This window comes from Uruburuella testudinis (assembly GCF_022870865.1).
In the GTDB taxonomy this organism is placed as follows: Bacteria; Pseudomonadota; Gammaproteobacteria; order Burkholderiales; family Neisseriaceae; genus Neisseria; species Neisseria testudinis.
On the sequence record NZ_CP091508.1, the window covers coordinates 807402 to 864118 of the forward strand.

Consider the following 56717-nt stretch of genomic DNA (forward strand, 5'->3'; position numbering starts at 1 on the left):
GGCAAACAATTGGCGGGTTTTGGCTTTTGCATCGTTGGCAATGCCGCTGGTCATCGGGCCGGCGGGCACGAATACGGCGGGCAGGTGGCCGAAGCTCAATGCGCCGATAAGCAGGCCGGGCACGATTTTGTCGCACACGCCCAGATAAAAGGCGGCATCAAACATTTGGTGCGACAGCGCCACGGCGGTGCTCATGGCAATCACATCGCGCGAAAACAGCGATAATTCCATGCCTTCGTAGCCTTGGGTGATGCCGTCGCACATGGCGGGCGTGCCGCCGGCGAATTGTACGGTGGCGCCGTGTTTGAACGCTTCTTCTTTAATCCAGGCGGGGAAGTCTTGCAGCGGCTGATGCGCCGAAACCATGTCGTTATAAGCTGATACGATGCCGAAATTGGGGGTTTTTTCTTGTTTCAGCTCGATTTTGATGGCTTCGGGGGCGGCGGCGAAAGCGTGGGCAAGATTGGTGCAACCGAGCTGGCTGCGCTCAAGGCGGCCCTGGTGGCGGGCGGCACGGATACGCGCCAGATAAGCGCTGCGTGTGGGTTGGCTGCGTTCGATGATGCGCCGGGTAACGGCATCAAGGGTGGGATGGAGGGGGGTAGGGGTGCTCATTGTGTCGTTCTGCCTTTCTGGCTGGTCGGTAAATGGAAGCACAATCATGTTTGGCCGCGCATGAATACCATTCATCAAAATAACCTGACTGCGTTGTCTGCCTTGCCGGCTGACTTTTGGCTGTTTGGTATTGCGAAGGTTTGCCGGCACGTTTGATATGGCCGTCTGAAACCGCTTCCTTTTTGCTGATTATAATATAAAGTTGTAGTTTAGTTACAATCATCAGTTTGAACTAGGTCAACTTTTCTTTTGTAATTTTGTAACATAATAGCATTGAAAAGTGACGGGGTGTTTACCTAAGTCAAATAATTTACGGAAAACAACATAGACAAAATCTGTAGTGCCGTGTAGGATTGCTACTAAGTTTGCCGGGGCGGCGGCCATGGGTTCAGACGGCATCGATTTGATTGCCAAGCATTTGTAAATAATATAAAAACCGGTTGCCGGCAGCGGCCGCAAGATTTCCATATCGTGTTATAACCTATCTTGATGAAAGACAAAACAAATGAATGCACAAACAAACTTTGATTTGGTGTTATTTGGCGCCACCGGCGATTTGGCCATGCGCAAACTGCTGCCGTGTCTTTATCAGGCGCATGCGGCCGGTCTGCTGCATCCTGAAGGCCGCATTCTCGGTGTCAGCCGCAGTGAATTGAGCACTGAGGCTTTTTTGCAAAAAGTGGAAAGCGATTCGAAAATCCATGTCAAAACCCATTATACCGATGAATTATGGCAGAGCTTTATCAAGCGTATCCGATATCTGACCGTAGATGCCACCAAAGCCGAAACGTTTAAAGCATTGGGCGAAGCCGTGGCCGCGCGCCCCAATACCGATAATGTGGTGGTGTATCTTTCTACAGCGCCGAAATTTTTCACACCGATTTGCGAAAACCTGGCCGCCATCGGCCTCAACAGCGACAAAGTGCGCGTGGTGCTGGAAAAACCGCTGGGCACTGATTTGCAGTCTTCACAAGAAATCAATGCCGCCGTGGGCGCCTTCTATAAAGAAGAGCAGATCTACCGCATCGACCATTATTTGGGCAAAGAAGCCCTGCAAAACCTGCTGGCGCTGCGTTTTGCCAATATTATGTTTGAGCCGTTGTGGAACAAAAAATACATCAAAAGCGTGCAGTTGACCATTGCCGAGCAATTGGGGGTGGAAGAGCGCGGCGAGTTTTACGACATCACCGGCGCGCTGCGCGATATGGTGCAAAACCACCTGATGCAGATGCTGTGTATGACCGCCATGGAAGCGCCGGCCAGCCTGGATGCCGATGCTGTGCGCGATGAAAAGTTAAAAGTGATCAAATCGCTCAAGCCGCTGACTTCTGCCGATGTTGATGCTGATGTGGTACGCGGCCAATATGCAGCCGGCGAAAAAGACGGCCAAGCGCTTAATGCTTATTTAAACGAATATCAAGTGCCGGCCGGCAGCCGCACCGAAACTTATGTGGCGATTAAAGCCGAGATCAACAACGAGCGTTGGAACGGCGTGCCGTTTTACCTGCGCACGGGCAAGCGTATGGCCGGTAAAGTGGCGGAAATCGTGTTGAATTTCCGCGATTTGAGCAGCCATATTTTTGAGGGCAGCGCCGCCGCCCCCAACCGCTTGGTGATCGAGCTGCAACCCACCGAATCCATCCGCCTCTATACCCAAGTGAAAACACCCGGCGCTGGCAATCATGTGGAAGTGGCGCCGTTGGTGCTGGACATGGGCAAGGCCATCGAAGGCCGCCGCGCCGAAGCTTACGAGCGGCTGCTGTTGGATGTGATCAACGGCAAACTGGCTTTGTTTAACCGCCGCGACGAATTGGAGGCAGCATGGGAATGGGTGATGCCGATTATGGAAAACTGGGCGCAGGCCGAGCAGCCGCCGCATGAATACGCCGCCAACAGCTGGGGGCCGAAAGCCGCAGAAGAATTACTGGCACGCAACGGCGATGCCTGGCACGAAGCGCAATAAACGCCGGTTAATATGTTCAGACGGCCTCTATACCGAATCAAGGCCGTCTGAAAGAAAAAACATTATTTAAGGAACTTACCATGAGCTATCAATGGCATTCTCATGAAAACGCCGCCGCATCAGCTGCCGCGCTGGCCGATGCGGTGGCTGATGCACTGCAAGCCGCGCTGGATAAAAAAGGCGGAGCGGTGTTGGCCGTGTCGGGCGGACGTTCGCCGATTGCTTTTTTTGAAGCCTTGTCGCAAAAAGATTTGGATTGGGCAAAAATCGGCTTGACTTTGGTCGACGAGCGTATTGTGCCGACCGACCATGCCGACAGCAACACCGGCCTGGTGCGCCAATACCTGCTGCAAAACAAAGCCGCCGCCGCACATTGGATTCCGATGGTGGAAGCAGATGCACGCGAAGCCGCTTTGGCGCCGGAAGCCGCTCTTCAGACGGCCTTGAAGCATTTTCGCCAACCCGATGCGCTGGTGCTCGGCATGGGCGGCGACGGTCACACCGCCTCGCTGTTTCCGCAAGCCCCCCAGCTCGATAAAGGGCTGGATTTGGCCAATGATGTGCCGTTGCTGCACACCACACCGGTAACCGCGCCGCACGAGCGCATCAGCATGACGCTGGCCGCCATTCTCAACACCCCCGCTGTGTTTCTGGCGATTCAGGGCGAAGAGAAGAAAAAAGTGTTTGAAGCGGCCGCCCAAGGCTTGAATAAAACCTTTCCGATCAGTTATGTTCTCAATCAACCAAAGGTAGAATGCCATGTCCACTACGCAAACTGAAGCCACTGCCTGGCCGCGCCTGGTTGCCGATATCGGCGGCACCAACGCCCGTTTCGCCTTGGAAACCGCACCGCAAAAAATCGAAAAAGTAGAAGTGTTGCCCTGCAATGATTACGACACCGTCGTCGATGCCATCCGCGAATACCTCAAGCGGGTGAGCGAGCCGAAAATCAGCCACGCCGCCATTGCCATTGCCAACCCGATTTTGGGCGACTGGGTGCAGATGACCAACCACCATTGGGCATTTTCTATCGAAACCACCCGCCAATCGTTGGGTTTTGAAACCCTGATTCTGCTTAACGACTTCACCGCGCAGGCCTTGGCGATTACCTGTATTCCGAAAGACGAGCTGGTGCAGATCGGCGGCTTTAAGCAGGTAGACGATGCCCCTAAAGCCGTTATCGGGCCGGGCACGGGCTTGGGCGTGAGCGGCCTGATTCCGAGTAAGGCCGGTTGGGTGCCGCTGGCAGGCGAGGGCGGCCATGTGAGCTTTGCGCCGTTTGACGATGCCGAAATCATGATTTGGCAATATGCCAAGCAAAAATATGGCCATGTGTCGGCCGAGCGCTTTTTGAGCGGTGCCGGATTGTCGCTGATTCATGAAGCCTTGTCAGCCCGCGAAGGCATCAAGCGCCAAAAGCTCACGCCTGCCGAAATCAGTGAGCGCGCCCTGAGCGGCACATCGCCGCTGTGCCGGCTGACGTTGGATATTTTCTGCGCGATGTTGGGCACCGTGTCTTCCAATCTGGCGCTCACATTGGGCGCCAGCGGCGGCGTGTATTTGTGCGGCGGCATTATTCCGCGCTTTATCGATTATTTCAAAAGCTCGCCGTTCCGCACCCGTTTTGAAAGCAAAGGCCGCTTTGATGCCTATCTGGCAGCGATTCCGGTGTATATCGTGTTGAGCAAATATCCGGGCATCAATGGTGCTGCGGTGGCGCTGGCCAATCATTTGGCGGTTTCAGCTTTGCCCGCCGCGGCCGGACAAACGGCAGACAAGAGTAAAACTTAAACCCTGCGGCCCGACCCTCTTCGGGCTGCCCGCCGCAATCAGAGAAATGAATATGGAGACTCTCGGGCTGCACGCTTTTCAGACGGCATCACTCAACCTTAAAATCAAATATAAGGCCGTCTGAACAGCATCAGAGCGTTTTTGAAAGCAGTTAAAACGGTTTTCAAAGGCTCATACTTTGCAGCTGCAACCGTTGTTTGATTGAAACAACAATTAGGAAATGACATGATGTTAAACAAAATCAGTGAATCTTTAACCAATTTGTCAGGTGCCGAGCGTAAAGTGGCCGAGTGCGCATTGGCCGAACCGAAGTGGTTTGTACATGCGGCGGTGGCCGAAATCGCCGAACACGCTTCCGTGAGCCAGCCGACCGTGATTCGTTTCTGCCGCAGCCTGGGTTATAAAGGTTTGCCCGAATTCAAGCTTTCTCTGTCGGCCAGCATCGGTCACGAAGGCATGCCTTATGTGCACGAAGAGCTTAATGCCGATGACGATATGGGCGATGTGACCGAAAAAGTGCTCGGCAACACGGCCGCTTCGATTTTGGGCGCCCGGCGCTATTTGAAAGAAACCGATCTCGAAAACGCCATTGCCATGCTCACCCATGCCCGCCGCGTTGAGTTTTACGGTGTGGGCAATTCGGGAATTGTGGCGCAAGATGCCCAGCATAAATTTTTCCGCTTCGGTATTTCTACTGTGGCTTATGTCGATACCCATATCCAGCTGATGGCCGCTTCGGTGTTGAGCAATCAGGATGTGCTGGTGGTGATTTCCAATTCCGGCTCTTCGATTGAAGTGCTGGATGCGGTCAGCATTGCCAAAGAAAACGGCGCCGCCGTGATTGCCATTACCCGCGCCGATTCGCCGTTGGCACAATTGGCCGATTGCGTGCTGAGCGTGATGTCGCAAGAAGACACCGAGCGCTACACCCCGATGGTGACGCGGCTGCTGCAATTGGTGGTTATTGATATTCTGGCCATCGGCTTGGCCTTGCGTTTGGGCGAAATCGCCAGCCTGCAATTGGAAAAAGGCAAACGCAGCATCCACAACAAACGCATCGAACACGAAAAGGAGCAACATTCATGAAGCATTTAGAAGATTTGCCGACATGGCGGGAGCTGTGGAAGCATTTTGACGCCACAAAAGGCCAACATATGCGCGAATTGTTTGAGCAGGATCCGCAACGCGCCGAGCGCTACTGGGTGGAAGTGGGCGGCATGAAGTTGGATTACTCCAAAAACCGCATCACCGATGAAACCCTCGAGCTGCTGATGAAGCTGGCGCGTGAAGCCGGCCTGCCCGAGCGGATGAAACAAATGTTCCGCGGCGAAAAAATCAACACCACTGAAAACCGCGCCGTGCTGCATGTGGCTTTGCGCAACCGCACCAATGCGCCGATTATGGTAGACGGCGAAGATGTAATGCCCAAGGTCAACCATGTGCTGCGCCGCATGGGCGAATTTGCGCACGAAGTGCGCAGCGGCGATTGGTTGGGCTATACCAATCAGGTGATTACCGATGTGGTCAACATCGGCATCGGCGGCTCTGATTTGGGCCCCTTGATGATGTGTACCGCGCTCAAACCGTTCGGCCATCCGCGCATGAATATGCATTTCGTGTCCAACGTCGACGGCTCGCAGCTGCGCGATGTGCTCGAAAAAGTACACCCCGAAACCACCTTGTTTATCATCGCCTCCAAAACCTTCACCACGCAGGAAACCTTAACCAATGCGCTCACGGCACGCGAATGGTTTTTAAAACATGCCGGCGACAAGGCTGCTGTGGCCAAGCATTTTGTGGCCGTGTCTACCAATAAAAAAGCCGTGGCCGATTTCGGTATCGACACTGCCAATATGTTTGAATTTTGGGATTGGGTAGGCGGCCGCTACAGCCTGTGGTCGGCCATCGGTTTGCCGATTATGCTGTATTTGGGCGAAGAAAACTTTATCGAAATGCTCAACGGCGCACATTTGGTCGACCAGCATTTCATCAATGCGCCGCTGGAGCAAAATATGCCGGTGCTGCTGGGCATGATCGGCGTGTGGTATATCAATTATTACGGTGGCGGCAGCCACATCATCGCCCCTTACGACCAGCATCTGCACCGCCTGCCTAAGTTTATCCAGCAATTGGATATGGAAAGCAACGGCAAGCAGGTTACCCTCGACGGCAAAACGGTAGAGCATGAAACCGCGCCGATTATCTGGGGCGAAACCGGCATCAACGGTCAGCATGCCTTCTTTCAACTGCTGCATCAGGGCACCCACATCACCCCGATTGATCTGATTGCCTCGCTGGAAAAACGCAGCAACCTGCCCGGGCACCATGAAATTTTGCTGGCCAACGTGTTTGCCCAAGCCGAAGCCTTTATGCGCGGCAAAACGCCGGACGAGGTGCGGGCGGAATTGCAGGCGCAAGGCATGGATGAGGCGCGCATCGAAGAGCTGGTGCCGCATAAAACCTTTTCCGGCAACCGCCCCAGCAACCTGATTTTGCTTAATAAAATCAACCCCCGCAATATGGGCAGCCTGATTGCGCTGTATGAGCACAAAACCTTTGTGCAGGGCGTGATTTGGGATATCAACAGCTTTGACCAGTGGGGCGTGGAGTTGGGCAAACAATTGGCCAAAACCATTTTGGCCGAGCTGACCGGTGAAATCGAAGTACAGCCGCACGACAGCTCGACCGCGCATTTGATCAAGCTTTACCGCAATGCCAATTGTGATAAAGACAAAGGCGAATGCTGATGTGAATAGCCCTAGGGTGTCCCGACCATTCGATTTACGGGTGTATTTTGCCCCTGAAAACGCATCTGCTGCGTTAAAAAGCCTCGCAAGATGTTTAATCTTGCTGCATTTTTTGCCTGGCATCTGCATTTTCAGGAACAAATATCCCCTCATAAACAAATTGTCCGGACACCCTAACCGTTACTCTTAAATCATCCTGCTTCATCGGCTTGCCTCGGCTTGAGAAAGTCGGTTTTGTTCAGGCGTTGAAGTGCCAAGCCAGCCGGCTCGTATGGGTCATTAAGTTTAACGGTTGTTATATTTGTTTGAGCTGTATCAAATAAAGCAAGGCCGTCTGAAAAATGTAAAGAAGATTACGTTCAGACGGCCTTTAAGTATTTGTTTTACGTTGGAAAATAACAGTATGAAAATTTCAGGAATCGCAGTATGATGCAGCCTGATTTACACAGATTAACCTCAAATACTCAGCAAGTTTAATTTTACTACATCAACTAAAGGCAACGACAATGTCTACACAATCGCAAAATCAAAGCAATAATACCGCCCTGTCGGTATTGACCGCCTTGTTTTTCATGATGGGCTTCATTACCTGCATGAACGACATTCTGATTCCCCACCTGAAAGCTATTTTCAGCCTGAGCTATTTTCAGGCCATGCTGATTCAGTTTTGCTTCTTTACCGCTTATGCCATCATGTCGATACCGATGGGCAAGCTGGTTGAGAAGCTCGGCTATAAAAACGGCGTGATCGGCGGCTTTTTGCTGACCGCCGTAGGCTGCTTGCTGTTTTACCCGGCAGCCGGCAGCGCGTCATACCCGATTTTTTTGGGCGCACTGTTTATTCTGGCATCAGGCGTAACCTTGCTGCAAGTGGCGGGTAACCCCTATGTTACCCTGCTGGCCAAACCCGGCAAAGAATCGGCCACGCTCACTTTGGTGCAGGCATTCAATTCATTGGGCACCACTGTGGCGCCGTTGTTGGGTTCTGCGCTGATTCTTTCCGATGCAGCCACTCAGGCAACCAGCCAGGCCGAGCAGATTTCTTCAGTGCAAATCCCTTATTTGGGGTTGGCCGGTTTGCTGGTTTTGCTGGCGCTGTTTGTGAAAATGATCAAGCTGCCCGATGCCCGTAAAATCGCCGAAGCCGAAACCGAGCAAAACCACGACGGCAAAACCAGCGTGTGGCAATACAAACATTTGGTATTGGGCGCATTGGGCATTTTCTGCTATGTGGGTGCCGAAGTGTCTATCGGTTCGCTGCTGGTCAGCGTGATGGAAGTGACCGCCGGTTTGAGCCATTCTACCGGTGCCAAATACTTGGCGCTGTATTGGGGTGGTGCGATGGTCGGCCGCTTCCTCGGTTCTGTGGTGATGAACAAAATCGCGCCCAACAAATACCTGGCCTTTAACGCCTTGATGGCCGTGGCGCTGATTACCATCGCCATTCTGGCCGGCGGCGGCGCAGTATCGATGTGGTCGCTGATTGCCATCGGTTTCTTCAACTCGATTATGTTCCCCACCATTTTCTCATTGGCCACCAAAGGCTTGGGCAAATTTACCGGTATTGCTTCCGGCGTGATTTGTACGGCCATTGTGGGTGGCGCGATTGTGCCTGTGATTCAAGGCTTTACCGCCGACCATATCGGTCTGCTGCTTTCCTTTGTGGTATCAGCTGTCTGCTACCTCTACATTGTTTTCTTTGCGGTGAAAGGCCATAAAGCCGATCAGATTTGATGTTTGCTGCGAACAAAGCCGTCTGAAAATTTCAGACGGCTTTTTCTATGCCCATTTCTATCGTGAAATAAACGTGAAATAAAGCAAGAAGTGATGCAAGGCAGCAAGCCGCAGACAGCCCAGCTACTACGGGTAGGCGAGCCAACACAATTAGGTTTTTTTGTGAATGGGTATAACAAGGTGGCGGGCTGAATTGGGTAAGCGGAGCAACTGTCGGATACTTGTATCCGAAAAATAGTTCGATATTCTTGTTATTTCAAATGATTTTGGCCGTCTGAAAAATATCGGATTCGAGAGCCCGACCTACAGGCTGTATCGCGCGGGTTCTGCTCACGAAAACCCTGTGCAGGTAAAGGCCGTCTGAAAAAAATGCTTGCATACCCATTCATTCATAAAAGTAAGCTGGCACGGTGTCGGGTTGAGGCGGGGGGTGCATGGGTACAGCGAAGCGGCCAACGCGGTTAAATTATTTTTGTGTATGGGTATTAACTCATTCATAAAAGAGCCGGCTTATTTTTATGAATGGCATTACTGCGGCATCTGTGGCGGTTTTCTTTGTTCAGACGGCCTAAAACGGCTAAAATAACGGGTTTTATGCCTATTGATAAAAATCAGCCGATGCAGTTGGTTTATTTTGATCAATGGGTATCAGCATAAACCGATACAAGGATATAAGCGATATGTTCAGCTTCAAACCGCTGCTCGAGATGCCGCGCCCGGAGGCGTTTCTGGTAGGCACGCTGATGGTGGCCGCTATGGGATACAGTATTATTTCGCTGGGCTGGCTGCCGCATATGGCGATATTGGCCGCCATTATGGCGCTGTTGCTCTACGGCATGTTGCGCGGTGCGAAATATGCTGATATGCAGAACAGGATGGTGGCTTCGGTGGGGCAGGGCATGGGCGCGGTTTATCTGTTTTTCTTTATCGGCCTGCTGGTGAGTGCGCTGATGATGAGCGGTGCGATTCCCACCTTGATGTATTACGGCTTCGGCTGGATTTCGCCGCAGTATTTTTACTTTTCCGCTTTTGTTCTCAGCTCGCTTATCGGGATTGCCATCGGCAGCAGCCTCACCACTTGCGCCACCATCGGCGTGGCCTTTATCGGCATGGGTGAAGCGTTTCATGCTGATTTGGCGATGACGGCGGGGGCGGTGGTGTCGGGGGCGTTTTTCGGCGATAAAATGTCGCCGCTTTCAGACACGACCGGCATTGCCGCTTCGGTGGTGGGCATTGATTTGTTTGAGCATATCCGCAATATGGCCTACACCACCATTCCGGCTTGGCTGATAACGGCGGCGCTGACGTTGTGGCTGTTGCCCGCCGTGGCCGCCAATGATTTGAACAGCACGGCCGTTTTCCGCGAGCAACTGTCTGCTTCAAGGCTCGTTCACGCCTATTCGCTGCTGCCGTTTGCTTTGTTGGTGTTGTTGGCGGTGCGGCGGGTTAATGCGATTGTGGCGATGATGGCAACGATATTGTTGGCGCTGGTGGTTACTTATTTCCACAGCTCACCCGATTTGACCCAACTGGGGGGCTGGTTTTACGGCGGTTTCAAGCCGGAGGGCGATTTTGAAAATATCGGCCGCTTGGTGTCGCGCGGCGGCATCGAGAGTATGTTTTTCACCCAAACCATCGTGATTTTAGGCTTAAGCCTCGGCGGGCTGCTGTTTGCATTGGGCATTATTCCTGCGCTGCTGGAAAGTATGCGCCGTTTCCTCACCAATGCCGGCCGTGCCACATTCAGCGTGGCCGCTACGGCGGTGGGGGTGAATGTGTTGGTGGGCGAGCAATATTTGAGCGTGTTGTTGGCGGGTGAAACGTTCAAACCGGTATACGACAAGCTCGGCCTGCATCCGCGCAATCTGTCGCGCACCTTGGAAGATGCGGGCACGGTTATCAATCCGCTGGTGCCGTGGAGTGTGTGCGGGGTGTTTATCAGCCAAGCGCTCGGCGTGCCGGTGTGGGCTTATCTGCCGTATGCGTTTTTCTGTTATTTGTGTTTGTTGCTGACATTGCTGTTTGGTTGGACGGGACTGACGTTGAGTAAAAAATAAACGGCTGGTGTAAAGTTATCAGGCCGTCTGAAAACGACATTTGTTTTCAGACGGCTTGATGTTTTTAAACGGGTATTATTCGAACGGCGTCACTTCCATGCCGAACATGGCGCGGGCGGTATTGAGCATTTGGCAGCTGAAGCCCCATTCGTTGTCATACCAGGCAAACACCTTCACCATATTGCCGCAGGTTACTTTGGTGAGGGTGCTGTCAAAATGGCTGGCTTGGGTGGTGTGGTTGAAATCCATCGATACCAGCGGCAGAGTGTTGTAGCCGAGCACGCCTTTCATGCTGCCTTCTGCCGCCGCCTGCAAAATGCTGTTGATTTCGGCGGCGTCGGTATCGCGGCCGGCTTCAAAGCTCAAATCCACCAGCGAAACGTTGACTGTGGGCACGCGGATGGCCAGCCCGTCGAGGCGGCCTTTCAATTCGGGCAACACCAGCCCCACCGCTTTGGCTGCACCTGTTTTGGTGGGAATCATATTTTCCACGCCGCTGCGGGCGCGGCGCAGATCTTTATGGCGCACATCGGTAACGGTTTGATCGTTGGTCAGCGCGTGAATGGTGGTCATCACCCCTTTGTTGATGCCGATTGAATCGTTCAGCGCCTTGGCTACAGGCGCCAGGCAGTTGGTGGTGCAGGAAGCGTTAGAAACCACGGTCATTTCATCAGTGAGGATATTGTGGTTGACGCCGTAAACGATGGTAGCATCAACATCATCGCCGCCGGGTGCCGAAATCAGCACTTTTTTGGCGCCGGATTCGAGGTGTACTTTGGCTGCGGCTTTGCTGGTAAAAGCACCGGTGCATTCCATCACCAAATCCACGCCGAGCAGCTCCCAAGGCAGTTCGGCCGGGTTGCGGGTGGAGAAAAAGGGGATTTTTTTGCCGTTGATGATCAGATGGTTTTCATCATAAGCCACATCGGCCTGAAAACGGCCGTGCACGGTATCGAATTTGGTCAGATGGGCATTGGTTTCCAAGCTGCCGCTGGCGTTGACCGCCACCACTTCGAGCTGCTTATCCAGTTTGTAGTCGTAGATTGCGCGTAATACTTGTCGTCCGATGCGGCCGTAGCCGTTGATGGCAATCTTGATGCCCATATTCGATTCCTTTTGCATTGATAAAGTTTGGTTGAGTATTGTGAAGCATAAGTTCATCAAAATAATCTGGCTGTGTCGGTTTGTTTTGCCGGCTTATGTTGACGAATGGGTGCAGCCGTTTGTTTTGGCGTGGTTTTTTTTGTTTGCCCAATATATCTGCACCGTGCTTTCTGCGCGGTATCGGTATGTTTGGAAACAAAAAAATCATAAACGGCTTGGCTGCACCGGCTGCGGCGGCGCAGTTTGTACGCGGTTGCAGTATGGTGCTGCTTTCACAACAGGCCGGGCGTGCCGGCTCATGCAGGCGGATTATAGCCCAATGTAGTGGCATGTAGTCAAGATGAAGTTGCGTGGCGCTATATTTTAATGAACGGTTATCGGAAACCGGCAGGGTTGTGTTGCTAAGATGCGCCAAGGCGCGCGGGCGGGCAAGGTCGGCCGGCAGGGTAGGCTGTAAAGATATAAATGTTTGCCCGGGCAGAAAAGCGGGGCAAAAAAAACCATCTATACTAAGGGGAAAAGTATAGATGGCCAAACACATTACGGGGAAAACGTCTTACTCACTTACTTACTTCTCGCGAAGTAAGTGTTACTCAGACGGTTGAATTATATAATAGTTCGCCAATGTGTGCGTTAATTTTTGTAAACAATGCCGGAAATAGAATAAATATTTCATTTTTAAAATAAAAATAATTTCAGCAGATGCCGAAAAAACTGCAAATTTTTAGATTTCGATGAATTTCCATTCGCCGGGTGCCAGATTTTGGGTATCCCATCCACCAAAGCGGCTGCGGTGCAAAGCCTCCACACGGTTGCCGGCGGCGGCCACCATGCGTTTGACCTGGTGATATTTGCCCTCGGTAATGGTGAGCAGCAAAGTGTGCGGGTGTTCCAATACGGCATCGGCGGCGCGCACGGTTTCGTTGTCGTCGTGCAGCAATACTCCTTGCTTCAGTGTGGCGCACAGCGCTTCGTCGGCCGGGTGTTTGAGGGTAACGCGGTAAAGTTTCGCCACTTTATGCTTGGGCGAGGTGACGCGGTGGTTGAACTGGCCGTCGTTGGTAATCAGCAGCACGCCGGTGGTGTCGGCATCCAAGCGGCCGACAGCCTGCATGTCGATTTGGCGCATATGGTCGGGAAACAGGCTGAACACGCTCGGGTATTGCTGCGGCTTGTGCGAGGTTTCATAATCAGCCGGTTTGTTGAGCAGAATATAGAAATACGGCATGGGCACCACCGCCAGCGCTTCGCCGTCTATTTCGAGCGAACGGACGGCGGCGGGGTCGATGTCGGCTTTGGGGCGGTTGCAGATTTCGCCGTTGAGCGTGATGCAGTTGTTTTCAATCAGCCATTGGCATTGCTTGCGGCTGCCGATGCCTTGCGATTGGATGTATTTTAAAAGTTGCATAATCATGGTCGGATCAAACGTTTTCAGACGGCCTATTGTAATGTAAGGCCGTCTGAAAGCCTATCATGCCGATTCAAAAAGTAAACCGGTAATACCCATTTGCAAAAATAATCTGGTTGTGCGGCTTTCGGTTTGCCGCTTTGCCGGCTTGCTCTGTGAATGGTATAAAGCGGCAAACAGGCGGTGTCGTGATGCTGAGGTTGCAGCGGTTAAATGCGGTGAAGCACGAAAAAAGCTTGACTGATGTTATCGTTTTTGGCGGAAAGCGAAATAAAATCAATTTGTTTGGGAACTTAAGTAGCATCTCCGGCGTGCAATGGCGAAGCTTAAGTCGAGCAAGACCCGTGCGCCAAAGCAAACCGGCCGGCTTTTTTGAATTGCGACAATCCATCTTGCATGATGATGGCGCAGTGCGGTTTTCAGGGTGAGCGCAGGCTGAAGTGGCGGCACAAAAAAAGTCGCCCCACGAGGGGGCGCAAAAGGAACACAAACCACTACCAAAACTGTTGTCTAATCAGGCGAATTTCTCCATGTTGTAAGCTGCCGGATACAATGCTTTCATCAAATCATGCGGTGAAAGCGCGAAATCTTTGTTGTCGCTGATGGTCAGACGGCCTTGTTGCGGCGTCAGCTCCAGCAGGCAGCTGTTGGCAGCCTGATTCAGCGATTGCTTGGTTTGCTGCACACGCCGTTGCAGGGCGGCAAGGGCGCGGCGGTATAAAGTGTCTTTACGTTGCACGGCGCGGGTGGTGGCCACCCAGCTCAAGCGGGCCTGTTCGTCATCGGCTTCAATCAGAAAAATGCCGGTCAGCGCATCGCAGGGTGCGGCGGTATCGGGCAGCAGCACATAATATCTGCCCTCAAGCGTTACATACACAGCATCGTGGATTTCTGCTTCATCTGCATGTTGCACGGCCAGCAGCGAGCGGGCGGTGTGTTGGTGCAGTCTCAAAATATCCAGAGAGACTTGCTTGAAAATACTTTCGGGCATTTCGCTCTCCTTTGCTTGTTTGCTTGTGTGGGGTGTTGCTTAACCGTTGAATGCATAGTAAACAAATTTTTTCTGCCTTGCAAATGATAATTGTTATTATTTTATATTTAATAAATAAAATATTGTTTTTAAATGAAATAAATTTTCATAAACTTGAGTGATTTGCTCGGAAAAAGGCCGTTTTGCCTTAAATTTGCCCTAAATATTGCCGGCCTTCGAGTGGGGCAACCCGACCATTTGTTTATGCGGGGATTTTTATTCCTGAAAATATCTGCTGCGCTAACAACCCAGCAAGATATCCAATCTTGCCGCGTTTTTGTCCGGTAGCCGCATTTCTAGGGGCAAAAATTCCCGCAGAAGAGAATGGCTAGAACACCTTGGCAGCTGTTTTACCGGCATTTGCCCGGCCGCCGCCTTTTACATTAACCGCCGCTTTTAGTATGATGCGCTGAACCCGATTTCAGAGTGCCATCATGAGCCAACGCCAAATTATTCTCGATACCGAAACCACCGGCCTTTATGCCGGCAGCGGCGACCGCTTGGTCGAATTCGCCGGCCTGGAAATGACCAACCGCCACTTCACCGGCAAAAATCTGCATTTATATGTTCATCCCGAGCGAGACATGCCCGAAGAGGCCGCTGCCGTACACGGCCTTACCATTGATGTGTTGGAAGAAAAAAATGCCCCCGTGTTTGCCGAAGTGGGGCAGCAGATTGCCGATTTTTTACGCGGTGCCGAATTGATTATCCATAATGCCAAATTCGACGTCGGCTTTTTGAACATGGAATTCCAGCGCATGGGGTTGCCCACAATTGAAGCGCTGGGCTGTACGGTAACCGACACGCTGGCGATGGCGCGGCAGATGTTTCCCGGCCAAAAAGCCAGCCTCGATGCGCTGTGCACGCGCTTTGAAGTCGACCGCAGCAAGCGCGTGTATCACGGCGCACTGATCGACTGTGAATTGCTGGGCGAAGTGTATCTGGCGATGACGCGCGGGCAGTTTTCACTGGCCGACAGCTTCGCCGAATCGGCCGCCGAAGCCGCAGTCAACCGCCGCCCGCGCCCCGAATACCTGAAAGTGGTGCAGCCGAACGAAGCCGAGCTGGCCGAACACGAAGCTTATCTGGATACGCTCGAAAAAACGTCGGACGGCCATTGTGCCTGGCGGCCGAAAGCAGCAGAGGCCGGCGCATGAGCCGCAATATCGCGCTGATTCCGGCGGCCGGCGTGGGTGCGCGCTTCGGTGCGGGCAAGCCCAAACAATATGTGCAGATTCACGGCCAAACCGTTTTACAGCACACACTCGATATTTTCAGCGCCCATCCGCAAATCGATTACATTGCTGTGATATTGTCGCCTGACGATGATGTGTTTCAGACGGCCGCACACCATAAAATCGGTATTTTGAAATGCGGCGGAAACACCCGCGCCGAAACCGTGCGCAACGGCGTGAATGCCTTGCTGCAAAGCAAAACAGCGGCTGCGCACGACAATATTCTGGTGCACGATGCCGCCCGCTGCTGCCTGCCCGCCGAAGCCTTGAGCCGCCTGATTGACGAAGCGGGCGGCCAACCCGAAGGCGGCATTCTGGCTGTGCCGGTGGCTGATACCCTCAAACGCGCCGATGCGGGGCAGCAGATTGCCGCCACCGTGCCGCGCGATGGCTTGTGGCAGGCGCAAACGCCGCAATTGTTTCAGACGGCCTTATTGCAGCAGGCGTTGGCGGCCGAAGATTTGAGCGAGATTACCGACGAAGCGAGTGCGGTTGAGGCCTTGGGCATCAAACCCTTGTTAGTGCAGGGCGACAGCCGCAATTTGAAGCTGACGCTGCCGCAAGACGAATACATTGTGCGGCTGTTGTTGGCAGAACGGAAGTAGCCGGATACTTGTATCCGACAAAACGGTTGGCACCGGTTATTGCTCATGATTGAGGCGATGTGAAAGGTGTCGGATTCGAGAATCCGACCGACGGTCTCTGCCATCACAACTGTGCAGGATGAATACATCGCCCCGGCGGCGGTCGGCAGAATAATACGGCAGAATAATAAAGGTAGGATGGGTGTCGACCCATCAATTTTAGTTATCGCAATGGTTTTGATGGGATAGCCCCCGTCTGACGCAGGGAAATCAGTGAGATGTTTCAGGCCGTCTGAACAACTTGTCATCGTTTTATCTGATTAACTGTATTACCATTCATTTTCAGACGGCTTCTGGATGATGAAGGCCGTCTGAATGATAAAAGCAAGGAAAACTATGAATATCCGTATCGGACAAGGTTACGATGTGCACCAATTAATCGAAGGCCGCCCGCTGGTGCTCGGCGGCGTGGTTATTCCATTTGAAAAAGGCCTGCTCGGCCATTCCGACGCCGATGCGCTGCTGCACGCCGTAACCGATGCGCTGCTGGGCGCGGCAGGTTTGGGCGACATCGGCAGCCATTTTCCCGATACCGCCGCCGAATTTAAAGATGCCGACAGCCGCGTGTTGCTGCGGGCTGCTTATCAGGCGGTGCAGGCGGCGGGCTGGCAGGTGGTGAACGTAGACAGCACCATCATCGCGCAACAGCCCAAGCTCGCGCCGCACATTGCCGCCATGCGCGCCAACATCGCCGCCGATTTGGGCTTACCCGAAAACGCCGTCAACATCAAAGGCAAAACCAACGAAAAGCTCGGCTACCTCGGGCGCATGGAAGGCATTGAAGCGCAGGCGGCAGTATTGTTGCAGGCCGTCTGAAAACGCATCACAAAGCTGCACCCGATGCCGAAAAATGTTAGCATAAGCAAAGGGCAGTATCATTTTTTAATGAGGAGAATCTTAAATGGCAACACCGGAAGAATTAAAACGCATTGCGGCAGAAAAAGCCTTGGCATTTGTGCCTGAAAACGAATACATCGGCATCGGCACCGGCAGCACCGTCAACGAATTTATCAAAGTGCTGGCGGTGAGCGGCAAGCAGATTAAAGGCGCGGTGTCTACATCTAAAGGCACTTCCGAGCTTTTGGCGCAGCTGGATATCCCCGAAGTACAGCTCAACGAAGTATCGCGCCTGGCCGTGTATGTAGACGGCGCCGATGAAATCAACCATTCGCTGCAAATGATCAAAGGCGGCGGCGGTGCGCATCTGAATGAAAAAATCGTCGCCAGCATGGCAGACAAATTCATCTGCATTGCCGACGAGCGTAAATATGTGTCGCGCTTGGGCAAATTTCCGCTGCCGGTCGAAGTGATTCCGATGGCGCGCTCTATGGTGTCGCGCAAACTGGTGGCATTGGGCGGCGAACCGGAGCTGCGTATCGGCTTTACCACGTTTAACGGCCACCAAATCGTAGATGTAAAAGGCTTGGATTTGAGCCAGCCGGTCACGATGGAAGACAAAATCAACCAAATCCCCGGTGTGGTCGAAAACGGCCTGTTTGCCCATAATGCCGCCGATGTGCTGGTGTTGGGCACTGCTGAGGGCGCAAAAGTGATTGAGCCGAATTGAGCGTAAAGCATTAAATTTTCCGCATTTTCCGCGCCACAGCGGCTGTGAATCATGTTGCTGCGGGTTGGTTTGCCGAGGCCGTCTGAAATCTTTTCAGACGGCCTCGGCAAACAAATAATGCCCATTCACAAAAATAAGCTAACAAGGCGGCGAGCCGAAGACAGTGCACACATACGGGGCTGGTTGACTTGGCGCTTCAGCGCCTTAGGGTGTCCTGACCATTCGATTTATGGGTGTTGCCCCTGAAAGCGCATCTGTTGCGTTAATCTGTTGCGTTAAAAAGCCTCGCAAGATGCCCAATCTTGCTGCGTTTTTTGCCTTGCATCTGTACTTTTATCACAAAAAATCTGAATCATTCTGAATGGTCATGACACCTTAGCGAAACCAGCCCTCTTCGAGCTCAGGCGGGTCGACGCTGTTCGCTTATTTTTGTGAATGGATATACTTAACTGCACCGGCCGGCCTTGCCTGTGCGCATTTTGAATTGGTCTCCGCCCGATAAGGCGATACAATACTGTTTTTTGACATCATAAGCGCAAGCAATGGATTCATCATTTTGGTATGGCCTGCTGTTGGCTGTGTTGGGTTTTTTCGGTATTCAGCCGGCCTCGGGCGAATCGCCGGCCTGGTTGCAGGCAGGTATGGATTTTGTACGCGAGCACAACCGGCAGCAAGTGCTGGTGCAGGCGGCGGGCGGTTATGCTGCTCGTGTGCAGGCAGTGTCGGACGGTGATTCTGTACGCGTTATTGATGAAAACGGCCGCCGCCGGCGGTTGCGCTTGGCTTATATCGATGCGCCCGAAATCAATCAAGCGCATGGAAAAGCGGCACGGGATGCTTTGCGGCAGCGCTTGTCGGGTCAGACCGTGCAAGTGACGGTGTTTGAGCAAGACCAATACGGTCGCGAAGTGGCGCAGCTGTTTCTCAACGGGCAGGATATCAACCTTTACCAGCTTGAAAACGGCCATGCCTGGCATTATGTATCGATTGCCAAGCGCAAGCAAAGCAGCTTGGATTATGCCGGATATGCGTATGCCGAAGCCGCCGCCAGGCAGCAGCGCTCGGGCTTGTGGCGCGGGCGCAACCCGCAGGCACCGTGGGCTTTCCGCAAGCAGGCGCGCCCATCAAAATGAGCAATCCAACAATAATTTGCCCGATTGGCAGTAGGGTATCCTGACCATTCGATTTAAGGGTGTATTTTTCCCCTGAAAACGCATCTGCTGCGTGAAAAAGCCTCGCAAGATGTCCAATCTTGCTGCGTTTTTTGACTTGCACCTGCATTTTCAGGAACAAAAATCTCTCCATAAACGACACATCATGACACCCTAGGCTGCGGGCTGCTGCCGGATAAAATAGTTATGAACAAACAAATCCGCCAAGAAATTTTCGAGCGCTTACGCGCCGCCAATCCGCACCCGACCACCGAATTGAATTTCAACAGCCCGTTTGAGCTTCTGATTGCGGTATTGCTGTCGGCGCAGGCCACCGATGTGGGGGTGAACAAAGCCACTGCCAAACTGTTTCCTGTGGCCGCTACGCCGCAGGCGATGTTGGATTTGGGGCTGGACGGTGTGATGGAATACACCAAAACCATCGGCCTTTACAAAACCAAGTCGAAACACATCATGCAAACCTGCCGCATCTTGCTGGAAAAACACCACGGCGAAGTGCCGCAAACCCGCGAAGCTTTGGAAGCGCTGCCCGGCGTGGGGCGAAAAACCGCCAATGTGGTGCTCAATACCGCATTCGGGCAGCCGGCGATGGCGGTGGATACGCATATTTTCCGCGTGTCTAACCGCACCCGTATTGCGCCGGGGAAAAACGTGCGCGAAGTGGAAGACAAGCTGATGCGCTTAGTGCCCAAAGAATTTTTGCTGGATGCGCACCATTGGTTGATTTTGCACGGGCGTTATACCTGCAAGGCGCAAAAACCGCAGTGCGAAAAATGCCTGATTAATGATTTGTGCGAGTATCCGGCTAAAAACCTCCCCATGGCCGGATAGCACGCATACGCAGGTGCGCTGTGAAAAGGCCGTCTGAAACGGGTTGTTATGAGGTTTTCAGACGGCCTTTCGGCTGCCGCGAAATAGGGGTTGGCATAACATTAAAAAGATGTAAAATCAAGGCGCCCAAACGGATTTCCGGGCGCCCGTACCGTGCAAAAGCTGATGTTTTCGTTTAAAATCAGGTGCTGTTCGGATAACACAAATCATAAAGGAAACGTTGTGAACAAAACGCCAAAATATATGGTGCTCTTGGTGGCTTCAGCATTGGTTGTGGGCGGTTGCGACAAAGTGGGCAGTTTCTTCGGTAAAGAAGAAGACAAAGGCAGTTTGGTGCAAACCATAGAAACCAAAACCGATGATGGCACGGTGCAGATGCTGCTGCCCGATTTTACCAAGCTGGTGGAGCAAGAAGGCGCCACTGTGGTGAATATTCAGGCCACCAAAACTGCACCGGCGGCCTCTGCACGCAATGATAGCGGCATGGATTTGAGCCAGTTTCCCGACAATGATCCTTTTTATGAATTTTTCAAGCGCCTGGTGCCCAATATGCCCGAAGTGCCGCAGCCTGAGGACGACGGCGAGCTGAATTTCGGTTCGGGCTTCATCATCAGCCCCGACGGCTATATTCTCACCAACACCCATGTGGTCGGCGGTATGAACAATATCAAAGTGCTGCTGAACGACAAACGCGAATACACCGCCAAGCTTATCGGCTCTGATCAGCAATCGGATGTGGCGCTGTTGAAAATCGAAGCAACCGATTTGCCGGTGGTCAAAATCGGCAATGCCAAAGAGTTGAAGCCGGGCGAGTGGGTGGCGGCCATCGGTGCACCGTTCGGCTTTGACAACAGCGTGACTGCCGGCATCGTATCCGCAAAAGGGCGCAGTCTGCCGAACGAAAACTACACGCCGTTTATCCAAACCGATGTGGCGATTAATCCGGGTAATTCCGGCGGCCCCTTGTTTAACCTCAAAGGGCAGGTGGTCGGCATCAATTCGCAGATTTACAGCCGCAGCGGCGGTTTTATGGGTATTTCGTTTGCCATTCCGATTGATGTGGCGATGAATGTGGCCGATCAGCTCAAAACCACCGGCAAAGTGCAGCGCGGCCAGTTGGGCGTGATTATTCAAGAAGTTTCCTATGATTTGGCCAAATCGTTCGGCCTCGACAAGGCCAGCGGCGCACTGATTGCCAAAGTGTTGCCCGGCAGCCCCGCTGCCCGCGCAGGCTTGCAGGTAGGCGATATCGTGCGCAGCGTTAACGGCGAAGAAGTGCGGGCTTCCAGCGATTTGCCGGTGATGGTGGGCGCGATGGCGCCGGGTAAAGAAGTGAATCTGGGCGTGTGGCGCAAAGGCAAACAAACCGATATCAAAGTGCAGCTGGGTTCGACCGACGGCAATATGGAATTGGGTGAAGCCGACAGCGGCAACCCGGCTCAGGCCGCCCCGCAAGCGCAGGCATTCAGCATGGACAACATCGGCCTGAGCTTGCAAACACGTGAAGTTGGCGGCAGCAAACGTTTGATTGTGGCTAGCGCCGAGGGTCTCGCCGCCCGCGCCGGCTTGCGCCGCGGCGACGAAGTGCTGGCGGTCGGCCAGACCAGCGTAGAAGACGAACCCACTTTCCGCAGCGCCATCGAAAGTGCCGGTAAGAATATCCCGCTGCTGGTGCAGCGTGACGGCAACACTTTGTTTTTGGCACTGAATCTGCCTTAAATCTATGACCTTGTTTTCAGACGGCCTATGATTCAGGCCGTCTGAAATATTTGAGCTGTTGCTTGTTTATGGTGGAATGCAGACATAAGTGATACAAGGCAGCACAGCGAGTACGACAAGGTGCAGCAACGCCGTCGCACTTTTTATTCATTTCACTATATTTATTTGTTTCAGACGGCCTGAGTGATCAATAGGCCGTCTGAAACATTGTTTACCCAGAGAAAATCATGCAAAAACCCCATATTCCGCGCGGCCCGGTAATGGCCGATGTACACGCTTTTGCGCTCACCGAGGCAGAAAAACAACGCTTGCTCGACCCGGCTGTCGGCGGTGTGATTCTGTTCCGCCGCAATTTTGACAATGTGGCGCAGCTCAAAGCGCTGGTAGCCGACATCAAAGCACTGCGCACGCCCGAACTGATTATTGCCGTCGATCACGAAGGCGGCCGCGTGCAGCGTTTTATCGAAGGGTTTACCCGCTTGCCGGCCATGGCGGTGCTGGGTGAAATTTGGGATGAACAAGGAGCAAAGGCCGCTGAGGCCGAAGCGGAACAAGTGGGCTGGGTATTGGCTGCCGAATTGAGCGCCTGTGGTGTGGATTTGTCGTTTACGCCGGTGCTGGATTTGAATTGGGGGCAGTGCGCGGTGATCGGCAACCGCAGTTTCCACCAAAGCGCCGAAATCGTAGGCGTGCTGGCTTTGGCGCTGCAAAAAGGGCTCAACCGCGGCGGCATGAAGTCTTGCGGCAAGCATTTTCCCGGCCATGGTTTTGTTGAGGGCGACAGCCATCATGTGCTGCCGCAAGATGACCGCAGCCTGAACGAATTGGAAACTGCCGATATGCTGCCGTTCCGCAAACTGGCGGCGGCCGGGATGGCGGCAGTGATGCCCGCACATGTGGTGTACCCCCAAGTAGATGCGCAGCCGGCAGGGTTTTCAAGCGTGTGGCTGAAACAGATTTTGCGTGATGATATCGGCTTTGACGGTGTGATTTTTTCCGACGATCTCACCATGGAAGGCGCATGCGGTGCGGGCGGTATCCAAGAGCGTGCGCAGCTTTCGTTTGATGCCGGTTGCGATATCGTGCTGGTGTGCAACCGCCCTGACTTGGTGGATGAATTGCGCACAGACTTCGTGATTCCGCACAACCCCGAGTTGGCCGCGCGCTGGCAATATATGGCCAATAACTTGGATGCGGCAGATGCGGCCGCCATGATGGATACGGATGAATTCAAGGCCGCCCAAACTGCGGTGGCCAGATTGGCAACGCCGAAAGATGTGGCCGGCGGGGTGAAAGTGGGTGAGGCGTTTTAGCCTGCCGTTATCGTTAAGATTTTAATACCCACGCACAAAAATAAGCCGGCAAGGCGGCAAATTTTCAGCCCGCCGCCTTGTTGGTTTAATTTTATGAATGGGTTTAGGTTATTTTTGTCAATGAATAGGCCGTCTGAATAGTATCAACCTTCAGACGGCCTTTGTTTTATTAGCAATCAAATATTATCTCAATACTTCGGCAAATGCATCGGCCACGTAGTCGATATTGCCCTCGTTCAGTCCGGCCACACACATGCGGCCTGAGGCGACCAGATACACGGCGAATTCGTCTTGCAGGCGCTGCACTTGCGCGGGGCTGAGGCCGGTGTAGCTGAACATGCCGCGCTGGGTGATGAAATAGCGGAAATCCCGGTTGGGAATTTTGGCGGTTAAGACATCATAGAGCTTTTGGCGCATCAGGCGGATGCGGTCGCGCATGGCATAGACTTCGCTTTCCCATTGCCGGCACAGCGCTTCATCGTTCATCACACGGGCGGTGATATAGCCGCCGTGTGCGGGTGGGCTGGAATAGACACGGCGCACGCCGAGCTTGAGTTGGCCGAACACCAATTCAGCTTCTTCGGCATTCGGGCATACCACGCTCAGGCCGCCGACGCGCTCACCGTAAAGTGACAGGTTTTTGGAAAACGAATTGCTCACAAACAGCGGCAAACCCAATGCGGCGGCTTTGCGGATGGCATAAGCATCGCTGTCCAAATCATCACCGAAGCCTTGGTAGGCGATGTCCATAAACGGAATCAGTTTGCGGGTTTGAATAATTTCGAGCACGGCATCCCATTGGGCGCGGCTTAAATCTACACCGGTGGGGTTGTGGCAGCATGGGTGCAGAATCAGAATGCTGTTTTCGGGCAGGCCGAGGAAAAAAGTGAGCATTTCTTCAAACTTAACGCTGCCGTTTTCGGGGTTGTAATAAGGGTAAGTGCCGGTTTGGATGCCTGCCCCTTCAAAAATGCTTTTGTGATTATCCCAAGTGGGGTCGCTGACATAAGCTTGCGCCTGCGGAAACCAGCGGTGCAGAAAGTCGGCACCGATTTTCAGCGCGCCGGAGCCGCCGAGGGTTTGAATGGTGGCAATGCGCTTGTCGGCTAGGGCGGGGTTGTCGGTGCCGAACAATAGATTTTGAACGGCGCTGCGGTATTCGGCCAAGCCTTCCATCGGCAGATAAGGGCGCGGCTGCGCTTCGGCGGCACGTTCGATTTCGGCCCGGCGCACGGAAGCCAGCACCGGCAGTTTGCCGTTTTCATCAAAATAAATGCCGATGCCGAGGTTGACTTTTTCGGCACGCGGGTCGTTGAGATAGGTTTCGACAAGGCTGAGAATCGGGTCGCCGGGGTAGAATTCGACGTGCTGGAACATGCTGGTTATCCTTCTTTAATAGAGCGCAACAGGCAGGATTTTACACGGATTTGACATAGGCGAAAGGGCATTTTGTAAAATACGCCCGCTATTGCGCTATCTGCAAGATAAAGGTAAACAAGGCCGTCTGAAAGTTTTCAGACGGCCTTGTTTTCAGGGGTTGGCGTAGGGTGCTGACCATTCGATTTATGGGTGTATTTTGCTCCTGAAAATGCATCTGCTGCGTTTTTTGCTTGGCATCTGCATTTCCAGAAACAAAAATCCCCTCATAAACGACACATCAGGACACCCTAGCAGCAACGTCCGCCGTTGGCACCGCAGCGGCGCTTGCGGCAGTAATCCTGAAACTGCAATTCAGTCATCACGGGCGCATTGGGATTATGTTTGCGTTGTTGGGCAACGTAATTGTCATAATCGGGCACGCCTACCATCAGGTTGGCGGTGAGGCGTGCGGTTTTCCATGCGCGCTTGATGTGTTGCAGGATGTTATTGCTCATTGGCTTTTACCTCGTTACGGTAAACCGCAGGCACTTCTTTGGCGGTAGACCATGCTACTTTACGGGCTTTCAGCGCCACTCGCAAGCCATATACGGCCACAATCACCACGACCGACAGAAACAATACGGTCAGGCCGGAATTGACGTAGTCGTTGAAGGCGATTTGGTTCATTTGCACCGCGTCTTTGGCCGGTGCGAGGATTTCGCCGCGCGCAGCCGCATCTTTAAATTTGGCGGCGTGTGCCAAAAAGCCGATAGACGGATTGCTGTGGAACAGTTTCTGCATGCTGGCGTAGCAGGTCACAAACAATACCAACAGCGCCGGCACCAGCGGCACCCATACGTAGCGCTCTTTTTTCATCTTCACCAAAATCACGCTCACCATAATCAGCGCCACACCGGCCAGCATTTGGTTGCCGATGCCGAACAGCGGCCACAGCGAGTTGATGCCGCCCAGAGGGTCGGTAACGCCGATATAGAGGAAGTAGCCCCAGAAGCTCACGGCCAGCAGTGTGGCCACCAGGTTGGCGGGCAGGGAATCGGTGTTGCCGAACGGTTTGACAAAAATGCCGCCCAAATCCTGAATCATGAAACGCGCCACACGGGTGCCCGCATCGACAGCGGTGAGGATGAACAGGGCTTCAAACAGGAGTGCAAAGTGATACCAGAAGGCCATCATTGCTTCGCCGGGAATCAGCTGGCTCATGATGTATGCCATACCTACGGCCAGCGTGGGGGCGCCGCCTGCACGGGAAAGGATGGTGTTTTCACCCACCGCATCGGCGGTGTGCAAGAGGGTGGCCGCATCAATCGGGAAGCCCATTTGGGTGACCACTTGCGCGGCTTGTACGGCATCGGTGCCGATTAAGGCAGCCGGGCTGTTCATGGCGAAATAAATACCGGGATCGAGCACGGAAGCGGCGGCCAAAGCCATAATCGCCACAAAGCTTTCCATCAGCATGCCGCCATAGCCGATCATGCGCACATGGGTTTCGTTTTCAATCATTTTCGGCGTGGTGCCCGAAGAAATCAGCGCATGGAAGCCGGATACTGCGCCGCAGGCAATGGTGATAAACAGGAAGGGGAACAGGCTGCCTGAGAACACGGGGCCGGTGCCGTCGATAAATTTGGTTACCGCCGGCATTTCCAAAGCGGGGCTGACGATGATGATGCCGATTGCCAGCGCAATGATAGTGCCGATTTTCAGGAAGGTGGAAAGGTAATCACGCGGCGTGAGCAACAGCCACACGGGTAACACCGCTGCCACAAAGCCGTAAATCATAATCGCCCAAGTGAGCTGCACACCGGTGAGGTCGAAAAAGTGCGCATATGAGCTGTTGGCCACATTTTCGCCGTACACAATTGCCAGCATCAGCAAAATAAAGCCGACAATGGAAATTTCACCGATTTTACCCGGGCGGATATAGCGGGTGTAGATGCCCATAAACAGCGCAATCGGCATGGTGGCGGCAATGGTAAACGTGCCCCACGGGCTGTGGGTGAGTGCTTTGACCACAATCAGCGCTAACACCGCCATAATGATGACCATAATCATCAAAATGCCGACAGAAGCGATAATGCCGGCGGTGGTGCCCAATTCTTGTTTTACGATGTCGCCCAATGATTTGCCGTCGCGGCGCATTGAGATAAACAACACCATCATATCTTGCACGGCACCGGCAAATACCACGCCGAAGATAATCCACAGTGTGCCGGGCAGATAGCCCATTTGTGCGGCCAGCACAGGGCCGACCAAGGGGCCGGCGCCGGCAATGGCGGCGAAGTGGTGGCCGAACAACACGCCTTTGTGTGTGGGCACATAGTCGAGGCCGTCGTTATGGCGCTCGGCGGGGGTGAGGCGGTTGGCATCCAGCTCCATCACCTGTTTGGCGATGAAAAGGCTGTAGAAGCGGTAGGCAATGCAGTAAACCGAGATGGCGGCCACCACCATCCAGACGGCGCTCACCTGCTCGCCCCTGCTCATGGCAAGCGTGGTAAAGGCGGCCAGGCCGACCAATACCACGATGCCCCAAATCAGAAACGTTTTTAAATGTTTCATGGCGTATCCTTAAGAAGGTTTGTTGAGGTTGGATAAAACGGAATCAGTTTGTTAATATTTTAATGTAGTATTTTGTAGTGCTTACTGAATCAGCGCAAGATTAACATATTTGCACGAAAAATGTATGTGTTTAACAAAGAGAATTGCAGCCGGTTTGAGTCAGGTCAAAGGGCAGCGGCGGCGTGTGTGGTTCTGGTTGTGGGGGCGCCGGCGGAAGTTGTCGGTGGGATTGTTTGCCGGATATGAATAGCGGATGCAGATGCTGCATATTGAAATGTGAACAGATTTTATTTTCAGACGGCCTGATGGTTTTCTTGTTTGCGTTCGATAGGCTTTTAAGGCCGCCTGAAACAGCAGGGCAGGATGTAGAAAACCCCGCACGGGGCGGGGTGAAAAAATCGGGCGGACGGTTACTTGTGTCAAGGAAAAGCCGGCCTGCCGGAGGCTTTAACAGCAGCGGCCGCTGCCGTTACGGCGCTGTTGGCAGTAATCCAGAAATTCCAAGCGGCTCATTACCGGTGCTTGGGCATTGTATCGGCGCTGCCGGGCAACGTAATTGTCGTAATCCGGAATGCCTGCCATATAGTAGGCAAAAATACGCAGGCTTGTGTACCAGTTTTTCAGACGGCCTTTTAAATCAGAGTCGGGTTTCATGGGTTTGCACCTCGTTTCGGTATACTGCGGGCACTTCTTTGGCCGTCGGCCAAGCGATTTTACGGGCTTTCAAAGCCACTTGCAGGCCGTAAACGGCGATAAAAATCACCACGGCGAGAAAGGCCAGCGCCAAACCTGAATTTACATAATCGTTGAGCACGATTTGGTTCATCTGCGCCAAATCTTTGGCCGGCGCCAGAATTTCACCCGCAGCGGCAGCATCGCGGTATTTGGCGGCGTGAGCCATAAAGCTGACACGGGCATCGGCATCAAACAGTTTTTGCAGACAGGCAACCGTGGTAACCACCAGCAAGCCGAGTGCCGGCAGCAACGATACCCATACGAAACGCTCTTTTTTCATTTTCACCAACACCACGCTGATCATAATCAGCGCGATACCGGCCAGCATCTGGTTGCCGATACCGAACAGCGGCCACAGGGAATTGATGCCGCCCAAGGGGTCGGTGACGCCGGTGTAAAGAAAGTAGCCCCACGAGCCGACGGCCAGCACAGTGGCTACCAAATTGGCCGGAATGCTGCCGGAATTTCCCAGCGGTTTGATGAAAATGCCGAGCAAGTCTTGATACATAAAGCGTGAGACACGGGTGCCGGCATCCACTGCGGTGAGAATGAACAAAGCTTCAAATAAAAGCGCGAAATGATACCAAAAAGCCATCATTGCTTCACCCGGAATCAGACGGCTCATGATATGCGCCATGCCGACTGCAAGGGTGGGGGCGCCGCCGGCGCGGGAAAGGATGGTGTGTTCGCCGACTTCGCGCGCGGTGTTGGCCAAGGTGGCGGCATCTACCGGGATTTGCAGATGAGTGGTAATCGCGTGTGCGGCAGTGGCCGGGTCGGTGCCGATTAAGGCAGCCGGGCTGTTCATGGCGAAATAAACGCCGGGTTCGAGGCAGGCGGCGGCGGCCAGGGCCATGATGGCAACAAAGCTTTCCATCAGCATGCCGCCGTAGCCGATCATGCGCACGTTCACTTCGTTATCAATCATTTTCGGCGTGGTGCCCGAAGCAATCAAAGCATGGAAGCCGGATACCGCACCGCAGGCGATGGTGATAAACAAAAACGGAAACAGTTTGCCCGAAAATACCGGGCCGGAGCCGTCGATAAAGTGGGTGACGGCAGGCATGCGCAGCTCGGGGCCGACAACGATGATGCCGAACGCCAGAGCCATGATGGTGCCGATTTTCAGAAAAGTAGAAAGAAAATCGCGCGGAGTCATCAACAACCATACCGGCAGCAATGAAGAGATGGTGCCGTAAGCCATAATAAAGATGGCCAGTTGCACGCCGTTGAGGTCAAACCAATGGCCGATGGGGCTTTGCGCCACCACATCGCCGTAAATCACCGCCAGCATCAGCGCGATAAAGCCGAAAATAGCAATTTCACCGATGCGGCCGGGGCGGATATAGCGGCTGTAGACACCCATAAACAGCGCAATCGGCACGGTAACCACAATGGTAAACGTGCCCCACGGGCTGTGGGTGAGTGCTTTTACCACAATCAGCGCCAGCACCGAAGTGATGATGATCATAATCATCAGAATACCGATAGAAGCAATGATGCCGGCCGTGGTGCCGAGCTCTTGTTTCACAATGTCGCCCAGCGATTTGCCGTCGCGGCGCATCGAGACAAACAACACCATCATATCCTGCACGGCACCGGCAAATACCACGCCGAAGATAATCCACAGCGTGCCGGGCAGATAGCCCATTTGCGCGGCCAGCACCGGCCCGACCAGTGGGCCTGCGCCGGCAATGGCGGCAAAATGGTGGCCGAACAACACGCCTTTACGGGTAGGAACATAGTCGACACCGTTATTGTGGCGTTCGGCCGGCGTCATGCGGTTTGCATCCAACTCAAGAATATTTTTCGCGATATAGAGGCTGTAAAACCGATAAGCGATGCAATACACGGATACGGCGGCCACAATCATCCATACCGCGTTGACGTGTTCGCCGCGGTGCAGGGCCAGAGTAGAAAAGGCGGCGACGCCGACCAATACCACCAGACCCCAAAGCAGAAACGTTTTTAGCTGTTTCATAGCAGGTCCTTAAATAAGTTGAGAATATATAAACAAAAACAATGTTTGGCAATTGTGCTTTTAACTACATGCAATTACACGAATATGATTTGAAAATTTTTAAAAATGTTAACATATATACAATTTAAATTGGCCGGTTTGGAGAGCGAAATATTGCCCGATATTGCTTCAAATCAAAGTCAGCGTCATCACCCGCGGCGCCCTCTTGCTTTTTCTGGCTGATGTGTGTCTGCCGCATTTGCTATAATGCCGTCTGAACCCTATCAACAGCCGAAACACGATATGCCGTCTGAAACCCTGCCGCCGCGCCGCCTGAGCGTTGCCCCGATGCTCGATTGGACCGACCGCCATTACCGCTATATGGCGCGTCAGATTACCCGCCACACCTGGCTCTACACCGAAATGATCAATGCCGGTGCGGTGGTCTACGGCGATGCTGAGCGGTTTTTACGGTTTAACGAGGGCGAGCAGCCGCTGGCTTTGCAGTTGGGCGGCAGCGAGCCGGCATTGTTGGCTAAAGCCGCCAAAGCCGCGGCACAATACGACTATAATGAAGTCAACCTAAACTGCGGCTGCCCCAGCCCGCGCGTGCAGAAAGGCGCGTTTGGTGCGTGTTTGATGAACGAAGCCTTGTTGGTGGCCGATTGCTTGAACGCCATGCAGGATGCGGTGCAGATTCCCGTTACTGTGAAGCACCGCATCGGTGTCGACCGCCAAACCGAATACAGCACCGTGGCTGATTTTGTCGGCACCTTGCGTGAAAAAACCGCCTGCCGCACCTATATCGTGCACGCGCGCAACGCCTGGCTCGACGGCCTGTCGCCGAAAGAAAACCGCGAAGTGCCGCCGCTGAAATACGAATATGTTTACCGCCTGAAGCAAGATTTTCCCGATTTAGAAATCATCATCAACGGCGGCATTGCCGACAATGAAGCCATTGCAGGCCATCTGAAACATGTCGACGGCGTGATGGTCGGGCGCGAGGCCTACCACAACCCGATGGTGATGCGCGAATGGGATGCGCTGTTTTACGGCGATACCCGTGCGCCGGCCGCTTATGCCGAATTGGTGCAGCGGCTGTATGAATACAGCCAAACACAGATTCAGGCAGGGCGGGGAACGATTTTGCGGCATATGGTGCGCCATTACCTCGGCCTGATGCACGGCCTGAAAAATGCCCGCGTATGGCGGCGCATGCTTTCCGATGTCGCGCTTTTGAAAGACAACGACGGCAGCCTGATTCTGGCGGCTTGGCGCGAAGTGGAAAAAGCCAATGCATGGGATGCATAGGCATTCCCATTTAGGGTGTCCTGATGTGTTGATTGACGGGTGTATTTTGCCCTTGAAAACGCATCTGCTGCGTTAAAAAGCCTCGCAAGATGTCCAATCTTGCTGCGTTTTTTGCCTGGCATCTGCATTTTCAGAAACAAAAATCCCTCCATAAACGCATTGTCAGGACACCCTAGCCCGGAAAGTTGATAAAATAGAGTTACTATCATTTTTGTTTCAGACGGCCTGTATATTGATGCAGGATCGGAATCGAGCGGTCAGGCCGTCTGAAATCTGTAAACGGATATCATCATGAACCCATTAATCGCTGATTTTGTTTCCGAAAACGCGCGCACCCCCGTGATTGTGGCGTTGGATTTTGCCGATGAAAAAAGCACGCTTGCATTCGTGCGCCGCCTCGAGCCGGACTTGTGCCAGCTCAAAATCGGCAAAGAGCTGTTTACCGCCACCGGCCGCAACCTTGCCGAAAGCCTGATTAACCAAGGCTTCAAGCTGTTTCTCGATTTGAAATACCACGATATTCCCCACACCGTGGCGCAGGCCTGCAAAGTGGCCGCCGATATGGGCGTGTGGATGGTAGACATGCACGCCTCGGGCGGCCGCCGCATGATGGAAGCCGCCGCTGAGGCGGTGGCCCATCATGCGCACAAACCGTTGCTCATCGGCGTCACCGTGCTTACCAGCATGGACGAGCAGGATTTTGCCGAAACCGGCGTGCAGCGCAGTATTGCCGAGCAAGTATCCGCCTTGGCCGCCTTGGCGCAGCAAAGCGGGCTGGACGGCGTAGTCTGCTCCGCCCACGAAGCGGCAGGTTTGCGCACCGAGCGTGGTGAAGATTTCGTTTTGGTCACGCCCGGTATCCGTTTGGATGTTGCCGGCAATAGTGACGACCAGCGCCGCATTATGACGCCCGCGCAAGCCTTGGCTGCCGGTTCGAGCTATTTGGTGATGGGGCGCCCGATTACCCAAGCCGCTGATCCGGTGGCGGTATTGCGCGAAGTGAATGCGGCTGCTGCCGGTGCCTGATGATTTTCAGACGGCCTTGTCGATAAGCCAGTAGGCCGTCTGAAATATTGTTTATCAAAAACAACTATAAACAACGATAAATCTCTGGAGAACGATGATGTTGATATCCAATATGGAATTTATTCCCGACCGCAAAGTAGTCAAACATTTGGGCTTGGTGCAAGGCTCAAGCGTGCGGGCCAAACATTTCGGGCGCGATTTTATGGCCGGCCTCAAAAACATGGTGGGCGGCGAGCTTAAAGGCTATACCGAGCTGCTCAACGAATCGCGCGAACAGGCGGTGGCGCGTATGCTGGAGCAGGCGCGTCAAGCCGGTGCGAATGCCGTATTAAACGTGCGCTTTTCCACCTCTTCGGTGGCGGCAGGGGCTGCTGAAATTTTTGCTTACGGCTCTGCGGTGCTGCTGGACGACGAGCAGTAAACGGAGGCAGAGATGGATTGGATGATGATGGCTAAAGTGGCTTGGCCGTTATTGCTGCTGCTGGGGGCGCTGATTGTCGGCAGCTTGCTGGAAAAACGCCATTATGCCAGTATTTTGAAACGTGAAGCCCAGTTGCACCACATCGTGGTGGTGGTGTCCCGTTTTCCGTCGGAGCAGTTTGGCAGCCAGTTTTTGGTGACCGGCAGCGTGGTGGTGTCGAGCGATTATTTCCGCCGCACGCTGGCTATGTTTCGGCAGATTTTCGGCGGCAATGTGAAAAGTTACGAAAGCATGCTCGACCGCGGCCGGCGCGAGGCTTTGCTGCGCATGAAGGCTCAGGCTGCCGGGCAGGGGGCAAATGCGGTGTTCAATATCAAGCTGGAAACCTCATCACTATCGCAGACCGATAACGGCAAAGGCGCTTTGGGCACGGTTGAAGTGCTGGCCTACGGCACGGCGGGAACGCTGGCTGATGAAGTTTGAAAACCACCGCTTCGATGAGCGGCTCAACCCCAATATCGCGCACGAACACCCGCTGAAAGAATTAGGGCGGATGGTGATGTGGCTGGCGGCAGCGGGGCTGGCGATTCTGTTGGCGGTCGAGCTGCTGGTGCGCACGCTGCCTTATACCGTGTCGCTGCAAAATGAAAGCCGTTGGTTTTCGCCACTGGCTGCGCCGCTGCTGGCGGATATCCGTGAAGATGCCGGCATGCAGGCCTTGGCCGATAAAATCGCCGCTTCGATGCAGATGCCGCAGGGCAGCGTGACGGTGCATATCGGCAATGACGAGATGGTCAATGCTTTTGCCACTTTCGGCGGCCATGTGGTGATGATGCAGGGTTTGCTCGATGTTTTGCCGAGTGAGGAAGCCGTAGCGGCAGTATTGGCGCACGAAATCGGCCATATCCGCGCACGCGACCCTTTGCGCGGCGTGTCGCGCAGCCTGCTGCTGGACATAATCGGCTCGGCGGTGCTCGGCGGCGACGGTTTCAGCAGCTTGGGCTATTTGGAAAACTTGCGCTACAGCCGCGATTTGGAAGAAGCTGCCGATGCTGGTGCAGTGCGGTTTTCGGCGGCAGAATACGGCCATACCGGCGGCGTGGTGGAAATGCTGGAAGTGTTGGCAGAATTGAGCGCACAGCAACAAATGCCGGCACACACGCCGGATTGGCTGTCTACCCACCCGCGCCCGCAAGCACGCTTGGCAGCCGTCAGAAAGCTGGCGCGGCAAGCGGCTTATGCAGAACACAAACCGGCCAGGCCAAACCGTTGGCAGAGGCCGTCTGAATAATCAACAGGAAATCAAAGAGTGTCTGATATGCATACCGAACAATTGAAAAAACGCTTGGCTCAAGCCCGTGTCTTGGTGGTGGGCGATGTGATGCTCGACCGCTACTGGTTTGGCGATGTGGCGCGTATTTCGCCCGAAGCCCCCGTGCCGGTGGCGAAAATCAACCAAATCGACCAACGCGCGGGCGGGGCGGCCAATGTGGCGCGCAATATCGCCTCACTCGGCGGGCAGGCGGCATTGCTGTCGGTGGTTGGCGATGACGAAGCTGCGGGCGCACTCGACAGCCTGATGCGGCAAGACGGCGTGGCCTCACATTTGCTGCGCGACCCCGAAATCGCCACCACGGTCAAATTACGTGTAGTGGCCCGCAACCAGCAGCTTATCCGGCTGGATTTTGAAGAAACGCCGCGCCGTGAAATTCTCGATGGTGTCAAAGAAACCTACCGCAACCTGTTGTCTGATTACGATGTGGTGATTTTGTCGGATTACGGCAAAGGCGGCCTGCTGCATGTGTCGAGTATGATAGACTGGGCGCGTGAAGCCGGCAAAGCGGTGTTAATCGACCCCAAAGGCGATGACTACGAAAAATACACCGGTGCCACCTTGCTCACGCCCAACCGCGCCGAATTGAAAGAAGTGGTGGGCAGCTGGAAAAACGAAGCAGAGTTAACCGAAAAAGCCCAATCGCTGCGCCGCCGCCTCGATATGGAAGCCTTGCTGCTCACCCGCAGCGAAGAGGGGATGAGCCTGTTTCGCGATGGTCAAATCGATCACCAGCCCACACGTGCGCAGGAAGTGTATGATGTTTCCGGCGCAGGCGACACGGTGATTGCCAGCATGGGCTTGGCGCTGGCAGCGGGCTTCGACATCACCGAAGCCATGCACCTGGCCAACACCGCCGCCGGTGTGGTGGTGGCGAAACTGGGCACGGCAGTGTGCAGCTTCGATGAATTGGCAGCGGCATTGGCCGAACTGTGATTTCAGGCCGTCTGAAAGGGCAAGAATGCTTTTCAGACGGCCTCGAAAGAACCATCATGCAATCTTCTGATTGGGAATCATCCGGTGTAAGCCGGTTGGGTAGGATGCGGTTTACAGCGCATAAATCGCCGAAAAAGCGAAATACCCATACCGGCTTGCAGGCAACAAAGGCCATGTGGTGCGGCATTATCCTGACGGACAGATGGAAACCGTATATTAAAGCCGACGGCGAATAACATTAAAAGGCCGTCTGAACGGTAATGAAATAAAAAACCTTTCAGACGGCCTCAGCAAAAAGGAAAAATCATGACCATCATCGTAACCGGCGCGGCCGGCTTTATCGGCAGCAATATCGTTAAAGGCCTCAACGAGCGCGGCATCACCGACATTGTGGCGGTAGATAACCTCACCCGCGGCGACAAGTTCCGCAATCTGGTGGATTGCGAAATCGCCCATTATCTCGACAAACACGAATTCATCCGCCAAGTGCGCGAGCATACCCTGCCGTATGACGATATCCAAGCCGTGTTTCACGATGGCGCGTGTTCCGACACCATGGAGCATAACGGCCTGTATATGATGGACAACAACTACCAATACAGCCTCGATTTACTCGATTGGTGCCAAGACGAGCGTATCCCGTATCTTTATGCCTCCAGCGCCGCCGTTTACGGCAAAGGCGAGATTTTCCGTGAAGAGCGCGAGCTGGAAGCGCCGTTAAATGTGTACGGCTATTCAAAATTCCTGTTCGACCAAGTGGTGCGCCGCCGTATGGAAGCGGGGTTGACCGCGCAAGTGGTGGGTTTCCGCTATTTCAATGTTTACGGCCGGCAAGAGCAGCATAAAGGCCGCATGGCTTCGGTGGCTTTCCACCATTTCAACCAATACCGCGAAAACGGCTACGTCAACCTGTTTGGTGCCAACGAAGGCTATGCCGACGGCGGGCAGACGCGTGATTTTGTCAGCGTAGAAGATGTGGTAAAAGTGAACCTGTTTTTCTTCGATCACCCGCAACAATCGGGCATTTTCAATCTCGGCACCGGCAAAAGTCAGCCGTTTAACGACCTGGCCGCCGCCACCGTCAACGCTTGCCGCGTGGCCGAAGGCAAGCCGGCCATGACGCTGGAGGAGTTGGTGAAAGAAGAATTAATCCGCTACATTCCCTTCCCCGATGCGCTCAAAGGCAAATACCAAAGCTTTACCGAAGCCGACATTACACGGTTGCGCGCTGCCGGTTACGAAGGCCGTTTCCTCGATGTCGATGAAGGCGTGAGCCGTTATGTGCATTGGATGCTGAATCATTTATAATCGTTTCAAACCATTCGCAAAAACAACCTAACGGCACCGGCTTGCTTCAGCCGCCGCTTTATTTGCTTACTTTTGTGAATGCGTTTCAGACGGCCTCTTAATAGTGGGATGAAAAAGCAGTGAAACAAGGCAGCAAGCCGCAGCACTTTTTTATTCATTTTACGATAAACAACAGAGGCCGTCTGAAAGCCACCATTATCTGAGGGTTCGCTTTGCTATAGCTGTTGCACGGCTATATGGCTTCAGGCCGCCTGAACACACATGAAGGAGCGTAACATGAACACAAGCCAAGAATTTGCCACCGCCGATTTAATCGACATCGCCCCCGACACCCCGTCGTGCGAAACGCAATTTCGCCGTTTCGGGCGCCGGCAGAAATTTTGCGGCAGAATCCGCACGGTAAAATGCGACCGCGACAACGGGCTGATTAAGCAATTGATGAACAGCCATTCCGACGGCGAAGTGTTGGTGATCGACGGCGGCGGTTCGCTTTACAGCGCGCTGATGGGCGATTTGATTGCAGGCGCCGGTGCGGCCAACGGCTGGGCGGGCGCAGTGATTTACGGTGTGATCCGCGACAGTGAAGCCATCAATACCATGGATTTCGGCGTCAAAGCGCTCGGCAGCAACCCGCGAAAAAGCGGTAAAACCGGCGCGGGCGAAACCGACATCACCGTATCGTTCGGCGGCGTGGATTTTGTACCCGGCCATTATCTTTACAGCGATGCCGACGGTGTGCTGGTGTCGGCTGCCCCGTTTGATTTAGAGGACTAAACATGCAAGTTACATCAAAATGGCTCGACAATATGTGTTTCGTCGCCACTACCGAATCCGGCCACAGCGTGGTCATGGAAGGCTCGGCCGCAGAGGGCGGCGTGAAGCGCGGCCCCAGCCCGATGGAAATGCTGCTCTTGGGCGTGGCCGGCTGCTCCAGCATCGATGTGGTGCTGATTGCCGAAAAACAGCGCCAGCAAGTGGTTGATTGCCAAGCTACCGTTACCGCCAAACGCGCGGAGACCACGCCGAAAGTGTTTACCGATATCCATATCCATTTCAAGGTAATCGGCCATGATTTGAAAGAGGCTGCGATTGAAAAAGCGGTGCAGATGTCGGCCGAGAAATATTGCTCGGCATCGATTATGCTCGGCAAAGCAGCCAATATTACCCATAGCTTTGAAGTGGCGCCGGCCTGATGGCGATAGCCGTTAAATTGAATCATCCTGCTTCATTGTTTTGCCTTACCATACATATGGCCGGCAGCATCTTCTGCCCGCCGCGCCGTATGGCGATTCAGCTGAGCGGCTGTATATATGGGTAAAACGTTGGCAAAAGCTGTCGGCCGCATGCGCATAATGGCGCCGGCGGTGTTATAATATAACAAAGATAGGCTGCTGCCAGTCGGTTAAGATTTGATTAGGCCGTCTGAAAAACGAAGGATAGGGAAGCGCCAAGCCGGCCATCGGTAATATTGATGACAGTTTGCTTGACCGCCGTACCGGTTGATTGTGATGAATGGAAATAAGCCGAACGGCTATATTTTGTTTTATTTTATCAATTTGCTTTATAATGTATGGTAAAGCGGCAAGCGTGGTTCGGGCGTGTTTTTAACCGGCATCATGATGTGGCAAGTTGCAGAAAGCGCCGTAAAATGATGGCAAAACCAGTGAAGCAGGCTGCCTATCCGCTATAATGCAGGAATTTCCGATTGCGCATCTGCCGTAATCGCCGCATGCCGAAAAAGATAATGATGACAGCAAAAGCCGTTTACCCGGCAGAATGATATTTATGGAAAATACGATAGAGAACAGCCCAGTGGAAGCCCCGACCGCATCTTCCATGATTACTGAAGAGCGCCACGATTCGGAGCTTTTTCGCGTGTATGCCGCCATTTTGGATGCCATCACCGACCGTGTGCTGCTGCCCGGTAAAAAATTGACCGAATCCGATTTGTGCCGCCAGATGGCCTGCTCGCGCAGCACCGTGCGCGGCGCATTGTCGCTGTTGGCGCACGACAGAATCGTTGATTTGCAGCCCAACCGCGGCGCATTTGTGCATGTGCCCGATGCCAAAGAAACCAAGGATGTGTATGAAATGCGCATCGCTTTGGAAGAAATGGTTATGGATATGCTGCTTGATTTGCCCGATCTGCCCCAACGGCTCGCGCCGCTGTATGAGATGATTGAAAAAGAAAAAATCGCTTTCGAGCAGGGCGACCGTGTCGGTTGGGTGCGCTTGGTGAATGCGTTCCACGTTGAGCTGGTGCGCTTGTTGGATAATGATGTGTTGCTGGAAACCATGAATACATTGTGTGCCCGCTCATCTTTAATGATTGCGGTGTTCGACAAACCTGTGCGCCGCAACGGCTCTTACGACGAGCACAAAGAAATTCTGGATTTGCTCAGCGAAGGCAAGCGCGCGCGGGTGTGCAAGATGATGCGCCGGCATTTGGGCGGCTGTCAGGAGCGGCTTAACCAGCAATTTGCCGGTTAGGCAGGTTTTTCCTTCCCCATTCCGGCGCAGGTCGGAATGGCCGTGCAGGAATAACGGTTATCTATATCTATAGGTTATCTATAATAGGTTATCTATAAAAGAAAAGGCCGTCTGAAACTGTTTTGCAGTTTCAGACGGCCTGATTGTTTGTGTGTGTTTGGGTATAACCGACTGTGGCGGCGGCTCTTCATGAATCTTCTGAAGAAGGGGTGTGAAGCGCTAAGTTCACCGCCCTTCTCAGTATGGCCGCCGGTTTGCGGTTTTGCCCGCTTTTTTTAGTCGCCGGGGCACTCGGAGCAGTCGATCGGGGCTGCGTGGCCGAGTTTGAGTTTGCTGTTGACATCGCGCAGGGCGGTGCGCAGGCCTTCTTCAATCACGGGATGGTAGAAAGGCATATCCAGCATTTCGGCAATGGTCATCTTTTGCTGGTGCGCCCAGGCCAGCAGGTGTGCCAGATGCTCGGCGGCGGGGCCGACGATTTCTGCGCCGATAAACAGCCCGGTGCCTTGTTCGGCATACACGCGCATATGGCCTTGGTTGACCAGCATCACGCGGCTGCGGCCTTGGTTGCGGAACGATACTTCGCCGATGGCCACGCATTCCATGTTTTTATAGCGCTCCTGAACCTGAGCAAACTTCAAGCCGATGGCGGCAATTTGCGGGCTGGTAAAGACCACGCCGATGGTGCTGCGGCGCAGGCCGTTGCTGATGGCAGGGTAGGCGCCTGCATTTTCACCGGCAATTTTCCCCTGATCGCTAGCTTCGTGCAGCAGCGGCAGTTGGTTGGAAGCATCGCCTGCAATAAAGATGTGGGGAATGCTGGTCTGCATGGTGAGCGGATTGGCTTTGGGCACGCCGCGCTCGTCACGTTCGATATTGAGGTTGTCCAAGCCGATGTTGTCGGTATTGGGTTTGCGGCCGACGGCGGCCAGCAGGTAATCGGCGGTAAAGCTGCCGCTTTCTCCTGCTTCAGACCATTGCACCTCCACTTTGCCTTCGCTGTTGAGCTTGACTTCGGTTTTGGCATCGAGATTCATGGCAAGTTCTTCGCCGAATACGGCTTTGGCTTCTTTCAACACTACCGGGTCTGAAATGCCGCCGAGCATGCCGCCCAAGCCGAAGATATGCACTCTGACGCCTAAGCGGTGCAAGGCTTGACCCAGCTCCAGACCGATAACGCCGGGGCCGAACACGGCCACGCTCTCGGGCAGAGTGTTCCATGAAAACACATCGTCGTTGATAATCAGCTTGTCGCCGAGGCTCTGCCATTGCGGCAGAATCACGGGGCGCGAGCCGGTGGCAATCACAATGCGATCGGCTTTGATTTGGGTGTGGTCATCGATTTGAACGGTGTGTTCGTCGATGAATTTGGCGGCGCCCATGATGCGTTTGTCGGCAGGCCATTCTTCGACATCGCTGATGACAAAGCCGACAAAACGGTCGCGTTCGGATTTTACGCGGTTCATCACTTCTTCGCCGTTGACTTCAATGCTGTTTTTATCCAAGTGGATGCCGAAAGGATCGGTGTGCAGGGCATGGTGGCGGGCTTCGGCCGCTGCGATCAGCAGTTTGGAAGGCATGCAGCCGACGCGGGCGCAAGTGGTGCCGAAGACATCGCTTTCAATCAGGTAAACATTGTCGGTGTGCTGCCGGGCGGTGCGGAAGGCGCCCATGCCGGCAGTGCCGCCGCCAATCACAACAACATCGGCTTGAATTTGTTTCATATGTTTTCCTTTTCCGGCAGACTGAAACGGTTTCAGACGGCCTGTGCATTTGTTTATGGGTTTGCTTCAGATTTCGGGTCGGAAGCGGGGATGGAGGCGGCAAGCGCTTTGAAATTTTCGATAACCAAGTGTTTGCCTGCAATACCCGTTGCAAAAGTCAGCTAATCAGACAGTATAGTCATATACGGCAAGGTGAGCCAACGCGGTCGGGTTATTTTTGTGAATGGGTGTAATGTTAAAACAGAGTTATTCAGGCAGTGCAAATCATGCGACAGACACTGCCTGAATAACCCCGGAGTTATTCAGGCGGACGGCGTAAAACGCCATCCGGATTTTCGCTTTAACGGCGATAGAATCAGTTTTGAGCCAGGTAGGTTTCGAGCTCTTCGCTGCCGCCGATGTATTTGCCGCCGATAAACACTTGCGGAGCGGTGACTTTACCGGTGATGGCGCGTACAGATACCACGCTGGCATCTTTGCCCAATACGATTTCTTCAAATGCCAGGCCTTTGTCTTGCAGCGATTTTTTGGCTTTGGCGCAGAATTGGCAGCCCGGTTTGGTGAAAATAGCGATGGATTCTTGCGGTTTCCATTCGGGCGCTACGTATTTCAGCATGGTGTCGGCATCAGAAACTTCAAAGGGGTCGCCTTCTTTTTCCGGCTCGATAAACATTTTTTCTACAACGCCGTCGTTAACCAGCATAGAGTAGCGCCATGAGCGTTTGCCGAAGCCGAGGTCGTTTTTGTCGACCAGCATGCCCATGCCTTCGGTGAATTCGCAGTTGCCGTCGGGAATCATGGTGATGTTGTCAGATTCTTCGTCGGCAGCCCAGGCGTTCATCACGAAAGTGTCGTTTACAGACACACACAAAATGTCGTCTACACCGTTTTCTTTGAATGCTTTAGCCAGCTCGTTGTAACGCGGCAGGTGGCTTGAAGAGCAGGTGGGGGTGAAAGCGCCCGGCAGAGAGAATACAACGACTTTTTTGCCTTTAAACAATTCGTCGGTGGTCACGTCTTTCCAAGTATCGCCGACGCGGGTGTGGAAAGTGCAGTTCGGTACTTGTTGACCGGTACGATCTACTAAAGCCATGTTTCATACTCCTATGTGGGTTTTAAGGGTTACATCAGAATTGATGCAGACATTATATGCCTGCTCTTCCAATTTGTATAATTTATAGTTCAAATAATATTAATTATAAAAAACTATTTAATAAAATCTGCTGTTCAAATCATATAGTGACGTTTGTTGCAAAAACCAAGGGGTTTACCCGATTTTACGGTATTCAGACGGCTTCTGAATGGCGGCGGCATTTTGCTTGGCCGCTGTCTGCATCGTTATGGGCAAAATACCCCGCCGGCCGAACGGTTGGGTTATGAGTGTGCGGCCGGCTGTATGCCCGAGTCTTCAGAAGGATAGCCTTTGTTGAGCGGGCTGTCTTCCATCACTTTGGTGCGGACAAACTGCTCGGCGATATCTTTTAAGCCGTAGCGGTCTTTTTGGGGGTGTTCGGCAGGCACCAGCGGCTCAGCGAAATCGATACGGATATGGATTTCGGGCATGGATACGATGCGCCATAATGATTTAAACAGATTCATACTACCGGCGTATGACGGCTCGGTGGTGCGTTGGCCTGTGTGGTCGTAATAGCGCAGCGAAATGGCTTGAATCGGCGCGCTGCTGTCGATGGCCGCCTGAAACAGGGCGGCTTTGAAGGGCAGCACGTCAATGCCTAAAGAGGTTTTGGCTTCGGGGAAAAAGCTCACGTTCATGCCTTGCTGCAAGGCGGTGGAAATGGCGGCATTGGTGCGGCCGACATCTTTGCGGGCATTGCGGTTGATGAATACGGTGCCGGCGTTTTTGCCCATTTTGCCCAACACCGGCCAATCGCGGATTTCTTGCTTGGCGATAAAGCTGCTCGGATAGAGGGCGCTCATGGCGAAAATATCCAGCCAGGATACGTGATTGGACACCACCAACGTGCCATTAACGCTGCGGTGGGAAGGCGGGGCGGCCACATCCAGTTTGATGCCCAGCGCCTGTAAGGCGCCGCTGCCCAGTGTGGTCAGGGCGCGGTTGCGTTGTTCATCATTGCGCCCGTCGATGCTGCGCAGGTCGCGCCCGGTGCGGAAAAGCCAGGCAGCCATGCGGGCCAGGCGGAGGAATCGTGTTGAAAGGGGGGCTTTTTGTGCGGACATGCGGTGCTTTGAAATTAGGATTTTTAATCTAATCGTGCATTATATTACAACTGCCGGCGGCCTGCTGTTAAAGAATATGAAACTATTTTTGGCAATGGCGGCAGTAAAATGTGCCGCGCTGGCCGATGGTTTCTTTATGAATCAATTGGCCGCATTGCGGGCAGGGCTGATTGTGGCGGCCGTAAACATTGTATTCCTGTTGGAAATAGCCGCTTTGGCCGTCGCTGTTGACAAAGTCGCGCAAGGTGCTGCCGCCGGTGGCAATGGCACGTTGTAACACGGCCTGTATGGTTTCGACAAGCCGTGCGCATTCTTTGCGGGTGACTTGATTGGCGGCGCGTTTGGGCGAAATGCCGGCTGCAAACAGGCTCTCGTTGGCATAAATATTGCCCACACCGACCACCACGGCATTGTCCATCAGGGCGGGTTTGACGGCGCGTTTTTGTTTGTGCAGTTTTTCATACAGATAAGCGGCGTTGAATGCTGCCGATAAAGGCTCGGGGCCCAGCGCGGCCAGCAGCGGATGGTGTTCGGCGGCGCCTGCAAACCACAGCACGGCACCGAAGCGGCGCGGGTCGTGGTAGCGCAGCAAAGTGCCGTCGGTAAAGGCTATATCGATATGGTCGTGCTTGCCCGGCAGGGCAATGCGTTCGTCGCCGGCGGTAAAAATACGCAGGCTGCCCGACATGCCCAAATGAATCAACAGCAGGCCGGTGTTAAAGCGGATCAGCAGATATTTGGCGCGGCGGCTGCATTCGAGCACGGTTTGGCCTTGAAGGGCGGCAGCCAGTGTCGGCGGCACCGGCCAGCGCAATTTGGGCTGTCGGATGGCGGTGTCGGCAATGGTTTTACCGCTGATGTGCGGGCTGATGCCGCGCAGGGTGGTTTCGACTTCGGGTAGTTCGGGCATAAGGGTTTCCAGCTCTGCCGGCATGCGGTAAATCGGCAGACCGGCAGGCTTTTCAATGTGGTTGGGATGATGGGGTAGATAAGGCTGTTTGGCTGTTTTTAAACTCAGGCCGTCTGAAAAACGGCATTATTTTTTCAGACGGCCTGCCTGTATTGGCGATACCGTTCGGCCAAATCATAGAGAATCATAGCGGTCAGCCCCCAGATATCGTAATGCCGGTAAGGCAGCGCCGGCACATGGAGCGTGCGGCCGTTGTATTGAAATTCGCGGCGGGTGTAATTGCCCGAATGCAGGGCAAAATCGAGCGGCAGATAAAAGATTTCGGCCACTTCGCCGACATTGGCCTGTGTGTTCGGGTTGTAGGGGCACACGGCCGGCACGGGCGATACGGCATAGCCCGTCGGCGTGTAATAAGGCGGCAGTTGCGGAAAGGTTTGCCAGCGCTCGCAGCCGATGCCGGTTTCTTCGGCGGTTTCGCGCAGCGCGGTATGGATCAGGCTCAAATCTTGCGGATCGCGGCGCCCGCCGGCCAGGGCAATCTGGCCGGTGTGGTGGCGTAAGGTGTCGGCACGGCGGGTGAGCAGCAACTGCCATTGCCGGTGGCGGTAAACGGTGGCGAGCAACACGGCGGCTTCCCGCGGTTGCGGGGTGTCGAGTAAAAGATTGCGTTGTTCGCGCAGGGCGGTGGGGTAGCGGGCGGCATGCTGGAAAAAATGCACGAGTTCGGTATGGGTCATAGGCAAGCTGTGTGCAGATAATGTGCTTATGTTATACCAATTCAAAAAAGTAAGCGAACGGCTTAGGGGGTATCCTGACCATTCGATTTATAGGTGTATTTTGCCCCTGAAAACGCATCTGCTGCGTTAAAAAGCCTCGCAAGATGCCCAATCTTGCTGCGTTTTTTGCCTGGCATCTGTATTTTTATCACAAAAAATCTGAGTCATTCTGAATGGTCAGGACACCCTGGCATCAGCTTCTGCTTCCGGCTTGCTGCCGTGTTTGCTTACTTTTTGAATGGATAGGACCAAGGCCGTCTGAAAAATGTGTTCAGACGGCCTTGGCTTTTGCATAGCGGGTTTGCCGATATATAGGCATGACTGCGGCGATACTTCACTGTACATGAGCGCCGGAAAGCATATTAACGAAATAGTCATACCCATTCGCAAAAGCAAGCAAGTGTCGGATATTGGTATCCGACAAATGGTTCGATATTCTTGCGATTCCCAATGATTTTGGCCGTCTGAAACATGTCGGATTCGAGTATCCGACCTTGTATGGTGTATCGCGCGGGGTATGCTCACGAAAACCCTGTGCGTGTAAAGGCCGTCTGAAAAAATGTTTTCAGACGGCCTTGTGAGTTTACTTTTGTGAATGGGTATCAGGACACCCTAGGGTGTCCGGACCATTCGATTTACGGGTGTATTTTGCCCCTGAAAACGCATCTGCTGCGTTAAAAAACCTCGCAAGATGTCCAATCTTGCTGCGTTTTTTGCCTGGCATTTGCATTTTCAGGAACAAAAATCCCCTCATAAACAAATTGTCCGGACACCCTAGGGCATTTGAAAGTGACAGCGCGCCACGGCAAAAGGTTTGTGTTCGTTGCTTTGCCAGGCTTCTACGGCGATGTTGGTGATGCGGCTGCCCTGGCGGGTGAGGATGCAGCGGGCGTAGGCGGTTTCGGCGCGGGCGGAGCGCAGATAGTCGAGTGAGAAATCAATCATTTTCGGCAATTCGTCCAGGCCGGCCTGCTCGTGCAGATAAAGTGCGGCGCAGCTTTCCATAAAGCCGCCGATCAGGCCGCCGTGCAGGGCGGGCAGAAAGATGTTGCCGATTAATTCGGGTTTGTAGGGCAGGGCATAGCAGCGGCGGCCTGCGTGATCATGCCCGCTTTGCAGGCCGATAAAGGCGGCGTAAGGCATCAGTGCTGCAACAGCGGCGCTATGGGCGGTATCGTTTGTAAAATCTGCGCCGGCGTGGCTTGCGGGGGCGGGCAGCGGGACGGAGCCGGCATTGTGGCGGTTTAAATGTTCGGCCAGCTGCTGTTGTTCGCGGCTGCCCAGCGGTGTGCGCATAAAGGTGGCGGTGCCCAGCGCAATCGGATCGCGGCTGTCGTCTTGATAGCAGCGGGTGCGCACGAAAGCCACTTGCCCGGCCAAACGGTGGCAGGTGGCGCGGGCGTAGACGGGGCGGTCGGTAAGTGCGGGATGCATATAGTCGATGCGCATGTCGAGGGTGGCGAGAATTTCGTAGTCGCTCAGGTGTGCGGCTACGGCACAGGCGGAGGCAACGTCGATGAGCGCGCAGACGGCACCGCCGTGGATGGTGGCATTGTCGCTGCGGCCGATCAGGTCGGCACGGTTGGCAATGCTCAAGACCGGGCGGCGCTGTTCGGTGCGCTCGAATTGCAAATCAATGGCGCGGCAATGCGGCAGGCTGAGATAGTGTTCGGCCAGGTGCCGGTAAACGGTGGGATTTTGCGGCATGTTTGCTCCTTTTGTGTGCGGCGGTTTTTATGGGGTGAGGCCGTCTGAAAATTGTTGGTTTGTTGGGATGATTAGGGTGCCGGCGGTGTGTCTTCATGGCTGCCGGCAGCTTCTTCCACACTGTCGCTGCCGTCTTGCCGATGCACTTCGATGGCTTCAAACCCTTCTGCCTGCACGATCCGCACCAGCCCTTCTTTGGCCAATTCGAGCAGGGCGATAAAGTTGACCACCACATAAGCCGCGCCTTGTTCGGGCTTGAACAATTGGTGGAACAGGCAGCTGCCTTCGCGCAGGCGGCGCAAAATGGCGGTCATTTGTGCGCGCACGGAAAGGGCTTCGCGCACGACCTCGTGGCTGCGGGGTGTGTTTGGCGCGGGAAAGAATCGCCAGCCAGGCCTGCGTGAGGTCGGCAATCTGCACTTCGGGCAGGCGGGTTTCGGCGGCGATTTCCAGCGGCAGATAGGCCCAGGCGAAATCGCGGCCGGCACGGGGCAGGGCATCAAGGCCTTGCGCGGCCAGTTTCATTTGTTCGTAAGCCAGCAGGCGGCGCACCAGCTCGGCGCGGGGGTCGGCGGCTTCTTCGTCTTCGATGTTTTCGGGTTGCGGCAGCAGCAGCCGTGATTTGATTTCAATCAGCACGGCGGCCATCAGCAGGTATTCGGCGGCAAGGTCGAATTGGTGGGCATCCATTTGCGCAATGTAGTGCAGATATTGCTCGGTGATTTTCATCATCGGAATATCCAATACATCGATATTCTGTTTGCGGATTAAATACAGCAGCAAATCCAGCGGCCCCTGAAAGCTGTGCAGCACCACTTTGAGTGCATCGGGCGGAATAAACAAATCTTGCGGCATATCGGTAACGGGCTGGCCGAATACCCATGCCACGGCATTTTCAGACGGCCTGTTGTCTGCGGCGGTATCGTTCATGCGCGGCTGCCGATATGGTCGATGGCGGCTTGTGCGCAATAAAGGCCGAAGGTGGCGGTAACCAGCATGCTGGCGCCGTAACCTGCGCATGACAAGCCTTGCGGCGCGGCATCGGCGGCACAGGCACAGGCATCGGCGGTTTGCGGCGGGGTGATGTTTTCGGTGGAATACACGCAGGGCACGCGCATTTTTTTGGCGGTGTCGCGCGGGAAACCGTGGCGTTTGCGCAGGGTGTAGCGCAGGTTGGCCAGTAGCGGGTCGTGGGTGACGCGGCTCAAATCGGCGGTTTGGATCAGCGCCGGATTTTTCTGGCCGCCCGCGCTGCCGCTGAGCACAAACGGCTGCCGGCGGCGTACGAAATAATCGGCCATGGCGGCTTTTACACGCACTTGGTCGATGGCATCGATAATGAAATCAAAGCCGTCTGAAAACAAGTCGGCCAGATTTTCAGGCGTTACAAAATCTTCGATTTCGGTCACTCGGCAGGCCGGGTTGATTTGCAGGATGCGCTCGTGCAGCGCTGTGACCTTGGCTTTACCGAATGCATCGGTGAGCGCGTGCAGCTGGCGGTTGACGTTGGATTCGGCCACGTTGTCCAAATCAATCAGCGTCAGGCGGCCGATGCCGGAGCGTGCCAGCGCTTCTACCGCCCAAGAGCCGACCCCGCCCACACCCACCACGCATACGTGTGCGGCGGCAAAACGCTGTAACGTTTCGTTGCCATATAAACGGGCAATACCGCCGAAGCGGCGGGCAGATACGGAAACGGGTTGGAACATAACAAGCCTTGTGGTAAATCAAAATTAAATGAAAAAATGCTGGCAAATCGGCCAACGCGTATTATACTGCAAGCTCGTCATCAATCCCACTCATACCCATTTGCACGAAATGCGTTGGCCCGCCGACTGTATGGCCGCTGCTTTGTACGCTGATTTTGTGAATGGGGAGCACACCAGTCTGAGCCATTGCGGCCGGGTTAAAAAGGAGAACAGAGATGTATAAACATTTAGTTGTGGCCGTTGACGGCAGTGCGACTTCCCTCAATGCATTGAAACACGCTGCCGGCCTGGCCAGCATCGGCGGCACTCAGCTCACGCTGGTGCATGTGGCCAATCCTGCCGAATACATGGCATTGGCGCCGGAATTTCTGCAACATGAAAGCTACGAAGCCGCCGCTGTGGCGCAAGGCAACGAAGTGCTCGATTTTGCTGAAAAAAGCGCTCAAGCGCAAGGCGTGCAAACTGTTCAGAAACATCTGCTGGTGGCCAACAAAGGCGCGCGCGAAATGGCGCAGGAGCTGGTGGATTATGCCGACGAGCAAGGTGCCGACCTGCTGGTGTTGGGCACCCACGGCCGCACCGGCCTGATGCACCTTTTGATGGGCAGCTTCGCCGAAACCGTGATGCGCCAAAGCCATCTGCCGCTGCTGGTTATCCGCAGCGAAGATGAAGAAGAGTAAACCGGCAGCGTGTCTGCGATAGGTTTGAGGCTGTCTGAACATTGTTTCAGACGGCCTCATGTTTATTGTTGTGCCGTAAACATCGGTGGAAATAGCGCCGCATTGTATCGTGAAATGAATTCAAAAGTGCTACATCTTGTTTGCACTAAAAGCACATCTGCTGTGTTAAAAAGCCTCGCAAGATGCACAATCTTGCTGTGTTTTTTGTCTTACATCTGTGCTTTTATCACAAAAAATCTGAGTCATTCTGAATGGTTAGGGCGCTCCAGCTGTCTTGCCTGCGGCATGCTGCCTTGTATCATTTCTTTCTTCCACTATAGTTGCCGTGCGGCAACTGGCCGAAACTATAATGTTGCCAGGCGGCGCAGGGTTTCGGGTGTGGTGGTGGGCAGGTTGAAATATTCCAGATAGGCGGGAATCTGCTCAAACAGCATGTCGGTGCCGACTTGAAGGCGGCAGCCGATGGCGGCGGCGGCGCGCAAAAAAGGTGTCATTTCTTCCTGCAACACCACTTCGCCGACAAAAGTGTGCGGCGACAGGTGTGAGACATCAGTTGGCAGGGCATCGCCGGCATACATGCCCAGCGGCGTGGCGTTGACCACCAAATCGAAGCCTGCCACATCGTTGTGGCCGTGTTGTACCTGCAAGGCGGGGTAATGTTGTTTCAGACGGCCTGCCAATGCGGCAGCGGTGCCGTTGCGGTTGTCAAACAACATCAAGCTGCCGGCACCGGCTGCCGCCAGCGAGGCGGCAATGGCCGAGCCGACGCCGCCGCAACCGATCACCAGTGCGGATTTTCCTGCTGCGTCGAAGCCTTTGCGGCGGATACCGCGTACAAACCCCTCGCCGTCAAACATGTCGCCTTCCAGCCGGCCGTCTGCCCCTAAGCGCACGGCGTTACAGGCGCCGGCGATTTGTGCGGTGGCGGAGGCGCGGTCGACCAGATTTAAGGTGCTGACTTTGTGCGGCATGGTAATCAGCGCGCCGGCGGTGTTGAGGTTGCCGAAAACGGCGCGCAGAAAAGCCGGGTAGTTGCTGCTTTGGCAGGCAAACGGCACCACCACGGCATTGATGCCGGCTTGTTGGAAATAGGGGTTGTAAATCATCGGTGATTTGAAAGTTTGCGTGGGGTAGCCGATGTGGGCAATCACGCGGGTGAGGCCGTTAATCATGGGCATACCGTTCAGACAATATCGCCGATGGTGGCGGGTTGGCAGGCTTCCAGCGCTTCGGGATTGGTTTGCCGGATAAAGGGCAGCTGTTCGAAAGCCGCTACGGCTTGCTGGGTGTCGGCTCGGGCATGGGCGCTGAAAATTTCGGGATAACGCAATTTTAACGTCAGCAGGCAGATGCCGAGCATCACTTGCGGCCATTCGCGGCCGGCGGCGTGAAAAGCGGGCGCCAGCGGCAGCGCGCGGGCAACGGCTTTGAGATTGCGCTGAATCAGAAAATGCTCACGGTTTTCGCCGGCTTTTTTCTCCAGCCGGAAAGCATTAATGGTGTTGTCGAGCAGTGCGGTAGCATAGCCGATGATGCTTAATTCGGCGGCGTTTGATGTTTGCGGGGCGAGGTATTGGCAAATCAGCAGGCTGTTGTAGATGACTTCGCCGCTGTCGGTTATCAACACCGGAATCTGGCCGAAAGGGTTTTGCGCTTCGAGCTCGGGCGGATTCTGCCACGGATCGATGAAGGTGAGTTGTAAATCGTTGCGGCCGAGCAGCCAGGCGCGGGTGATGCAGAGGCGGCCGTAGGGCGAGGCGTTGCTGGTGTAAAGTTGCATGGAAGTGCTCCTTTGGGCGGATGGGGTTTGATTGTAGCACTTTCGGGCATGAAAAATGCCGCTCTTTTAAAAGCGGCATTTTTTTTGCATAAACAAATTATTTACGCAGACCCAAGCGGGTAATCACATTGCGGTAAGTGTCCGGCTGGGTGCGGCGCAGGTAGGCCAACAGGCGGCGGCGTTGGCTAACCATTTTCAACAGGCCGCGACGGCTGTGATGGTCTTTAGCGTTGGCTTTGAAGTGGGGGGTCAGGTCATTGATGCGGAAAGTCAGCAATGCGATTTGCACTTCAGAAGAGCCGGTGTCGCCTTCTTTGCGTTGGAAATCTTTAACGATTTGCGCTTTTTGTTCTACGGTTAATGCCATTTTTAAAACTCCGAAAATAAATGCCTTGCGGCGGACAAGTTTGCCAAGCCTCAACCTGTGCAAACTCCTGTATCCGTTTGAATGCATCAAACGAATCGCGAATTATGCCATAAGTTGCGGCAGTTTGCACGTTTTGCCGCAGGTTTTTCGGGCAGGTGTGGTAAGGCCGTCTGAAAAGGGCGTTGAAGCGTTTCAGACGGCTGCAAAAGGTTTTGCGGAGTGTCTCACTTCACTCACACTGTATAACGGCTTCATGAAGGGCTTGCGCTGCCGGAGAGTTTGGGAACGGATGTTTACGCCGCAGTATTCATCAGCCGCACGGCTTTCAGACGGCCTTGCTCGGCCTGATAATCTGCCAAGCCGATAAATTCGCCGCTCTCGGCATACACGCGAATCGGGGTGTCGGCGGGCATATCGGCATGGAGGGCGGGTTGTTGGCCGAATTTCAGCATTTTCACCGCTTCATCGCCCAGCGTGATTGGCGGCAGGTGTTGCACCAAAACATCGCAAGGCAGCAGGAGGGCATCGCGTTCGGCTTCGCTGAGCGCTTCGATCGCTTCGAGGGTGTGGCTTTGGGCGATGGTAAAGCCGGCGGTTTCGGTGCGGCGCAGGGCGGTAAGGTGGGCGAAGGTGTGGATGTGTTTGGCGATGTCTTCGCTGAGGGTGCGGATGTAGGTGCCTTTGCTGCAACGCACGTCAATCACGGCTTGCGGTGCGGCAAATTCGCGGATGTCGATTGAATAAATGGTGATATTGCGCGCTTTGCGTTCGATAACGATGCCTTTGCGGGCGTATTCGTAAAGCGGTTTGCCTTCGTGTTTGAGGGCGGAAAACATCGGCGGCACTTGGCGGATGGCGCCGGTAAGCGCTTGGCAGGCCGTCTGAAATTCTTCGAGGGCAATGTCGGAGCGGGCGGTGTCGATAATTTCGCCCTCAGCATCGCCCGTGCTGCTGGCTTCACCGAGCTTGAGGGTGGCGGTGTAGGCTTTGTCGGCATTGAGCAGGTATTGGGCGAATTTGGTGGCTTCGCCGAAGCACACGGGCAAGAGGCCGGTGGCGAGCGGGTCGAGCACGCCGGTGTGGCCGGCTTTTTCGGCGCGGTAGAGGCGGCGGGCTTTTTGTAATGCGGTGTTGCTCGACAGCCCTTGCGGTTTGTCGAGCAGCAGCACGCCGTTTACGGGGCGTTTGGGGTGTTTGGGTGTGTTCATAAGCGGGCAAGGCCGTCTGAAAGGTTCAGACGGCCTTTATGATTGGTTTAATCTTCGATCGGCTTTTCTTGTGCCACTTCGTCAATCAGGTGGGAAATGCTCATGCCGCGCGCCACCGATTCGTCGTATTCGAAATGCAGCTCGGGTGTGCGGAATACGGTGATGCGTTTGGATAATTCGCTGCGCAAAAAGCCTTTGGCGTGTTCGAGCGCTTCGGCGGTCACTTCGCGGGTGGAATCGTCGAGCACGGTGTAGTAAACGGTGGCGTGGCTGTAGTCGCGGGTGACTTCTACATCGTTGATGGTGATGAAGCCGGCACGCGGATCTTTCAGTCCGGTGCGGATCAGCTCGGCCAGCTCGCGCATCACTTGTTCTTTGACACGGTCGACGCGGGCGTAGCCGCGGGCGGGTTTTCGCATGGTGTTTCCTTTTATGATATTGTGGTGCCGTCTGAAAGTTTTCAGACGGCTTATATGCTTATATATAGTGCTGACGTTGTTTATGAGGGAATTTTTGCCGCTGAAAATGCAGATGCCAGGTAAAAAATGCAGCAAGCGTGGATATCTTACGCGACTTTTTAACCCGACAGATGCGTTTTCTGGGGCAAAATGCACCCATCAATCGAATGGTCAGAACACCCTAGTGTTTGAATGGAAGCCATTATAACTGTTTTTCGGGGCTTTCGGGCGGACGGAAATCGGAGTAGCCTGATGCCTGATGTTGATGAAATTTTATTTCGGAGTAAAACAATGACCAAACAAATCCGCGTGGGGCTGGCCGGTTTCGGTATGTCGGCACAGGTATTTCATTTGCCGTTTTGGGCGGCTGACGGCCGTTTTACGGTTACGCGTGTGTTTGAGCGCAGCGGCAGCCGGGCGGCGGAGCAATTGCCGCAGGCGCAAACGGTGCGTGAGTTTGCCGGTTTGCTGGCCGATGATGTGGATTTGGTGGTGATTACTACGCCCAACCAAACTCATTTCGAGCTGGCCGGGCAGGTTTTGCAGGCGGGCAAGCATGTGGTGGTGGAAAAGCCGCTTTGTGCCGCGGCGGCTGAGGCGCGTGAGCTGGCGGCATTGGCCGAAGCGCAAAATGTGGTGCTGACCGTGTATCAAAGCCGCCGTTGGGACAGCGCGCCGCTCACCGCCAAAAAGCTGCTGGCGGCCGATATGTTGGGTGAGGTGGTGGATTGCGACATCCGCTTCGAGCGTTATGCGGCGGGGCTGAACAAGAAACGTTGGAAAGAAACCGGCGGGCCTGGCGTGGGGCTGGTGTATGACTTGGGCGTGCATCTGGCCGATATGGCGGTGGATTTGTTCGGTATGCCGTCTGAACTTTATGCCGATGTGCGCCATCAGCATGAGGGGGCGCTGAGCGATGATTATTTTCAAATCCAGCTTTACTATGCCGACGGTAAAAAAGTGTGTTTGACCGCAGGGAAATATGTGCGCGAAGCCGGGCCGTTTTTCAGCCTGCACGGCAAGCGCGGCTCCTATGTGAAATACGGAGCCGACAATCAGGAGCCGCTGCTGTTGGCGGGTGCGTCGGTGAAAAGCGGCTGGAACCGCGAGCCGGAAAGCGAATGGGGCATATTGAATACGGAAGTCAACGGTATGCACGTGAGAAGCCGTGTGGAAAGCGTGCCCGGAGATTATGGGGCGTTTTACCGCAATTTATATGATGTTTTAACCGGCAAGGCGGATTTGGCGGTGACGCCGGACCAAGCGGCGCAGGTGCTTGATTTGTTGGAGAAAGTGTATCAGAGTGCCGAGCTTGGGGCGCGGGTAAAGCTGTAAGCCGGGGCGGGGCTGGCATCTGAATATTGTTTCAGACGGCCTGAAGGCTGTGTTGCCCGTTGTCTGACGGGGGGGGTGAGCTGCACTGTGTTTTGTTTTGATTTTAATGAGGCCGTCTGAAGCTTTTCAGACGGCCTCGTTTGCATCGGTTATATCTATTATCGGGTATCAAAAGAAGCCCTTCACTGTTTTTATCCCCGCCTTAATCCGCCCCAACGGGTTGGGGTAAACGCGTGCAGGATTGATATCTTATGGCTTATCTTATTGAGAATTCACCTTATATCTAAAGCACTGACGCCTGTGTGCATGAATGATTTTTGTGGCCAATTGAGTTGAATTTGACGATAGTTTGACGGTGTTCAGCGTTCTATTACAAACGCCGCCAATGTCACTTGTAAAAAAAATGTAGTTTGATGTAATTTTTTTATAGCCAAAGCAGGATTGTTGTTGATATCATCATAACCGTTAATCTATTTCATCTTTCGGAAAGCCCGGATAAAGGTGTTTATGAAATCTGCAAAACTGTTGCACAATTGGCCGGCAGATGTGGCGGCCGCCATCATTTTGGTAGTCGGCATGGGCTTTGGGCGCTTTGCCTTTACCGGGCTGTATCCTTTGATGGTAAACGAACAGATTTTAACCATTGCCGGCGGCTCGTGGGCGGCTTCAGCCAATTATGCGGGCTATCTGGCGGGCGCGTTGGCGATGGCCAAATTGAGTGTGCGCCATGCGGTGCCGGCTGCGGTGGCATCTTTGTTGGCAACCGTGGCGGCGCTGGCTTTGCTGGGTTGGACGGATACGGTATGGGCGGTGGTGTTGAACCGCGGTTTGGCCGGAGTGTTCAGCGCGGTGGCGATGGTGGCCGGCTCGCTGTGGCTGTTGCAATATATGGGGCGGCCGCACAGTGCGCCGTTGCTGTATGCCGGCGTGGGCATGGGGATTTTTCTGTCGGCAGAGCTGATTGCGCTCGGCGCTGTGCCGGGTTGGGGCAGTTTGCTGATTTGGCGCGCTCTGGCCGCTGTCGCTTTGCTGTTGGCTTTGTTTGCTTGCGCGGTGCTGTGGCGGTCGCGCCGTGATTTGCCGTTGCCGCAGGCTGTGCCGAAGCCGGGCGCGGCGGCGGCAACAGCGGCGGCGTTTGCGGGCCCGTGGCTGTTAATCGCGGTTTACGGCTTGGCGGGTTTGGGCTACATCATCACGGCAACTTATCTGCCGGTGTTAATCAGCGGTGCGTTGGGTGGTGCGGCGCCGATTCATGTTTGGGCGGCATTCGGCCTCGGTGCGGTGCCGTCGTGTTTTTTGTGGCACCGCATTAATCTGCGTTTCGGTGTGCGCATCAGCTTGGCATTGAATCTGCTGTTGCAGGGTTTCGGCGTGCTGCTGCCGGTGTTGCACCAATCGTTGTGGGCGTATTTGGGCAGTGCGATATTGGTGGGCGGCACATTTATGGGCACGGTAACGATTGCCATGCCGGCGGCGCGCCAGCTTTCAACGCATGTGAATTTCAATATGCTGGCGGTGATGACGGCTGCTTACGGTATCGGCCAAATTGTCGGCCCGATTGCGGCCAATGCGATTTTTGATTACAGCGGCTCGTTTGCCGGCTCGCTGGTGTTTGCCGCCGTTGCCCTGTGGGTGGCGGCGGTATTGTGTCGGCCGAAGTTAGGCCGTGTTTGATACCTGTTTGGGAAAATCATCTGATTGCAGGGTTCAGCTCTGTTTGGTCGGCGTATTTTTTTGGATCGGTATTGTCTGCATCATCAAGGAGAAGAAAATGCCTTATGTTAATATGAAAGTAACCGGCGGCAATGAGGCGCCGACTGTCGAGCAAAAAGCAGAGCTGATTGCCGGTGTGACCGAGCTGCTGGCGCGGGTGCTGAATAAAAATCCGGCCACCACGGTGGTGGTGATTGAAGAAATCGACATGGATAATTACGGCTTGGGCGGTAAAACGATTACAGAAGTGCGCAAGGCTGCGGCGGCGAAGAAATAGCGCAGGATGCCGTCTAAAAGCGTTGATGGCTATGTAAAAATAAGCCGTTGTGTGTTTTTGCCGTTGCGCATTTTGGCCGGCGTTATTTTCCCGCCAACCTTACCGCTTCAGCCGCTTGACTCCCTCCCCTTCGGGGGAGGGTTGGGGAGAGGGCGGCAAACCGCAGGTTTGCTTTATCGCGCTATCATCATTTTCAGACGGCCTGACCGTTATGCAAGCCTTGCGGCTTGTGCCACTCTCCCTAACCCTCTCCCACGGGAGAGGGAACTCGGTTACTGTTGTTTTTGCCGTTGCGCGTTTTTTACCGTTGCGTGTTTTTGCCATTGTGCATTTTTCCCGGCGTTTGTTTTTCCGCCAATCTTACCGTTTCAGTGCTTGGCTCCCTCCCCTGTGGGGGAGGGCTGGGGAGAGGGCGGCAAACCGCAGGTTTGCTTCATTGCGCCATCATCATTTTCAGACGGCCTGACCATTATTCAAGCCTTGCGGCTTGTGCCCTCTCCCTAACCCTCTCCCACGGGAGAGGGAACTCGGTTACTGTTGTTTTTGCCGTTGCGCGTTTTTTACCGTTGCGTGTTTTTGCCATTGTGCATTTTTCCCGGCGTTTGTTTTTCCGCCAATCTTACCGTTTCAGTGCTTGGCTCCCTCCCCTGTGGGGGAGGGCTGGGGAGAGGGCGGCAAACCGCAGGTTTGCTTCATTGCGCCATCATCATTTTCAGACGGCCTGACCGTTATGCAAGCCTTGCGGCTTGTGCCCTCTCCCTAACCCTCTCCCACAGGAGAGGGAACTCGGTTGCCGTTGTTTTTTGCCGTTGCACGTTTTTGTCGTTGCGCGCTTTGACCTACGTTTGTTTGTCCCACCAATCTCACCGCTTCAGCAACCTAGCTCCCTCCCCTGTGGGGGAGGGCTGGGGAGAGGGCGGCAAACCGCAGGTTTGCTTCATTGTGCTTTCCGCTACCATCATTTTCAGACTGCCCATTATTCAAGCCTTGCGGCTTGTGCCCTCTCCCTAACCCTCTCCCACGGGAGAGGGAATTCGGTTGCTGTTGTTTTTGCTGTTGCGGTGTTTGGGTCAGCGTTTGTTTTCCTGCCAATCTTACTCACTTCAGCCACCGGGCTCCCTCCCCTGTGGGGGAGGGTTGGGGAGAGGGCGGCAAACCGCAGGTTTGCTTTATCGCGCTATCATCATTTTCAGACGGCCTGACCGTTATTCAAGCCTTGCGGCTTGTGCCCTCTCCCTAACCCTCTCCCACAGGAGAGGGAACTCGGTTGCCGTTGTTTTTTGCCGTTGCACGTTTTTGTCGTTGCGCGCTTTGACCTACGTTTGTTTGTCCCACCAATCTCACCGCTTCAGCAACCTAGCTCCCTCCCCTGTGGGGGAGGGCTGGGGAGAGGGCGGCAAACCGCAGGTTTGCTTTATTGCGCCATCATCATTTTCAGACGGCCTGACCGTTATGCAAGCCTTGCGGCTTGTGCCCTCTCCCTAACCCTCTC

54 protein-coding genes and 1 pseudogene (2 of these 55 cut by a window edge) are annotated in these 56717 nt (G+C 54.2%); 31 read left to right on the plus strand and 24 right to left on the minus strand.

Annotated elements, in window-relative coordinates:
* Positions 1-615, minus strand: partial view of a phosphogluconate dehydratase gene (edd, locus tag LVJ83_RS03630; RefSeq protein WP_244786396.1) — the 5' end (the start) only. Its footprint begins 1224 nt before the window's first position; 615 of the gene's 1839 nt are visible here — the first part of the coding sequence; it begins with the start codon at positions 613-615; its stop codon lies off the left edge, out of view.
* Between the two features lie 505 nt (positions 616-1120).
* On the opposite strand from edd, the gene zwf reads away from it, so the two are divergent.
* The 7 genes from zwf to nhaC all read left to right on the plus strand — a co-directional run bounded on the left by zwf (position 1121) and on the right by nhaC (position 10906).
* Positions 1121-2578 carry a glucose-6-phosphate dehydrogenase gene (gene zwf / locus LVJ83_RS03635; RefSeq protein ID WP_244786398.1) on the plus strand — a complete coding sequence of 486 codons (1458 nt, stop codon included), beginning with the start codon at positions 1121-1123 and terminating at the stop codon, positions 2576-2578.
* An 80-nt stretch (positions 2579-2658) separates the two neighbouring features.
* Positions 2659-3357, plus strand: a complete 699-nt coding sequence (gene pgl, locus LVJ83_RS03640) for a 6-phosphogluconolactonase (RefSeq protein ID WP_244786400.1) — start codon at positions 2659-2661, stop codon at positions 3355-3357.
* Positions 3338-4369 carry a glucokinase gene (locus LVJ83_RS03645; protein WP_244786402.1) on the plus strand — a complete coding sequence of 344 codons (1032 nt, stop codon included), beginning with the start codon at positions 3338-3340 and terminating at the stop codon, positions 4367-4369. The genes pgl and LVJ83_RS03645 overlap by 20 nt, the downstream gene beginning before the upstream one ends.
* A gap of 228 nt (positions 4370-4597) precedes the next feature.
* Complete coding sequence (locus LVJ83_RS03650) at positions 4598-5455, plus strand: SIS domain-containing protein (protein WP_244787634.1); 858 nt, start codon at positions 4598-4600, stop codon at positions 5453-5455.
* Complete coding sequence (gene pgi, locus LVJ83_RS03655) at positions 5452-7116, plus strand: glucose-6-phosphate isomerase (protein WP_244786404.1); 1665 nt, start codon at positions 5452-5454, stop codon at positions 7114-7116. The genes LVJ83_RS03650 and pgi overlap by 4 nt, the downstream gene beginning before the upstream one ends.
* Positions 7117-7622: 506 nt before the next feature.
* Positions 7623-8849: a sugar MFS transporter gene (locus LVJ83_RS03660; protein WP_244786406.1), complete on the plus strand. Its 1227-nt coding sequence runs from the start codon at positions 7623-7625 to the stop codon at positions 8847-8849.
* Positions 8850-9529: 680 nt separating this feature from the next.
* Positions 9530-10906 carry a Na+/H+ antiporter NhaC gene (nhaC, locus tag LVJ83_RS03665; RefSeq protein ID WP_244786408.1) on the plus strand — a complete coding sequence of 459 codons (1377 nt, stop codon included), beginning with the start codon at positions 9530-9532 and terminating at the stop codon, positions 10904-10906.
* Between the two features lie 75 nt (positions 10907-10981).
* Here nhaC and gap read toward each other — a convergent pair whose 3' ends face one another.
* From gap to LVJ83_RS03685, 4 genes are all read right to left on the minus strand, one after another.
* Positions 10982-12010 (minus strand): type I glyceraldehyde-3-phosphate dehydrogenase, encoded by a 1029-nt coding sequence (gap, locus tag LVJ83_RS03670; RefSeq protein ID WP_244786410.1) that lies wholly within the window; start codon positions 12008-12010, stop codon positions 10982-10984.
* Positions 11928-12545, minus strand: a complete 618-nt coding sequence (locus LVJ83_RS03675; protein WP_244786412.1) for a hypothetical protein — start codon at positions 12543-12545, stop codon at positions 11928-11930. Before LVJ83_RS03675 ends, gap begins: the two co-directional genes overlap by 83 nt.
* 189 nt (positions 12546-12734) lie before the next feature.
* Positions 12735-13418, minus strand: coding sequence for a pseudouridine synthase (locus LVJ83_RS03680; protein WP_244787636.1), 684 nt, complete (start codon positions 13416-13418; stop codon positions 12735-12737).
* 514 nt (positions 13419-13932) lie between these two features.
* On the minus strand, positions 13933-14409 hold the full coding sequence (locus LVJ83_RS03685; protein ID WP_244786414.1) for an NGO0322 family iron-responsive protein: 477 nt from the start codon (positions 14407-14409) through the stop codon (positions 13933-13935).
* A 473-nt stretch (positions 14410-14882) separates the two neighbouring features.
* Between LVJ83_RS03685 and dnaQ the strand changes: the two genes are divergently transcribed.
* The 8 genes from dnaQ (at position 14883) to nagZ (ending at position 22929) form a co-directional block, all read left to right on the plus strand.
* Entirely contained in the window at positions 14883-15605 is a 723-nt protein-coding gene (dnaQ, locus tag LVJ83_RS03690; protein WP_244786417.1) for a DNA polymerase III subunit epsilon, read from the plus strand.
* On the plus strand, positions 15602-16288 hold the full coding sequence (ispD, locus tag LVJ83_RS03695; RefSeq protein ID WP_244786419.1) for a 2-C-methyl-D-erythritol 4-phosphate cytidylyltransferase: 687 nt from the start codon (positions 15602-15604) through the stop codon (positions 16286-16288). The genes dnaQ and ispD overlap by 4 nt, the downstream gene beginning before the upstream one ends.
* 375 nt (positions 16289-16663) lie before the next feature.
* A complete protein-coding gene (ispF, locus tag LVJ83_RS03700; protein ID WP_244786421.1) occupies positions 16664-17143 on the plus strand; it encodes a 2-C-methyl-D-erythritol 2,4-cyclodiphosphate synthase in 480 nt (159 codons plus the stop codon).
* An 85-nt stretch (positions 17144-17228) separates the two neighbouring features.
* A complete protein-coding gene (rpiA, locus tag LVJ83_RS03705; RefSeq protein WP_244786423.1) occupies positions 17229-17894 on the plus strand; it encodes a ribose-5-phosphate isomerase RpiA in 666 nt (221 codons plus the stop codon).
* A gap of 542 nt (positions 17895-18436) precedes the next feature.
* Complete coding sequence (locus LVJ83_RS03710) at positions 18437-19027, plus strand: thermonuclease family protein (protein WP_244786425.1); 591 nt, start codon at positions 18437-18439, stop codon at positions 19025-19027.
* Between the two features lie 225 nt (positions 19028-19252).
* Positions 19253-19897 (plus strand): endonuclease III, encoded by a 645-nt coding sequence (nth, locus tag LVJ83_RS03715; protein WP_244786427.1) that lies wholly within the window; start codon positions 19253-19255, stop codon positions 19895-19897.
* A 222-nt stretch (positions 19898-20119) separates the two neighbouring features.
* Positions 20120-21616 carry a DegQ family serine endoprotease gene (locus tag LVJ83_RS03720; protein ID WP_425316017.1) on the plus strand — a complete coding sequence of 499 codons (1497 nt, stop codon included), beginning with the start codon at positions 20120-20122 and terminating at the stop codon, positions 21614-21616.
* A gap of 227 nt (positions 21617-21843) precedes the next feature.
* Entirely contained in the window at positions 21844-22929 is a 1086-nt protein-coding gene (nagZ, locus tag LVJ83_RS03725; RefSeq protein WP_244786429.1) for a beta-N-acetylhexosaminidase, read from the plus strand.
* A 183-nt stretch (positions 22930-23112) separates the two neighbouring features.
* Here the strand turns inward: nagZ and LVJ83_RS03730 are convergent, their stop codons facing one another.
* The 5 genes from LVJ83_RS03730 to LVJ83_RS03750 all read right to left on the minus strand — a co-directional run bounded on the left by LVJ83_RS03730 (position 23113) and on the right by LVJ83_RS03750 (position 29578).
* Complete coding sequence (locus LVJ83_RS03730; protein ID WP_244786430.1) at positions 23113-24306, minus strand: amino acid aminotransferase; 1194 nt, start codon at positions 24304-24306, stop codon at positions 23113-23115.
* Between the two features lie 290 nt (positions 24307-24596).
* The gene (locus tag LVJ83_RS03735; RefSeq protein WP_425316018.1) at positions 24597-24803 is read right to left on the minus strand and encodes a YbdD/YjiX family protein; all 207 of its coding nucleotides are present in this window, start codon (positions 24801-24803) and stop codon (positions 24597-24599) included.
* The gene (locus tag LVJ83_RS03740; RefSeq protein WP_244786432.1) at positions 24793-26862 is read right to left on the minus strand and encodes a carbon starvation CstA family protein; all 2070 of its coding nucleotides are present in this window, start codon (positions 26860-26862) and stop codon (positions 24793-24795) included. Before LVJ83_RS03740 ends, LVJ83_RS03735 begins: the two co-directional genes overlap by 11 nt.
* 447 nt (positions 26863-27309) lie before the next feature.
* The gene (locus tag LVJ83_RS03745) at positions 27310-27516 is read right to left on the minus strand and encodes a CstA-like transporter-associated (seleno)protein (RefSeq protein WP_244786434.1); all 207 of its coding nucleotides are present in this window, start codon (positions 27514-27516) and stop codon (positions 27310-27312) included.
* The gene (locus LVJ83_RS03750; RefSeq protein ID WP_244786437.1) at positions 27500-29578 is read right to left on the minus strand and encodes a carbon starvation CstA family protein; all 2079 of its coding nucleotides are present in this window, start codon (positions 29576-29578) and stop codon (positions 27500-27502) included. Before LVJ83_RS03750 ends, LVJ83_RS03745 begins: the two co-directional genes overlap by 17 nt.
* 282 nt (positions 29579-29860) lie before the next feature.
* Between LVJ83_RS03750 and dusA the strand changes: the two genes are divergently transcribed.
* The 10 genes from dusA (at position 29861) to LVJ83_RS03800 (ending at position 38382) form a co-directional block, all read left to right on the plus strand.
* Positions 29861-30868: a tRNA dihydrouridine(20/20a) synthase DusA gene (gene dusA / locus LVJ83_RS03755; RefSeq protein WP_244787642.1), complete on the plus strand. Its 1008-nt coding sequence runs from the start codon at positions 29861-29863 to the stop codon at positions 30866-30868.
* Between the two features lie 291 nt (positions 30869-31159).
* Complete coding sequence (pyrF, locus tag LVJ83_RS03760; RefSeq protein ID WP_244786439.1) at positions 31160-31894, plus strand: orotidine-5'-phosphate decarboxylase; 735 nt, start codon at positions 31160-31162, stop codon at positions 31892-31894.
* 94 nt (positions 31895-31988) lie between these two features.
* On the plus strand, positions 31989-32315 hold the full coding sequence (locus LVJ83_RS03765) for a YbjQ family protein (protein ID WP_244786441.1): 327 nt from the start codon (positions 31989-31991) through the stop codon (positions 32313-32315).
* Positions 32316-32327: 12 nt separating this feature from the next.
* The gene (locus LVJ83_RS03770; protein ID WP_244786443.1) at positions 32328-32798 is read left to right on the plus strand and encodes a YbjQ family protein; all 471 of its coding nucleotides are present in this window, start codon (positions 32328-32330) and stop codon (positions 32796-32798) included.
* A complete protein-coding gene (locus tag LVJ83_RS03775; RefSeq protein WP_244786445.1) occupies positions 32788-33606 on the plus strand; it encodes a M48 family metallopeptidase in 819 nt (272 codons plus the stop codon). The genes LVJ83_RS03770 and LVJ83_RS03775 overlap by 11 nt, the downstream gene beginning before the upstream one ends.
* 27 nt (positions 33607-33633) lie before the next feature.
* The gene (gene rfaE1, locus LVJ83_RS03780; protein ID WP_244786447.1) at positions 33634-34584 is read left to right on the plus strand and encodes a D-glycero-beta-D-manno-heptose-7-phosphate kinase; all 951 of its coding nucleotides are present in this window, start codon (positions 33634-33636) and stop codon (positions 34582-34584) included.
* A 306-nt stretch (positions 34585-34890) separates the two neighbouring features.
* The gene (rfaD, locus tag LVJ83_RS03785) at positions 34891-35892 is read left to right on the plus strand and encodes an ADP-glyceromanno-heptose 6-epimerase (RefSeq protein WP_244786449.1); all 1002 of its coding nucleotides are present in this window, start codon (positions 34891-34893) and stop codon (positions 35890-35892) included.
* A gap of 276 nt (positions 35893-36168) precedes the next feature.
* Positions 36169-36666 (plus strand): ribonuclease E activity regulator RraA, encoded by a 498-nt coding sequence (gene rraA, locus LVJ83_RS03790; RefSeq protein WP_244786451.1) that lies wholly within the window; start codon positions 36169-36171, stop codon positions 36664-36666.
* A 2-nt stretch (positions 36667-36668) separates the two neighbouring features.
* Entirely contained in the window at positions 36669-37085 is a 417-nt protein-coding gene (locus LVJ83_RS03795; RefSeq protein WP_244786453.1) for an OsmC family protein, read from the plus strand.
* A 592-nt stretch (positions 37086-37677) separates the two neighbouring features.
* Entirely contained in the window at positions 37678-38382 is a 705-nt protein-coding gene (locus tag LVJ83_RS03800; protein ID WP_244786455.1) for a GntR family transcriptional regulator, read from the plus strand.
* Between the two features lie 275 nt (positions 38383-38657).
* On the opposite strand, the gene LVJ83_RS03805 is transcribed toward LVJ83_RS03800, so the two are convergent.
* From LVJ83_RS03805 to LVJ83_RS03825, 5 genes are all read right to left on the minus strand, one after another.
* Complete coding sequence (locus tag LVJ83_RS03805) at positions 38658-40106, minus strand: dihydrolipoyl dehydrogenase (RefSeq protein WP_244786457.1); 1449 nt, start codon at positions 40104-40106, stop codon at positions 38658-38660.
* Positions 40107-40461: 355 nt separating this feature from the next.
* Positions 40462-41199, minus strand: a complete 738-nt coding sequence (locus LVJ83_RS03810) for a glutathione peroxidase (protein ID WP_244786459.1) — start codon at positions 41197-41199, stop codon at positions 40462-40464.
* Positions 41200-41480: 281 nt separating this feature from the next.
* Positions 41481-42305, minus strand: a complete 825-nt coding sequence (locus LVJ83_RS03815; protein ID WP_244786461.1) for a 1-acylglycerol-3-phosphate O-acyltransferase — start codon at positions 42303-42305, stop codon at positions 41481-41483.
* 82 nt (positions 42306-42387) lie between these two features.
* The gene (gene mutM, locus LVJ83_RS03820) at positions 42388-43215 is read right to left on the minus strand and encodes a bifunctional DNA-formamidopyrimidine glycosylase/DNA-(apurinic or apyrimidinic site) lyase (RefSeq protein ID WP_244786463.1); all 828 of its coding nucleotides are present in this window, start codon (positions 43213-43215) and stop codon (positions 42388-42390) included.
* 134 nt (positions 43216-43349) lie between these two features.
* Entirely contained in the window at positions 43350-43952 is a 603-nt protein-coding gene (locus LVJ83_RS03825; RefSeq protein ID WP_244786465.1) for a CoA pyrophosphatase, read from the minus strand.
* Positions 43953-44401: 449 nt separating this feature from the next.
* Here LVJ83_RS03825 and LVJ83_RS03830 point away from each other — a divergent pair, with 449 nt between their 5' ends.
* On the plus strand, positions 44402-44572 hold the full coding sequence (locus LVJ83_RS03830; RefSeq protein WP_244786467.1) for a hypothetical protein: 171 nt from the start codon (positions 44402-44404) through the stop codon (positions 44570-44572).
* 2 nt (positions 44573-44574) lie between these two features.
* Here the strand turns inward: LVJ83_RS03830 and LVJ83_RS03835 are convergent, their stop codons facing one another.
* From LVJ83_RS03835 to LVJ83_RS03850, 4 genes and pseudogenes are all read right to left on the minus strand, one after another.
* The gene (locus LVJ83_RS03835) at positions 44575-44745 is read right to left on the minus strand and encodes a hypothetical protein (RefSeq protein ID WP_244786469.1); all 171 of its coding nucleotides are present in this window, start codon (positions 44743-44745) and stop codon (positions 44575-44577) included.
* Positions 44746-44765: 20 nt separating this feature from the next.
* Positions 44766-45698, minus strand: coding sequence for a PaaI family thioesterase (locus tag LVJ83_RS03840; protein WP_244786471.1), 933 nt, complete (start codon positions 45696-45698; stop codon positions 44766-44768).
* Between the two features lie 71 nt (positions 45699-45769).
* A pseudogene (locus LVJ83_RS03845) lies at positions 45770-46628 on the minus strand (segregation and condensation protein A).
* Positions 46625-47407 carry a tRNA threonylcarbamoyladenosine dehydratase gene (locus LVJ83_RS03850; RefSeq protein ID WP_244786473.1) on the minus strand — a complete coding sequence of 261 codons (783 nt, stop codon included), beginning with the start codon at positions 47405-47407 and terminating at the stop codon, positions 46625-46627. The pseudogene LVJ83_RS03845 and the gene LVJ83_RS03850 overlap by 4 nt, the downstream one beginning before the upstream one ends.
* Before the next feature lie 215 nt (positions 47408-47622).
* Here LVJ83_RS03850 and LVJ83_RS03855 point away from each other — a divergent pair, with 215 nt between their 5' ends.
* The gene (locus LVJ83_RS03855) at positions 47623-48087 is read left to right on the plus strand and encodes a universal stress protein (RefSeq protein ID WP_244786475.1); all 465 of its coding nucleotides are present in this window, start codon (positions 47623-47625) and stop codon (positions 48085-48087) included.
* Positions 48088-48431: 344 nt separating this feature from the next.
* Here LVJ83_RS03855 and LVJ83_RS03860 read toward each other — a convergent pair whose 3' ends face one another.
* From LVJ83_RS03860 to rbfA, 5 genes are all read right to left on the minus strand, one after another.
* Positions 48432-49265: a shikimate dehydrogenase family protein gene (locus LVJ83_RS03860; protein ID WP_244786477.1), complete on the minus strand. Its 834-nt coding sequence runs from the start codon at positions 49263-49265 to the stop codon at positions 48432-48434.
* Positions 49266-49270: 5 nt separating this feature from the next.
* Positions 49271-49867 (minus strand): glutathione S-transferase N-terminal domain-containing protein, encoded by a 597-nt coding sequence (locus LVJ83_RS03865; RefSeq protein ID WP_244786479.1) that lies wholly within the window; start codon positions 49865-49867, stop codon positions 49271-49273.
* Positions 49868-49964: 97 nt separating this feature from the next.
* Complete coding sequence (gene rpsO, locus LVJ83_RS03870; RefSeq protein WP_244786481.1) at positions 49965-50234, minus strand: 30S ribosomal protein S15; 270 nt, start codon at positions 50232-50234, stop codon at positions 49965-49967.
* Positions 50235-50527: 293 nt separating this feature from the next.
* A complete protein-coding gene (gene truB, locus LVJ83_RS03875) occupies positions 50528-51442 on the minus strand; it encodes a tRNA pseudouridine(55) synthase TruB (RefSeq protein WP_244786483.1) in 915 nt (304 codons plus the stop codon).
* Between the two features lie 47 nt (positions 51443-51489).
* Positions 51490-51861, minus strand: a complete 372-nt coding sequence (gene rbfA / locus LVJ83_RS03880; RefSeq protein WP_244786485.1) for a 30S ribosome-binding factor RbfA — start codon at positions 51859-51861, stop codon at positions 51490-51492.
* Between the two features lie 330 nt (positions 51862-52191).
* Between rbfA and LVJ83_RS03885 the strand changes: the two genes are divergently transcribed.
* From LVJ83_RS03885 to LVJ83_RS03900, 4 genes are all read left to right on the plus strand, one after another.
* Positions 52192-53235 (plus strand): Gfo/Idh/MocA family oxidoreductase, encoded by a 1044-nt coding sequence (locus tag LVJ83_RS03885; protein WP_244786487.1) that lies wholly within the window; start codon positions 52192-52194, stop codon positions 53233-53235.
* Positions 53236-53742: 507 nt separating this feature from the next.
* Positions 53743-54909 (plus strand): YbfB/YjiJ family MFS transporter, encoded by a 1167-nt coding sequence (locus LVJ83_RS03890; RefSeq protein ID WP_244786489.1) that lies wholly within the window; start codon positions 53743-53745, stop codon positions 54907-54909.
* Between the two features lie 97 nt (positions 54910-55006).
* A complete protein-coding gene (locus LVJ83_RS03895) occupies positions 55007-55225 on the plus strand; it encodes a tautomerase family protein (RefSeq protein ID WP_244786491.1) in 219 nt (72 codons plus the stop codon).
* A 1409-nt stretch (positions 55226-56634) separates the two neighbouring features.
* Positions 56635-56717 carry the start of a hypothetical protein gene (locus LVJ83_RS03900; RefSeq protein WP_244786493.1) on the plus strand. 202 nt of this gene lie beyond the right edge of the window, so only the first 83 of its 285 coding nucleotides appear in the window; it begins with the start codon at positions 56635-56637; the stop codon falls past the right edge of the window.

Bases quoted from the DNA above. Each gene is read 5' to 3' on its own strand.
- zwf (WP_244786398.1), top strand. From the start codon at position 1,121: ATGAATGCACAAACAAACTTTGATTTGGTGTTATTTGGCGCCACCGGC.
- pgl (WP_244786400.1), top strand. From the start codon at position 2,659: ATGAGCTATCAATGGCATTCTCATGAAAACGCCGCCGCATCAGCTGCC.
- LVJ83_RS03645 (WP_244786402.1), top strand. From the start codon at position 3,338: ATGTCCACTACGCAAACTGAAGCCACTGCCTGGCCGCGCCTGGTTGCC.
- LVJ83_RS03650 (WP_244787634.1), top strand. From the start codon at position 4,598: ATGTTAAACAAAATCAGTGAATCTTTAACCAATTTGTCAGGTGCCGAG.
- pgi (WP_244786404.1), top strand. From the start codon at position 5,452: ATGAAGCATTTAGAAGATTTGCCGACATGGCGGGAGCTGTGGAAGCAT.
- LVJ83_RS03660 (WP_244786406.1), top strand. From the start codon at position 7,623: ATGTCTACACAATCGCAAAATCAAAGCAATAATACCGCCCTGTCGGTA.
- nhaC (WP_244786408.1), top strand. From the start codon at position 9,530: ATGTTCAGCTTCAAACCGCTGCTCGAGATGCCGCGCCCGGAGGCGTTT.
- gap (WP_244786410.1), bottom strand. From the start codon at position 12,010: ATGGGCATCAAGATTGCCATCAACGGCTACGGCCGCATCGGACGACAA.
- LVJ83_RS03680 (WP_244787636.1), bottom strand. From the start codon at position 13,418: ATGCAACTTTTAAAATACATCCAATCGCAAGGCATCGGCAGCCGCAAG.
- LVJ83_RS03685 (WP_244786414.1), bottom strand. From the start codon at position 14,409: ATGCCCGAAAGTATTTTCAAGCAAGTCTCTCTGGATATTTTGAGACTG.
- dnaQ (WP_244786417.1), top strand. From the start codon at position 14,883: ATGAGCCAACGCCAAATTATTCTCGATACCGAAACCACCGGCCTTTAT.
- ispD (WP_244786419.1), top strand. From the start codon at position 15,602: ATGAGCCGCAATATCGCGCTGATTCCGGCGGCCGGCGTGGGTGCGCGC.
- ispF (WP_244786421.1), top strand. From the start codon at position 16,664: ATGAATATCCGTATCGGACAAGGTTACGATGTGCACCAATTAATCGAA.
- rpiA (WP_244786423.1), top strand. From the start codon at position 17,229: ATGGCAACACCGGAAGAATTAAAACGCATTGCGGCAGAAAAAGCCTTG.
- LVJ83_RS03710 (WP_244786425.1), top strand. From the start codon at position 18,437: ATGGATTCATCATTTTGGTATGGCCTGCTGTTGGCTGTGTTGGGTTTT.
- nth (WP_244786427.1), top strand. From the start codon at position 19,253: ATGAACAAACAAATCCGCCAAGAAATTTTCGAGCGCTTACGCGCCGCC.
- nagZ (WP_244786429.1), top strand. From the start codon at position 21,844: ATGCAAAAACCCCATATTCCGCGCGGCCCGGTAATGGCCGATGTACAC.
- LVJ83_RS03730 (WP_244786430.1), bottom strand. From the start codon at position 24,306: ATGTTCCAGCACGTCGAATTCTACCCCGGCGACCCGATTCTCAGCCTT.
- LVJ83_RS03735 (WP_425316018.1), bottom strand. From the start codon at position 24,803: ATGAGCAATAACATCCTGCAACACATCAAGCGCGCATGGAAAACCGCA.
- LVJ83_RS03740 (WP_244786432.1), bottom strand. From the start codon at position 26,862: ATGAAACATTTAAAAACGTTTCTGATTTGGGGCATCGTGGTATTGGTC.
- LVJ83_RS03745 (WP_244786434.1), bottom strand. From the start codon at position 27,516: ATGAAACCCGACTCTGATTTAAAAGGCCGTCTGAAAAACTGGTACACA.
- LVJ83_RS03750 (WP_244786437.1), bottom strand. From the start codon at position 29,578: ATGAAACAGCTAAAAACGTTTCTGCTTTGGGGTCTGGTGGTATTGGTC.
- dusA (WP_244787642.1), top strand. From the start codon at position 29,861: ATGCCGTCTGAAACCCTGCCGCCGCGCCGCCTGAGCGTTGCCCCGATG.
- pyrF (WP_244786439.1), top strand. From the start codon at position 31,160: ATGAACCCATTAATCGCTGATTTTGTTTCCGAAAACGCGCGCACCCCC.
- LVJ83_RS03765 (WP_244786441.1), top strand. From the start codon at position 31,989: ATGATGTTGATATCCAATATGGAATTTATTCCCGACCGCAAAGTAGTC.
- LVJ83_RS03770 (WP_244786443.1), top strand. From the start codon at position 32,328: ATGGATTGGATGATGATGGCTAAAGTGGCTTGGCCGTTATTGCTGCTG.
- LVJ83_RS03775 (WP_244786445.1), top strand. From the start codon at position 32,788: ATGAAGTTTGAAAACCACCGCTTCGATGAGCGGCTCAACCCCAATATC.
- rfaE1 (WP_244786447.1), top strand. From the start codon at position 33,634: ATGCATACCGAACAATTGAAAAAACGCTTGGCTCAAGCCCGTGTCTTG.
- rfaD (WP_244786449.1), top strand. From the start codon at position 34,891: ATGACCATCATCGTAACCGGCGCGGCCGGCTTTATCGGCAGCAATATC.
- rraA (WP_244786451.1), top strand. From the start codon at position 36,169: ATGAACACAAGCCAAGAATTTGCCACCGCCGATTTAATCGACATCGCC.
- LVJ83_RS03795 (WP_244786453.1), top strand. From the start codon at position 36,669: ATGCAAGTTACATCAAAATGGCTCGACAATATGTGTTTCGTCGCCACT.
- LVJ83_RS03800 (WP_244786455.1), top strand. From the start codon at position 37,678: ATGGAAAATACGATAGAGAACAGCCCAGTGGAAGCCCCGACCGCATCT.
- LVJ83_RS03805 (WP_244786457.1), bottom strand. From the start codon at position 40,106: ATGAAACAAATTCAAGCCGATGTTGTTGTGATTGGCGGCGGCACTGCC.
- LVJ83_RS03810 (WP_244786459.1), bottom strand. From the start codon at position 41,199: ATGGCTTTAGTAGATCGTACCGGTCAACAAGTACCGAACTGCACTTTC.
- LVJ83_RS03815 (WP_244786461.1), bottom strand. From the start codon at position 42,305: ATGTCCGCACAAAAAGCCCCCCTTTCAACACGATTCCTCCGCCTGGCC.
- mutM (WP_244786463.1), bottom strand. From the start codon at position 43,215: ATGCCCGAACTACCCGAAGTCGAAACCACCCTGCGCGGCATCAGCCCG.
- LVJ83_RS03825 (WP_244786465.1), bottom strand. From the start codon at position 43,952: ATGACCCATACCGAACTCGTGCATTTTTTCCAGCATGCCGCCCGCTAC.
- LVJ83_RS03835 (WP_244786469.1), bottom strand. From the start codon at position 44,745: ATGAGGGGATTTTTGTTCCTGAAAATGCAAATGCCAGGCAAAAAACGC.
- LVJ83_RS03840 (WP_244786471.1), bottom strand. From the start codon at position 45,698: ATGCCGCAAAATCCCACCGTTTACCGGCACCTGGCCGAACACTATCTC.
- LVJ83_RS03850 (WP_244786473.1), bottom strand. From the start codon at position 47,407: ATGTTCCAACCCGTTTCCGTATCTGCCCGCCGCTTCGGCGGTATTGCC.
- LVJ83_RS03855 (WP_244786475.1), top strand. From the start codon at position 47,623: ATGTATAAACATTTAGTTGTGGCCGTTGACGGCAGTGCGACTTCCCTC.
- LVJ83_RS03860 (WP_244786477.1), bottom strand. From the start codon at position 49,265: ATGCCCATGATTAACGGCCTCACCCGCGTGATTGCCCACATCGGCTAC.
- LVJ83_RS03865 (WP_244786479.1), bottom strand. From the start codon at position 49,867: ATGCAACTTTACACCAGCAACGCCTCGCCCTACGGCCGCCTCTGCATC.
- rpsO (WP_244786481.1), bottom strand. From the start codon at position 50,234: ATGGCATTAACCGTAGAACAAAAAGCGCAAATCGTTAAAGATTTCCAA.
- truB (WP_244786483.1), bottom strand. From the start codon at position 51,442: ATGAACACACCCAAACACCCCAAACGCCCCGTAAACGGCGTGCTGCTG.
- rbfA (WP_244786485.1), bottom strand. From the start codon at position 51,861: ATGCGAAAACCCGCCCGCGGCTACGCCCGCGTCGACCGTGTCAAAGAA.
- LVJ83_RS03885 (WP_244786487.1), top strand. From the start codon at position 52,192: ATGACCAAACAAATCCGCGTGGGGCTGGCCGGTTTCGGTATGTCGGCA.
- LVJ83_RS03890 (WP_244786489.1), top strand. From the start codon at position 53,743: ATGAAATCTGCAAAACTGTTGCACAATTGGCCGGCAGATGTGGCGGCC.
- LVJ83_RS03895 (WP_244786491.1), top strand. From the start codon at position 55,007: ATGCCTTATGTTAATATGAAAGTAACCGGCGGCAATGAGGCGCCGACT.